The organism is Vogesella sp. XCS3, assembly GCF_020616155.1.
Taxonomy (GTDB): domain Bacteria; phylum Pseudomonadota; class Gammaproteobacteria; order Burkholderiales; family Chromobacteriaceae; genus Vogesella.
On the sequence record NZ_CP085530.1, the window covers coordinates 3,174,830 to 3,231,508 of the forward strand.

General features: G+C 64.0%; 50 protein-coding genes and 4 tRNA genes. 37 read left to right on the forward strand and 17 right to left on the reverse strand.

Features of this window, described 5'->3' with window-relative positions; genetic code table 11:
• The first annotated feature begins 7 nt into the window (after positions 1-7).
• The 7 genes from LCH97_RS15110 (at position 8) to LCH97_RS15140 (ending at position 6,440) form a co-directional block, all read left to right on the forward strand.
• Positions 8-1,009, forward strand: a complete 1,002-nt coding sequence (locus LCH97_RS15110) for a sulfate ABC transporter substrate-binding protein (protein ID WP_227302409.1) — start codon at positions 8-10, stop codon at positions 1,007-1,009.
• Positions 1,009-1,488 carry an alpha/beta hydrolase gene (locus tag LCH97_RS15115; protein WP_227302410.1) on the forward strand — a complete coding sequence of 160 codons (480 nt, stop codon included), beginning with the start codon at positions 1,009-1,011 and terminating at the stop codon, positions 1,486-1,488. The genes LCH97_RS15110 and LCH97_RS15115 overlap by 1 nt, the downstream gene beginning before the upstream one ends.
• Positions 1,489-1,785: 297 nt before the next feature.
• On the forward strand, positions 1,786-2,625 hold the full coding sequence (gene cysT / locus LCH97_RS15120) for a sulfate ABC transporter permease subunit CysT (protein WP_227302411.1): 840 nt from the start codon (positions 1,786-1,788) through the stop codon (positions 2,623-2,625).
• Positions 2,625-3,515: a sulfate ABC transporter permease subunit CysW gene (gene cysW, locus LCH97_RS15125; protein ID WP_227302412.1), complete on the forward strand. Its 891-nt coding sequence runs from the start codon at positions 2,625-2,627 to the stop codon at positions 3,513-3,515. Before cysT ends, cysW begins: the two co-directional genes overlap by 1 nt.
• A gap of 1 nt (position 3,516) precedes the next feature.
• Positions 3,517-4,593: a sulfate/molybdate ABC transporter ATP-binding protein gene (locus LCH97_RS15130; RefSeq protein ID WP_227302413.1), complete on the forward strand. Its 1,077-nt coding sequence runs from the start codon at positions 3,517-3,519 to the stop codon at positions 4,591-4,593.
• The gene (locus tag LCH97_RS15135; protein ID WP_227302414.1) at positions 4,590-5,519 is read left to right on the forward strand and encodes a CysB family HTH-type transcriptional regulator; all 930 of its coding nucleotides are present in this window, start codon (positions 4,590-4,592) and stop codon (positions 5,517-5,519) included. Before LCH97_RS15130 ends, LCH97_RS15135 begins: the two co-directional genes overlap by 4 nt.
• Positions 5,520-5,615: 96 nt before the next feature.
• On the forward strand, positions 5,616-6,440 hold the full coding sequence (locus LCH97_RS15140; protein ID WP_227302415.1) for an EAL domain-containing protein: 825 nt from the start codon (positions 5,616-5,618) through the stop codon (positions 6,438-6,440).
• Position 6,441: 1 nt separating this feature from the next.
• Here the strand turns inward: LCH97_RS15140 and LCH97_RS15145 are convergent, their stop codons facing one another.
• Positions 6,442-7,326 carry a DMT family transporter gene (locus LCH97_RS15145; RefSeq protein WP_227302416.1) on the reverse strand — a complete coding sequence of 295 codons (885 nt, stop codon included), beginning with the start codon at positions 7,324-7,326 and terminating at the stop codon, positions 6,442-6,444.
• A gap of 86 nt (positions 7,327-7,412) precedes the next feature.
• Between LCH97_RS15145 and LCH97_RS15150 the strand changes: the two genes are divergently transcribed.
• Complete coding sequence (locus tag LCH97_RS15150; RefSeq protein WP_227302417.1) at positions 7,413-8,354, forward strand: LysR family transcriptional regulator; 942 nt, start codon at positions 7,413-7,415, stop codon at positions 8,352-8,354.
• A 66-nt stretch (positions 8,355-8,420) separates the two neighbouring features.
• Here the strand turns inward: LCH97_RS15150 and LCH97_RS15155 are convergent, their stop codons facing one another.
• Complete coding sequence (locus LCH97_RS15155; RefSeq protein ID WP_017508714.1) at positions 8,421-9,200, reverse strand: ferredoxin--NADP reductase; 780 nt, start codon at positions 9,198-9,200, stop codon at positions 8,421-8,423.
• 243 nt (positions 9,201-9,443) lie between these two features.
• Here LCH97_RS15155 and LCH97_RS15160 point away from each other — a divergent pair, with 243 nt between their 5' ends.
• The 3 genes from LCH97_RS15160 (at position 9,444) to LCH97_RS15170 (ending at position 12,400) form a co-directional block, all read left to right on the forward strand.
• The gene (locus LCH97_RS15160) at positions 9,444-10,433 is read left to right on the forward strand and encodes an isocitrate/isopropylmalate dehydrogenase family protein (RefSeq protein WP_227302418.1); all 990 of its coding nucleotides are present in this window, start codon (positions 9,444-9,446) and stop codon (positions 10,431-10,433) included.
• 192 nt (positions 10,434-10,625) lie between these two features.
• Positions 10,626-11,876, forward strand: coding sequence for an ATP-binding protein (locus LCH97_RS15165; protein WP_227302419.1), 1,251 nt, complete (start codon positions 10,626-10,628; stop codon positions 11,874-11,876).
• Positions 11,873-12,400, forward strand: coding sequence for a response regulator transcription factor (locus LCH97_RS15170; protein WP_227302420.1), 528 nt, complete (start codon positions 11,873-11,875; stop codon positions 12,398-12,400). Before LCH97_RS15165 ends, LCH97_RS15170 begins: the two co-directional genes overlap by 4 nt.
• A 383-nt stretch (positions 12,401-12,783) precedes the next feature.
• On the opposite strand, the gene LCH97_RS15175 is transcribed toward LCH97_RS15170, so the two are convergent.
• From LCH97_RS15175 to LCH97_RS15210, 8 genes are all read right to left on the reverse strand, one after another.
• Positions 12,784-13,959, reverse strand: coding sequence for a PAS domain-containing protein (locus tag LCH97_RS15175; RefSeq protein ID WP_227302421.1), 1,176 nt, complete (start codon positions 13,957-13,959; stop codon positions 12,784-12,786).
• A 129-nt stretch (positions 13,960-14,088) separates the two neighbouring features.
• Entirely contained in the window at positions 14,089-15,471 is a 1,383-nt protein-coding gene (locus LCH97_RS15180; RefSeq protein ID WP_227302422.1) for an FAD-binding oxidoreductase, read from the reverse strand.
• Positions 15,464-15,805, reverse strand: a complete 342-nt coding sequence (locus tag LCH97_RS15185) for a hypothetical protein (protein WP_227302423.1) — start codon at positions 15,803-15,805, stop codon at positions 15,464-15,466. Before LCH97_RS15185 ends, LCH97_RS15180 begins: the two co-directional genes overlap by 8 nt.
• 8 nt (positions 15,806-15,813) lie before the next feature.
• Complete coding sequence (locus LCH97_RS15190) at positions 15,814-16,437, reverse strand: glutathione S-transferase family protein (RefSeq protein ID WP_227302424.1); 624 nt, start codon at positions 16,435-16,437, stop codon at positions 15,814-15,816.
• A gap of 74 nt (positions 16,438-16,511) precedes the next feature.
• On the reverse strand, positions 16,512-17,159 hold the full coding sequence (locus LCH97_RS15195; protein ID WP_227302425.1) for an exopolysaccharide biosynthesis protein: 648 nt from the start codon (positions 17,157-17,159) through the stop codon (positions 16,512-16,514).
• A 54-nt stretch (positions 17,160-17,213) separates the two neighbouring features.
• Entirely contained in the window at positions 17,214-18,569 is a 1,356-nt protein-coding gene (locus tag LCH97_RS15200; RefSeq protein WP_227302426.1) for an aldehyde dehydrogenase family protein, read from the reverse strand.
• Between the two features lie 116 nt (positions 18,570-18,685).
• Positions 18,686-19,861, reverse strand: coding sequence for a nitronate monooxygenase family protein (locus LCH97_RS15205; RefSeq protein ID WP_227302427.1), 1,176 nt, complete (start codon positions 19,859-19,861; stop codon positions 18,686-18,688).
• A gap of 145 nt (positions 19,862-20,006) precedes the next feature.
• Positions 20,007-20,582, reverse strand: coding sequence for a helix-turn-helix transcriptional regulator (locus LCH97_RS15210; RefSeq protein ID WP_227302428.1), 576 nt, complete (start codon positions 20,580-20,582; stop codon positions 20,007-20,009).
• 537 nt (positions 20,583-21,119) lie between these two features.
• Between LCH97_RS15210 and LCH97_RS15215 the strand changes: the two genes are divergently transcribed.
• The gene (locus tag LCH97_RS15215) at positions 21,120-22,058 is read left to right on the forward strand and encodes a LysR family transcriptional regulator (protein WP_255619238.1); all 939 of its coding nucleotides are present in this window, start codon (positions 21,120-21,122) and stop codon (positions 22,056-22,058) included.
• 153 nt (positions 22,059-22,211) lie between these two features.
• Positions 22,212-23,498 (forward strand): FAD-binding oxidoreductase, encoded by a 1,287-nt coding sequence (locus LCH97_RS15220; protein ID WP_227302429.1) that lies wholly within the window; start codon positions 22,212-22,214, stop codon positions 23,496-23,498.
• 76 nt (positions 23,499-23,574) lie between these two features.
• On the opposite strand, the gene LCH97_RS15225 is transcribed toward LCH97_RS15220, so the two are convergent.
• Positions 23,575-23,952: a SirB2 family protein gene (locus tag LCH97_RS15225; RefSeq protein ID WP_227302430.1), complete on the reverse strand. Its 378-nt coding sequence runs from the start codon at positions 23,950-23,952 to the stop codon at positions 23,575-23,577.
• 107 nt (positions 23,953-24,059) lie between these two features.
• Between LCH97_RS15225 and recC the strand changes: the two genes are divergently transcribed.
• The 8 genes from recC to LCH97_RS15265 all read left to right on the forward strand — a co-directional run bounded on the left by recC (position 24,060) and on the right by LCH97_RS15265 (position 36,739).
• A complete protein-coding gene (gene recC / locus LCH97_RS15230; RefSeq protein ID WP_227302431.1) occupies positions 24,060-27,236 on the forward strand; it encodes an exodeoxyribonuclease V subunit gamma in 3,177 nt (1,058 codons plus the stop codon).
• 165 nt (positions 27,237-27,401) lie between these two features.
• The gene (gene recB / locus LCH97_RS15235; protein ID WP_227302432.1) at positions 27,402-30,956 is read left to right on the forward strand and encodes an exodeoxyribonuclease V subunit beta; all 3,555 of its coding nucleotides are present in this window, start codon (positions 27,402-27,404) and stop codon (positions 30,954-30,956) included.
• 73 nt (positions 30,957-31,029) lie between these two features.
• Complete coding sequence (locus LCH97_RS15240; protein WP_227302433.1) at positions 31,030-31,905, forward strand: substrate-binding domain-containing protein; 876 nt, start codon at positions 31,030-31,032, stop codon at positions 31,903-31,905.
• Between the two features lie 82 nt (positions 31,906-31,987).
• Positions 31,988-33,475 carry a polyphosphate:AMP phosphotransferase gene (gene pap, locus LCH97_RS15245; RefSeq protein WP_227302434.1) on the forward strand — a complete coding sequence of 496 codons (1,488 nt, stop codon included), beginning with the start codon at positions 31,988-31,990 and terminating at the stop codon, positions 33,473-33,475.
• Positions 33,472-35,196 carry an exodeoxyribonuclease V subunit alpha gene (gene recD / locus LCH97_RS15250; protein WP_227302435.1) on the forward strand — a complete coding sequence of 575 codons (1,725 nt, stop codon included), beginning with the start codon at positions 33,472-33,474 and terminating at the stop codon, positions 35,194-35,196. The genes pap and recD overlap by 4 nt, the downstream gene beginning before the upstream one ends.
• 29 nt (positions 35,197-35,225) lie before the next feature.
• Positions 35,226-35,302, forward strand: a tRNA-Pro gene (locus tag LCH97_RS15255).
• A gap of 192 nt (positions 35,303-35,494) precedes the next feature.
• The gene (locus LCH97_RS15260) at positions 35,495-36,376 is read left to right on the forward strand and encodes an NUDIX hydrolase family protein (protein ID WP_227302436.1); all 882 of its coding nucleotides are present in this window, start codon (positions 35,495-35,497) and stop codon (positions 36,374-36,376) included.
• A gap of 165 nt (positions 36,377-36,541) precedes the next feature.
• A complete protein-coding gene (locus LCH97_RS15265; RefSeq protein ID WP_227302437.1) occupies positions 36,542-36,739 on the forward strand; it encodes a hypothetical protein in 198 nt (65 codons plus the stop codon).
• Positions 36,740-36,800: 61 nt separating this feature from the next.
• Here LCH97_RS15265 and LCH97_RS15270 read toward each other — a convergent pair.
• A tRNA-Arg gene (locus LCH97_RS15270) sits at positions 36,801-36,877 on the reverse strand.
• A 155-nt stretch (positions 36,878-37,032) separates the two neighbouring features.
• On the opposite strand from LCH97_RS15270, the gene LCH97_RS15275 reads away from it, so the two are divergent.
• Positions 37,033-37,773: a cytochrome c5 family protein gene (locus LCH97_RS15275; protein WP_227302438.1), complete on the forward strand. Its 741-nt coding sequence runs from the start codon at positions 37,033-37,035 to the stop codon at positions 37,771-37,773.
• Positions 37,774-37,975: 202 nt separating this feature from the next.
• On the opposite strand, the gene LCH97_RS15280 is transcribed toward LCH97_RS15275, so the two are convergent.
• Positions 37,976-38,758 (reverse strand): hypothetical protein, encoded by a 783-nt coding sequence (locus LCH97_RS15280; protein ID WP_227302439.1) that lies wholly within the window; start codon positions 38,756-38,758, stop codon positions 37,976-37,978.
• A 97-nt stretch (positions 38,759-38,855) separates the two neighbouring features.
• Complete coding sequence (locus LCH97_RS15285; RefSeq protein WP_227302440.1) at positions 38,856-40,880, reverse strand: UvrD-helicase domain-containing protein; 2,025 nt, start codon at positions 40,878-40,880, stop codon at positions 38,856-38,858.
• Positions 40,881-41,027: 147 nt separating this feature from the next.
• Here LCH97_RS15285 and LCH97_RS15290 point away from each other — a divergent pair, with 147 nt between their 5' ends.
• A complete protein-coding gene (locus tag LCH97_RS15290; RefSeq protein ID WP_227302441.1) occupies positions 41,028-41,849 on the forward strand; it encodes a symmetrical bis(5'-nucleosyl)-tetraphosphatase in 822 nt (273 codons plus the stop codon).
• A 101-nt stretch (positions 41,850-41,950) separates the two neighbouring features.
• Here the strand turns inward: LCH97_RS15290 and LCH97_RS15295 are convergent, their stop codons facing one another.
• The 3 genes from LCH97_RS15295 to mutM all read right to left on the reverse strand — a co-directional run bounded on the left by LCH97_RS15295 (position 41,951) and on the right by mutM (position 45,017).
• Complete coding sequence (locus tag LCH97_RS15295; protein WP_227305384.1) at positions 41,951-43,276, reverse strand: dicarboxylate/amino acid:cation symporter; 1,326 nt, start codon at positions 43,274-43,276, stop codon at positions 41,951-41,953.
• A gap of 138 nt (positions 43,277-43,414) precedes the next feature.
• Positions 43,415-44,188, reverse strand: coding sequence for a 1-acyl-sn-glycerol-3-phosphate acyltransferase (locus tag LCH97_RS15300; RefSeq protein WP_227302442.1), 774 nt, complete (start codon positions 44,186-44,188; stop codon positions 43,415-43,417).
• 13 nt (positions 44,189-44,201) lie between these two features.
• Positions 44,202-45,017, reverse strand: a complete 816-nt coding sequence (gene mutM / locus LCH97_RS15305; RefSeq protein ID WP_227302443.1) for a bifunctional DNA-formamidopyrimidine glycosylase/DNA-(apurinic or apyrimidinic site) lyase — start codon at positions 45,015-45,017, stop codon at positions 44,202-44,204.
• Between the two features lie 80 nt (positions 45,018-45,097).
• On the opposite strand from mutM, the gene LCH97_RS15310 reads away from it, so the two are divergent.
• The 14 genes from LCH97_RS15310 (at position 45,098) to LCH97_RS15375 (ending at position 56,475) form a co-directional block, all read left to right on the forward strand.
• The gene (locus tag LCH97_RS15310) at positions 45,098-46,858 is read left to right on the forward strand and encodes a tetratricopeptide repeat protein (RefSeq protein WP_227302444.1); all 1,761 of its coding nucleotides are present in this window, start codon (positions 45,098-45,100) and stop codon (positions 46,856-46,858) included.
• Positions 46,855-47,421, forward strand: a complete 567-nt coding sequence (gene lolB / locus LCH97_RS15315) for a lipoprotein insertase outer membrane protein LolB (protein ID WP_017508748.1) — start codon at positions 46,855-46,857, stop codon at positions 47,419-47,421. Before LCH97_RS15310 ends, lolB begins: the two co-directional genes overlap by 4 nt.
• Before the next feature lie 6 nt (positions 47,422-47,427).
• Positions 47,428-48,282, forward strand: a complete 855-nt coding sequence (gene ispE / locus LCH97_RS15320; RefSeq protein WP_227302445.1) for a 4-(cytidine 5'-diphospho)-2-C-methyl-D-erythritol kinase — start codon at positions 47,428-47,430, stop codon at positions 48,280-48,282.
• A gap of 9 nt (positions 48,283-48,291) precedes the next feature.
• Positions 48,292-48,368: transfer RNA gene (locus tag LCH97_RS15325), tRNA-Gln, on the forward strand.
• 23 nt (positions 48,369-48,391) lie between these two features.
• Positions 48,392-48,468: transfer RNA gene (locus LCH97_RS15330), tRNA-Gln, on the forward strand.
• A gap of 86 nt (positions 48,469-48,554) precedes the next feature.
• Entirely contained in the window at positions 48,555-49,538 is a 984-nt protein-coding gene (locus LCH97_RS15335; RefSeq protein ID WP_147682527.1) for a ribose-phosphate pyrophosphokinase, read from the forward strand.
• A gap of 70 nt (positions 49,539-49,608) precedes the next feature.
• The gene (gene rplY / locus LCH97_RS15340) at positions 49,609-49,896 is read left to right on the forward strand and encodes a 50S ribosomal protein L25 (protein ID WP_017508751.1); all 288 of its coding nucleotides are present in this window, start codon (positions 49,609-49,611) and stop codon (positions 49,894-49,896) included.
• Positions 49,897-49,982: 86 nt separating this feature from the next.
• Positions 49,983-50,564, forward strand: a complete 582-nt coding sequence (gene pth, locus LCH97_RS15345) for an aminoacyl-tRNA hydrolase (protein ID WP_227302446.1) — start codon at positions 49,983-49,985, stop codon at positions 50,562-50,564.
• A 114-nt stretch (positions 50,565-50,678) separates the two neighbouring features.
• Positions 50,679-51,770 (forward strand): redox-regulated ATPase YchF, encoded by a 1,092-nt coding sequence (gene ychF / locus LCH97_RS15350; RefSeq protein WP_227302447.1) that lies wholly within the window; start codon positions 50,679-50,681, stop codon positions 51,768-51,770.
• A 355-nt stretch (positions 51,771-52,125) separates the two neighbouring features.
• Complete coding sequence (locus tag LCH97_RS15355; protein WP_227305386.1) at positions 52,126-52,485, forward strand: transposase; 360 nt, start codon at positions 52,126-52,128, stop codon at positions 52,483-52,485.
• 536 nt (positions 52,486-53,021) lie between these two features.
• On the forward strand, positions 53,022-53,957 hold the full coding sequence (gene dusA, locus LCH97_RS15360) for a tRNA dihydrouridine(20/20a) synthase DusA (protein ID WP_255619240.1): 936 nt from the start codon (positions 53,022-53,024) through the stop codon (positions 53,955-53,957).
• A gap of 282 nt (positions 53,958-54,239) precedes the next feature.
• Positions 54,240-54,836, forward strand: a complete 597-nt coding sequence (gene rdgB, locus LCH97_RS15365; protein ID WP_227302449.1) for an RdgB/HAM1 family non-canonical purine NTP pyrophosphatase — start codon at positions 54,240-54,242, stop codon at positions 54,834-54,836.
• Entirely contained in the window at positions 54,833-56,089 is a 1,257-nt protein-coding gene (gene hemW, locus LCH97_RS15370; RefSeq protein WP_227302450.1) for a radical SAM family heme chaperone HemW, read from the forward strand. Before rdgB ends, hemW begins: the two co-directional genes overlap by 4 nt.
• Positions 56,089-56,475 (forward strand): RidA family protein, encoded by a 387-nt coding sequence (locus tag LCH97_RS15375; RefSeq protein ID WP_017509644.1) that lies wholly within the window; start codon positions 56,089-56,091, stop codon positions 56,473-56,475. The genes hemW and LCH97_RS15375 overlap by 1 nt, the downstream gene beginning before the upstream one ends.
• The last annotated feature ends 204 nt before the right edge of the window (positions 56,476-56,679 follow it).

Genomic DNA, 56,679 nt, shown 5'->3' on the forward strand with positions numbered 1-56,679 from the left:
ATACACCATGACGCGCCTTACCCGCCTTGCTACTGCTACCACCCTGCTGTTTGCCCTGGCCGGCCACGCCCTGGCCGACGTTACGCTGCTGAACGTGTCTTACGACCCGACCCGCGAGCTCTACCAGGACTTCAACGCCGCCTTTGCCAAACAGTGGAAAGCCAAGACCGGCGAGACCGTCACCATCAAACAGTCGCACGGCGGCTCCGGCAAGCAGGCACGCGCCGTGATCGACGGCCTGGAAGCCGACGTGGTGACGCTGGCGCTGGGTTACGACGTGGACGCGCTGAATACCGAAGCCAAGCTGATTCCGCCGACCTGGCAAAAGCGCCTGCCGAACAACTCGGCACCGTATACCTCCACCATCGTGTTCCTGGTGCGCAAGGGCAACCCCAAGGCCATCAAGGACTGGAACGATCTGATCCGCCCGGGTGTGGAAGTGGTGACGCCGAACCCAAAAACTTCCGGTGGCGCGCGCTGGAACTACCTGGCGGCCTGGGGCTACGCGCTGAAACAGCCGGGCGGCACCGACGCCAAGGCGCGTGAATTCGTCAAGCAGCTGTACCAGCACGTGAAGGTGCTGGATTCCGGCGCCCGTGGTGCCACTGTCACCTTCACCCAGCGTGGTATCGGTGACGTGCTGCTGGCGTGGGAAAACGAAGCCTACCTGGTAACCAAGGAGCTGGGCCCGGACAAGTTCGACATCGTTACCCCGTCGCTGTCGATTCTGGCCGAACCGCCGGTAAGCGTGGTGGACAAGGTGGTAGACAAGCGTGGTACCCGCAAGGTGGCCGAGGCCTACCTGCAGTACCTGTACAGCCCGGAGGGCCAGGCGCTGGCCGCGGCCAACTACTACCGCCCGCGTGACGCCAAGGTGGCCGCCAAGTACGCCGACAAGTTCAGCAAGGTGAAACTGTTCACCATCGACCAGTTGTTCGGCGGCTGGACCAAGGCACAGAAAACCCACTTCGACGACGGTGGCGTGTTCGACCAGATCCAGGTGCGCTAATGCCCTCATCCTTGCCCTTGCTGGTGCTGGCTGACAGCCACCAGTCCGATGGCAACACCCTGCTGGCGCTGGCGCGCCGGCAGGGTGTTTTGCTGGATGGTGCACTGGCCGTAGCAGGGCAGGGTGCGCCACCACCATCCCTGCCACCCGGCAGCACGCCCCCGTTTATCCTGCTGGCGCACGGCATTGATTGCCTGCCGGCCCTTCAGGCGGTGCGCGCTGACCCGCGTTGCCGTGCTGCCTTGCTGCTTTCCCCCGATGGCGACGCCCGCCACGAGCGGGCATTGGCCTTTCCTGCCCTGGTGGTGTGCCACCGCCCCGACCCGCGCCATCCGCGCCTGACACAGGCGGCCACGCTGGCCTCGGTGTGGCAGGCACGCCTGCACCTGTTGCAGAGCCACGATGCGCTGGCCGAGCTTGCCCCCTTGTTTGCTGCTTTGGCCAGGTTGGCCGCACAGCCGCTTGGCGGCGACTGCTAGCGCGCCCTGGCCGTCGCAGGCGTGCCTGCCGGCTATCCCCCCAATCTGCTTATGCGCCGCGCTCTGCTGCCTGATGCCAGCCACTGGCACCCGCTTGTGTCGCCCCCGACGCGCTTGCGTGGCCAGTGAGCGTGGCTGGACCGGTTTGGCCAGCGATAACAGCCAGCGTGCCTTTTCTGCTTATTGAATAAGTAACGAAGAAATCCTTATTTCTGGAATAAAGCAGCGGCCAATATGCTGTCTTCCGTTATATCAACCACCGGATACCACCATGTCGCCACTGCAAGGACGCCCCCTATGAGCCGCGCCGCTACGCTCCCCCGCGTGTTGCCCGGCTTCGGCCTGTCGCTGGGTTACACCCTGGCCTATCTGTCGCTGATCGTGCTGATTCCGCTATCCGCCGTGTTCATCCGCGCCAGCGAGTTGCCGCTGGAGGCGTTCTGGCACGCCGTTACCGCGCCGCGCGTGCTGGCCTCGTACCGTTTGAGCTTTGGCATGGCGCTGTTGGCCGCGGCCATCAATACCGTGTTTGGCCTGTTGCTGGCGTGGGCGCTGGTGCGCTACCGCTTTCCCGGCAAGAAGCTGGTGGACGCGCTGGTGGACCTGCCGTTTGCACTGCCTACCGCGGTGGCCGGTATTGCGCTGACCGCGCTGTACGCCGGTAACGGCTGGCTGGGCCAGTACCTGGAGCCGCTGGGCATCAAGGTGGCGTTTGGCCCGCTGGGCGTGCTGGTGGCACTGGTGTTCATCGGCCTGCCGTTTGTGGTGCGCACGGTGCAACCGGTGCTGGAAGACATGGAAACCGAGCTGGAAGAAGCCGCCACCAGCCTGGGCGCGCACCGCTGGCAGACCTTCCGCCACGTGATTATGCCGGTGTTGCAGCCCGCACTGATGACCGGCTTTGCGCTGGCCTTTGCCCGCGCCGTAGGCGAGTACGGCTCGGTGATCTTTATCGCCGGCAACATCCCGATGGTGTCGGAGATTACCCCGCTGATGATCATCAGCAAGCTGGAGCAGTACGACTACGCCGGCGCCACGGCCATCGCCAGCGTCATGCTGGTGGCGTCGTTCCTGTTGCTGCTCGCGATTAACGGTTTGCAGGCGTGGCAGGCACGCCGTAACGGAAGGAGTGCGTAATGGCCGGTGCTGTTTCTTCGCTGTCTGTACAGCACGATAAGGCAGGGCTGCTGGAAAGCCGCCAGGCCACGCGCGAGGCGCCGTGGGTGAAGTACACCATCCTCACCATTGCGCTGGGCTTCTTTGCCGTGTTCTTGCTGCTGCCGCTGATCGTGGTGTTTGTCGAAGCGCTGGCCAAGGGCTGGGATACCTACCTCACCGCGCTGGTAGAGCCGGACGCGCTGTCGGCGGTAAAGCTCACGCTGTTGGCCGCCGCCATCTCGGTGCCGCTGAACCTGGTATTCGGTGTGGCCGCTGCCTGGGCCATCACCCGCTTTGACTTCCGTGGCAAGCAGTTGCTGATCACGCTGATCGACCTGCCGTTTTCGGTGTCGCCGGTGGTGGCCGGCCTGATCTACGTGCTGGTGTTCAGCAGCCACGGCTGGTTTGGCCCGTGGCTGGCCGAGCACGATATCAAGGTGATCTTTGCCGTGCCCGGCATCGTGCTGGCCACCATTTTTGTCACCGTGCCGTTTGTGGCGCGCGAGCTGATCCCGCTGCTGCAGGCGCAGGGGCGCGAGGAAGAAGAAGCCGCCGTGGTGCTGGGGGCGCGTGGCTGGCAGGTGTTCTGGTACGTAACGCTGCCCAATGTGCGCTGGGCGTTGCTGTACGGCGTGATCCTCAGCAATGCACGCGCCATGGGCGAGTTTGGCGCGGTGTCGGTGGTATCCGGCCATATCCGCGGCGAAACCAACACCCTGCCGCTGCACGTGGAAATTCTTTACAACGAGTACAACTTCGCGGCTGCCTTTGCCGTGGCGTCGCTGCTGGCCCTGTTGGCGCTGGTGACGCTGGCGGTGAAGAGCTGGGTGGAATGGCGTGCCAGCAACAGCCTGGTGCAGGAGGATTGAGATGAGCATTCAGGTACAAAACATTCACAAGGCGTTCGGCAGCTTCGTGGCGCTGGACAATCTGACCCTGGACTTCCCCGCCGGCGAGCTGGTGGCACTGCTGGGCCCGTCCGGCTGCGGCAAGACCACGCTGCTGCGCGTCATCGCCGGCCTGGAGCAGGCCGATAGTGGCAAGGTGCTGCTGGACGGCGAAGACGCCTCCGACACCCACGTGCGCGAGCGCCAGGTGGGCTTTGTGTTCCAGCACTACGCTCTGTTCCGCCACATGACCGTGTTCGATAACGTGGCCTTCGGCCTGCGCATGAAGCCGCGCGGCCAACGCCCGTCCGAGGCCGAGATCAAGCGCAAGGTGCACGAGCTGTTGAACCTGGTGCAGCTGGACTGGCTGGCCGACCGCTTCCCGGCGCAGCTGTCCGGCGGCCAGCGCCAGCGTATTGCGCTGGCCCGCGCCCTGGCGGTAGAGCCGCGCGTGCTGCTGCTGGACGAGCCGTTCGGCGCGCTGGACGCCAAGGTGCGCAAAGAGCTGCGCCGCTGGCTGCGCCGCCTGCACGACGAGCTGCACATCACCTCCATTTTTGTGACCCACGACCAGGAAGAAGCGCTGGAAGTGGCCGACCGCGTGGTACTGATGAACCACGGCCGTGTCGAGCAGATCGGTAGCCCGGCCGAGGTGTACCGCCAGCCGGCCACGCCGTTCGTGTACGGCTTTCTGGGTGCGGCCAACCGTTTTGAAGGCAGCAGCAGCGCCGGCGGCATCGCCGTCGGTGCCAGCACGCTTACCGGCGAGGCGCAGCCGGAGCACGGTAAAGTCGTTGCCTTTGTGCGCCCGCACGAGCTGGACATCGTGCTGCAGGCGGACGCCAGCGGCATTCCGGCACGCATCAGCCGCGTGCTGACGCTGGGCGCGCTGACCCGTGTGGAGCTGGAAGGCCTGGCCGACGTAGCCGGCCAGCATTTTGACGTAGAACTGCACGCGGCCAACCCGCTTGTGGCACAGTTGGCCGCAGGCCAGACCGTGCGCCTGCAACCGCGCCAGGTGCGCGTGTTTGCCCAACCCGAAACCGCAGGTGCCGCATGAACTTCCAGCAACTTCGCATCATCCGTGAAACGGTGCGCCAGAACTTCAACCTGACCGAGGTGGCCAACGCGCTGTTTACCTCGCAGTCCGGCGTGTCCAAACACATCAAGGACCTGGAAGACGAGCTGGGCGTGGAGCTGTTCATCCGCAAAGGCAAACGCTTTCTGGGTCTGACCGACCCCGGTAAAGAGCTGCTGGTGATCGTGGAGCGCATGCTGCTGGACGCCGGCAATATCAAGCGCCTGGCCGAGCAGTTCAGCCTGCGCGACGAGGGCCAGCTCACCATCGCCACCACCCACACCCAGGCGCGCTATGCGCTGCCCAAGGTGGTGACGGCGTTCAAGAAAGCTTTCCCGCGCGTACACCTGGTGCTGCACCAGGCCAGCCCGGACGAGCTGGTACGCCTGCTGTTGGCTGGCGATGCCGATATCGGCATCGCTACCGAAGCGGTGGCCGAGGTGCCGGAGCTGGTGTCCTTCCCGTACTACAGCTGGCACCACGCGGTGATTGCGCCGCCTGCGCACCCGCTGCACGGGCAGGCGCTGTCGCTGGAAACGCTGGCCGAGTACCCGATCGTGACCTACCACCAGGGCTTTACCGGCCGCGCCCAGATCGACCGCGCCTTCGCCGACGCTGGCCTGGCACCGGATATCGTGATGGCGGCACTGGACGCCGACGTGATCAAAACCTACGTGGAGCTGGAGCTGGGTGTGGGCATCATCGCCTCGATGGCGGTGGATGCGCAGCGCGACAGCCAGGTACAGGTAGTAGAAGGCGCGCCGCTGTTCGGCCACCAGACCACCCGCGTGGCCATCCGCCGCGGCCATTACCTGCGCAGCTACGCCTACCGCTTTATCGAGCTGTGCTCGGCCGCACTGGACGAAGACACCGTGCGCCAGGCATTGCTGCCGGCGGTGCAGGACTGAGCACCCGTGCGCGTCATGGCCTCAGCCGGGTTACCGGCGGGGCCTTACCCTGCGGCCAACCTTGGCCGCAGCCATTTTCCCTAGCGAGGCATTGCGTTGAACCTGCAACGGTTGGTCAGCTATTTCGAGATCTGGGGCCGTTCGCAGCACGGTGCCGGGCCGCAGCTGGCTTTTGACGACGACGGCGCTTTTGGCCGGCTTGGCCACTTGCGGCTGGATAGTCACTACCAGCCCCTGTTCGACCGCCAGCGCCAGGTGGTGGCCTACGAGGCGCTGTTGCGTGTGAGCGACCCGCAGGGGCGGCGCATCGCGCCAGACCGCTTTTTTGCCGCGCTGGACGACAGCCACAACGTGATCGGCGTGGACCGGCTGTGCCGCGTCATTCATAGCGTCAATTTTCTGACCCAGCAGCCGCAACAGCAGGCGCTGTATCTGAACGTGAACGGTCGCCATCTGCTGGGCATTGCCAGCGGCCGCCACGGCGCTACTTTCGAGGCTTTGCTGGCCTACTGCGGGCTGACGCCGAAACAGGTCGTGCTGGAGATTATCGAGTCCAGCGTCGATGACCTTGGCTTGTTGCAGCAAGCGATTGCAGCCTATAAATCCAAGGGTTTTCGCATTGCCATCGATGATTTTGGTGCCCGCCATTCCAACTTCGACCGGCTGTGGGCGCTGGAGCCGGATATCGTCAAACTTGATCGCAGCCTGACAGCGCAGGCGGCGCAAAACCCGCGGGCGGCCAAGGTGCTGCCGGTGCTGGTGCGGCTGATCCAGGAGCTGGGCGCCCAAGTCGTGTGCGAGGGTATCGAGACACCCGTGCAGCAGGCGCTGGCGCTGGATGCCGGCGCCGACCTGCTGCAGGGCTATCTGTACGGCGAGCCGTCGCCGCGCTTGCTGGCGGCGCAGGCGCTACCGGCCTGACTCAGGCGACGGCAGTCTGCCGTGCCGGCCACGCCAGCCACAACGCGGCGCCGGCAATCATCAGCCCGCCCAGCCAGCCGCTGGCCGCCAGCGGCTCGCCCAGCCAGCTCACCGCAAACAAGGCCCCCCACAGCGGCTCGCTGCCTAGCAGCAGCGCCACCTTGCTGGGGCTGCTCGCTGCCAGTGCGCGGTTCATCGCCCAGAACGCAAACAGCGTGCAGCACAGCGTCAGGAACAGCATCGGCAGCCAGAAGTCGGCTTGTCGCGGTAGTGCGGGCAGCCCGCCCGGCTGCAGCAGGCCCAGCGCCAGCGCGGCAGCGCCCACCAGCAGGCCTTGTACCCCCGTCAGCCCCAGCATGTCTATGCCTTTGCCGGCGGTCAGCCGCGTGGCCAAACAGCTCTGGAAGGCGCGGATCAGCGCGGCCAGCAGCATCAGCGCATCGCCCTGGTTCAGCCCGCCGCTTGCCATGCCGGTAAGCAGCCAGGTACCCAGCAGCGACACGATGGCGGCCAGCCACAGCTTGCCGGCGGGGCGTTTGCCCAGCCACAGCCATTCCACCGGCGGCGTCAGCAGCAGGCACAGGCTGACCAGAAACGCCGCCTTGCCGGCGCTGGTGTGCGCCACGCCGGCGGTTTCGGCCAGAAAGATGGCCAGCAGGCCCACGCTGGTGGGCAGCGCCACCCGTACCGTGGCGGCGCGCTGGGTAGCCGGTAAGCGCAGCCAGTACGGCAGCAGCAGGGCAGCCGTCAGCAAAAAGCGGATGGCGATGACGCCGGCCACCGGGTAGTAGGCCAGCGCGGTCTTCACCATGCTGTAGCTGCTGCCCCAGATCACGGCAGTCAGCAGCAATAGCATCTCGGGCGGTAGCGAGCGGCGGGTCGGCATGATTTCTCCTTGTCTTGTGTGTGGCCCAGTATGAAACTGTCCATGCAGGCTGATAATCGGCCATTCAGGCAAAGGATTTGTGCGCGATGAGAACAAATGAACTGCTGTCACTGCTGCCGGACCTAGCGGTGCTGGTGGACGTGGTAGAGGCAGGCTCGTTCAGCGCGGCGGCGCGGCTACAGGGCAGTACGCCGTCGGCGGTAAGCCGGCAGATGGCGCGGCTGGAAGCGGCGCTGGGCCTGACCCTGCTGGAGCGTAGTACGCGGCGCTTGCGGCTGACCAGCGGCGGGCAGGAAGTGGTACGCCACGCGCGCAGCATGCTGGACGCGGCGCGGGCGGCCTGCGATGGCGCGGCGCGGCACGCGAGTACCGTGGCAGGGCGGGTGAGGTTGGCCGCACCCAAGGCGGCCTTGCGCCAGATCATTCATCCACAGCTACCGTTGCTTTTGCAGACTTATCCACAGCTGGCGCTGGAGTTACAGGTGAATGACCAGCCTGGCGACCTGATTGCCGACGGCGTAGACATTGCGCTGCGGTTGGGCGACCCGCCTGCCGGCTACGTGGCGCGGCCGTTCATGGTGGTACGTACCAAGCTGTACGCGGCGCCGGCCTATCTGGCCGAACACGGTACGCCACAGCACCCGTCTGAGCTGGTGCGCCACAGCTGCCTGCACCTGGCCGAGCAGGCCGGCGACGACGAATGGTGCGCGGTGCGCGATAACGAGCGCGTGGTGGTAAACGTACGTGGCCGCTACGCCAGCAACCACAGCGAGATGCGGCGCGAGGCCGCCGAGTGGGGCATGGGCATCGCCAGCCTGCCCGACTTTACCGCGCGCCAGGCGTTGGACGATGGCCGGCTGCTGGCCGTGCTGCCGCAGTGGCAGCTGCTGGGCCGCTACCAGGGCACCAGCTGGCTGGTCTACCACGCTGACCGCTATCGCTCGGCGCGCGTGCGCGCCGTGGTGGATTTCCTGCTGGGCGTGGCCACGCAGCAGGGCTACGGCGCGGCCAGTTTGCCGGCGGGCTGACCGCGGCACCACAAAGCAAAACACCCCGCCAAGGCGGGGTGTGCAGGGTTGGCCGCAGGCCGGCGCTTACTTCTCGACGAAAGCGCGCTCGATCGCGAAGTGGCCTGGCTCGCCCATGCGTGGCGACTCTTTGAAACCCAGGTCTTCCAGAATATGGCAGGTGTCTTCCAGCATGGCCGGGCTGCCGCACAGCAGGGCGCGGTCGGTTTCCGGGTTCAGCTGCGGGATGCCCAGCTGCTTGGCCAGCTCGCCGCTCTTGATCAGGTCGGTCAGGCGGCCCTGGTTACGGAACGGCTCGCGGGTCACGGTAGGGTAGTACACCAGCTTGTCGCTGATCATCTCGCCCAGGAACTCGTGCTCGGTCAGCTCTTTGGTGATGTAGTCGTGGTAGCCCAGCTCGTTCACCCAGCGTACGCCGTGGATCAGGAAGATCTTGTCGTACAGGTCGTACACTTCCGGGTCCTTGATGATGGACATGAACGGGGCCAGGCCGGTACCGGTTGCCAGCAGGAACAGGTGCTTGGCGTTAGGCAGCAGGTTGTCCTGTACCAGGGTGCCGGTCGGTTTGCCGGAGATCACTACCTTGTCGCCAGGCTGCAGGTGTTGCAGGCGCGAAGTCAGCGGGCCGTTTTGCACTTTGATGGAGTAGAACTCCAGGTGCTCTTCCCAGTTGGCGCTGGCCACGGAGTAGGCGCGGATCAGCGGTTTGCCGTTCACTTCCAGACCGATCATCACGAACTGGCCGTTGATGAAACGCAGACCCGGGTCGCGGGTGCAGGTGAAGCTGAACAGGGTGTCGTTCCAGTGATGGACGGACAGGACGGTTTCGGTCGAAAGAGTAGCCATGTGGATTGTCTTTGAATACAGGCAAAAATCATCAAGCGCGTATTCTACCGCAGCTTGCAAATAACTGCTTGGACGGAAAGGTTCTGTCTTTATTGCGTTTTTTGATGTTGATCAATTTATATAATGATATAAGTTCTCGATAAGCTTGCTGCAGCAAGCTGTCAGGGTGTCAGACAGCCTGTAGTTGCACACCTACACGCGGCGCGCTATGTTGCCCTGCAACAACAACAGGGAGAAAGTGCGATGAAACTGTGCGTGATTGCCGGTGACGGCATAGGGCAAGAGGTGGTGCCGCAGGCGGTACGCGTGCTGCAAAGCCTGCTGCCGGCACTGCAAACAGTCACCGCCGACGCCGGCTGGGCCACTTTCCAGCAACAGGGCACCGCGCTGCCGGATGCCACGCTGGCCGCCGCGCGCGATTGCGGCGCGGTGCTGTTTGGCGCGGTGAGCTCGCCGGCGCGGGCGGTGGCAGGCTACCGCTCGCCCATTGTGCAGCTGCGCCGCCAGCTGGGCTGCTACGCCAACCTGCGGCCAACCCTCAGCCTGCCCGGCTGCGGCTTGCCGGGGCTGGATGTGCTCATCGTGCGCGAGAATACCGAAGACCTGTACGTGGGCGAGGAGCACAGCGATGGCGACACCGCCACCGCCATCAAGCGCATCACCCGCACCGCGTCGCTGCGTGTGGCCGAGAGCGCGTTTGCGCTGGCGGCAGCCGGCGGGTGCCACCGCGTCACCATCGTGCACAAGGCCAATATCCTGCCGCTGACCGACGGCCTGTTTCGCGACTGCGCGCGCGAGGTGGCCACGCGCTACCCGCAGCTACAGGTGGACGAAATGCTGGTGGATACTGCCGCCTTGAAGCTGGCGCAGGCACCGCAGGCCTTCGACGTGTTGCTGGCACCCAATCTGTACGGCGATATTTTGTCCGACCTGGCGGCGGCTTTTGGCGGCGGCCTGGGCGTGGCGGCGTCGCTCAACCTGGGGCAGGGCGTGGCTATTGCCGAGCCGGTGCACGGCAGTGCGCCGGATATTGCCGGGCAGGGCGTGGCCAACCCGGTAGCCAGCCTGCTGTCGCTGGCCATGCTGCTGCGCCATCACTGGCATCTGCCCGCGCCAGCCATGCAGCTGGAGCAAGCGGTGCAGCGCGTACTGGCCAGCGGCACAAGCACGCCGGACCTGGGCGGCAGTGCCAGCACGGCAGCGTTCTGCGATGCGGTGATGGCTGCCTTGTAGCCGCCCCTGCGGCAAGGTGTCGCATTCCGCTGGCGCTGGCCATGCATTACATTGTGTCTGGCAGGGGGGCGCCCCTGCATGCGAATAGAACACTTGATGCCGCCCTACTCCAAGAGGGCGGCTTTCTTTTTTGTGCGCGACAAAATGCCGCAGCCCTGCGCCGGCGGCCATGCCGGATGGTAAAGTGCCGCCATGATGCCCACCGTGTTTCCGGCCCTGTTTGCGGCCAACCTCGAACTGGTTCACCAGCGCCTGCTGCAGCTGCGCTGGGCCATGCTGCTGGCCGCCTTGCTGCTGATCGTACTGGGCCAGCTCGCTGGCCTGGTATTGCCGCTGGTGCTGCTGGGCCAGGCCTGGCTCACGCTCGCCTTGCTGAATCTGGCTACGCCATGGCTGGCGGCGCAGGGCTGGCAGGTGCGCAGCCTGATCAGCCTGGGCCTGCTGGCCGATATGGTCGTGCTCACCGAAATGCTGGCCTTTACCGGCGGTGCGGCCAACCCGCTGGCCTCGCTTTACCTGCCGCCGGTCTTGTTTGGCGCCTTGCTGTTGCCTCCGGCGCGCGCCTGGGCGCTGGCCATCATCAGCCTGATGGCTTATGGCCTGCTGTTTGTCTGGCACTTGCCGTGGCCGCTGGCAGGCAGCGATGCCGCCTACGCTTTCCAGCTGCACCTGGTGGGGATGTGGATCACCTTTGCCGTGTCGGTCACGCTGCTGACCGGCTTTGTGTCCTACCTGGCCTGGCAGCTATCGCAGCGCGAGGCGGCGCTGGCCGCCGCGCGCGAGGCACAGCTGCGCGACGAACAGCTGGTGGCGCTAGGGGTGCAGGCCGCCGGGGCGGCGCACACGCTGTCTACACCGCTCAATACGCTGACCCTGCTGTGCGACGACATGCTGGCCAGCTACACCACGCCGCCCGCGCTGATCGAAGACCTGCAGCTGATGCACAGCCAGCTGGCGGTATGCCGCGACGCGCTGGCCAGGCTGAAAGCCGGTGCAGAAAGCCGGCCGGCGCCGCAGCCCTTGTGCGAGGCGCTGGACGAGCGCCTGCAGGGCTGGCATTCCAGCCGCCCGGACGTCAAGCTGTTGCGCCACGGCCTGCTGCAAGGCGGGCCGATGGTGGCGTTCGACCCGCGCTTCTGGCCGGCGTTTTTCAACCTGCTGAATAACGCTGCCGAGGCGGGCGGCGGCGAGGTGGAGCTGACGGTGGCCAGCGACGAGCGCTGGCTGACGCTGCAAATACACAACCGCCGCGGCAGCCTGAGCGACGCCCAGCTGGCGCGTGCCGGCCTGGCGCCGCTGGACAGCAACAAGCCCGCCGGCCTGGGCCTGGGGGTCATGCTGTCGCACGTCACGCTGTCGCACCTGGGCGGCGAACTGAACCTGGATAACGACCCGCAGGGCGGTGTACGCGCCACCTTGCGCCTGCCACTGGATACACCATGAACGACTTGCTGATTATTGATGACGACGTGGCGTTTGCCGGCGTACTGGCGCGCAGCCTGGCGCGGCGCGGCTATACGGTGCGCCATGCGGCCAACCCTGATGCGGCGCTGGCCGAAGTGGCGGCGGCAGCGCCGCCGCAGATCATTCTGGACCTGAACCTGGCCGGCGAAAGCGGCCTGCGCCTGCTGCCCCAGCTGCTGGAGAAAGCACCCGATGCGCGCGTACTGGTGCTGACCGGCTACGCCAGCATTGCCACCGCGGTAGAGGCGGTGAAGCTGGGGGCGGTGAATTATCTGTCCAAGCCGGCTGGCGTGGATGACATCCTGGGCGCACTGGGCCAGGTGGCGGCCAACCCCGAGCAGGACGTTACCGCGCAGCCCATGTCGCTCAAGCGCGTGAGCTGGGAGCATCTGCAGCGCGTGCTGGCCGAGCACGACGGCAATGTATCGGCCACCGCCCGCGCCCTCAATATGCACCGCCGCACGCTGCAGCGCATGCTGGCCAAGCGGCCGGTCAAAAACTGAGCTCGCAGGCGCCGTGAGCGCAGGCCACCGCCGGGCGGCTGCCGGGGCGGCTTGCCAAATGGCTGCCTGGCACCAGCAGTGTACGGCGTTCGCATAAAGGCTTTGGCGTGCTGGCCCTGCGGCACAAATACACCACTTCGCAGCGGAACTTATTGCCAAGTCCCTGATAAAACCATGGACAATCTAGAGCAATTGCGTTAAATTGTGCACCGCACTCAAGCCGAAAGGTTTTTGTGGTGTTAGCCCCTCGAAGCATCGTGTCGGCCCCTCGCCGGCGAGATGTTTCTTCCTCGTGTTGGCCCCTGTGGAGGACCCTCAGGGGATTTTTTTTGCCCGTCGTTTTTGCGTTTACTCCCGCTATTCCCCTGCCCGCCCTGTAGAACCTAGTTTTGCGACGGGCGCCCGCCCGCGGCTTCTGTATCCAGCTCGGTAATGGATGCCAGCACGTGCGGCTTCCCCCCCACAATCAGGGGCGAGAGACCTATCTTGCAAGGAAACAGGCTGCCATCACGCCGTCTGGCTTGCAGCACCTGGCTGTCTGCCATCTGGCGGCTCGCGGGGGCGTGCAGATAGTGCTTCATCTTGTCCTGGTGCTGTTCGCGCTGGGTTTCCGATAGCAGGTAGCCAAAATGCTGCCCCAGCAGGGTGGCGCGCGGGTAGCCGAACAGGCTTTCCATGCGGCTGTTGACCAGCCGGATCAGCCCGGCGTCGTCTACCATCATCAGCCCGTCAGGGATGGCTTCCACTACCTGGCGCAGCAGGGCTTCGTTTTGCCGCAAGGCGTCTTCGCTGCGCAGGCGCGCGCTGATATCGATCGCCGATGGAATCAGGTGGGTAATACGGCCGTATTCGTCGCGCAGTGGCGCCAGCATAAAGTCTATGGGTGTCAGCGCGTTGTTCGCCAGGCGTACCACCACGTCAAAGCGTGATACCTCGCCACAGGCTGCCCGCAGTACTGCGTGTTGTATCTGTGCCTGGATCTGGGGTGAATAATTCCACCAGGGGCAGTCCCAGAATTTCAGCCCGCGTACGTCTTCGATGCGTATGCCGGCGGCTTCTAGTGGCGCGCGGTTGGCACTTTGCAAGGTGCCGTCCGGTGCCAGTACACCGACAAAGGCAAACAGGTTGTCCAGCACGCGGCGCAGGTGGCCTTCGTTTTCGCGCTGGGCGCGTTCGGCTTCGTGGCGGGCGGTGACGTCTTCTACCATGGCCACAATGCCGCAGGGCTGGCCGTCTGGCATGGGTAGCGGGTGGTAGCTGGCTTCCCAGTGCCGCAGCTGGCCGGAGCCGGGGGGGATTTCTGCACTGGCGGCAAAGCGCGTGCGCGGCTCGCCACTGCGTTGTACCGCCAGCATGATGGCTTCCAGCGCCGGGCCGGCGTCGGGTATCACGTCGCGCGGGCGTTTGCCGATGTGGGCCTCAGGGGGCAGGCCGTTGGAGTCGGCCAGCCGCTGGTTGATATGCAGGTAGCGGAAATCGGCGTCCAGCACCGCAATGCCGATCGGCACGCTAGTCAGCAGGGTGTTTACCAGCCCTGATGGGTCGGGGAGGCAGGACATTGGGCAACCTTTTATCGAAATGACCAATATTCAGGATAGCCATTTGTCCTGACAAGACAATGCTTTTCAGATACCGGCATACAGGGCGCATGCCATGCCCGCTATAACGCAGGCCGGCGTGGGCAGTATTTACAGCCAGCGCCCAGGGTTCATGATGTTTTGCGGGTCCAGCTGTTGTTTGATGCCGCGCATGATGGCCAGCGCCGCCGGGTCTTTGTAACGCTGCAGCCAGTGCGCTTTTAGCTGGCCTATGCCGTGCTCTGCGGCCAAGGTGCCACGGTAGCGGTACACATGCTCGTAGACGATGGCGTTGACGGCGTTTTCGTCGGCAAACAGTTCGGCGTTGCCGAGGCGGGTATAGCTGATGTTGTAGTGCAGGTTGCCGTCGCCGGCGTGGCCGAAGGCGACGATACGCACGCCTGGGAAGGCTGCGTCCAGCGCCGCGCCGCAGCTGGCCAGAAAGGCCGGTATCGCCGAGCTGGGCACGCCGATATCGTGCTTGATGCTGGGGCCTTCGCGCTTTTGCATGTCGGAGATGTCTTCGCGCAGCTGCCACAGGCTGGCGCGTTCGGCCTCGCTTTGCGCCAGCACGCCGTCGTGGAAGGCCTGGCTGCCTAGCCACTGCTCGAAACTGGCTTGCAGTGCCGCCGGCTCGCCGCCGTCGGACAGCTCCACCAGCAGTGCCCACGGCGCAAAGAACGGCATGCAGCCGGGCTTGTGGCGCTCGGAGATACGCTGGCAAGGCTCGGAGATCATCTCGAAGGTGGTCAGCCGGTCGCCAAAGCGTGCTTGTAGCGCGTTCAGCGTGGCAATGGCGGCCTCGGCACTGTCTACCGCCAGCAGCGCGGTGCTGTAGGCGGTGGGTAGCGCAAACAGCTTGAGCGTGGCGCCGGTAATCAGCCCCAGCTGGCCTTCTGCACCGATGAATAGCTGTTTTACGTCCAGGCCGGTGGTGTCCTTGCGCAGGGCGGACAGCGCGTCCAGCAGCGTGCCGTCCGGCAGCACCACCTCCAGCCCCAGCGTCAGCTCGCGCATGGTGCCGTAGCGCAGCACGGCCAGGCCGCCGGCGTTGGTGGACAGGTTGCCGCCGATCTGGCAGCTGCCCTCGCTGGCCAGCGACAGCGGAAACAGCCGCCCCACGCTGGCGGCCGCCTGCTGTACCTGGGCCAGTGTGCAGCCGGCGTCCACGGTGATCGACAGGTTGGCCGCATCGATATGGCGCACGCGCTGCATGCGGCGCAGGCCGATGATGAGCTGGCGGCCGCTGCCGTCCGGCGTGGCGGCACCGCAGGTTGAGGTGTTGCCGCCTTGCGGCACGATGGCGATGCCCTCGGCAGCACACAAGGTGATGAGCGCGGCGACTTCTTCGCGGCTGGCCGGTAGCGCCATCGCCAGCGGCAGGCCGGTATAGCGGCCACGCATGTCGGTCACCGCCGGCGCTAGCGCGTGCGGGTCGGTCAGCAGGTTGGCCGCACCCACAATGGCGGCCAGGCGGGCGTGCAGATCAGTCATCTTGGGCTTCCGTTTCGGGGCGGGCTTCGACGTAGGCATCGCAGCCGTGGCCTATGGCCAGGTAGCGGCGCGCCAGGCGCTGGAATAGCGGCACCGCGGTGGCAGGCAGCCAGCGCAGGTAGTGGCGTGGCGCCAGCAGCAGGCCGCAGCCGTAGCGGGTATCGGCGGCCTGCCATTGCAGCGCCGGGCAGGCGCCGTGGCGGTGGCCCAGCAGCAGGCTCGATAGCGGGCAGGGCGCGGCGGCGCAGCACACGCCACAGCCATTGCACGGCGCGCCCGGCATGGGTTTGGCCGGTGCTGCGTGCTGTAGCCAGATGCGCTGCGGCTGCGCCATGGCGGGGTTTACTCGTCGATATCCGGTGCCATCAGCGTGGCCGGGTGTTCCCAACCCGGCTGCGCAGCGATGCGCGCCAGCCAGGCGGCCACATGCGGCCAGGCGTCCAGCGTCAGGCCGGCGTCGTCGATCAGCCACAGGTAGGCGCTGGCCGACAGGTCGGCAATGGTCAGGCCGCTGGTCAGCAGGTAGTCCTGCTTGGCCAGGTGGGCGTCCAGCACGTCCAGGTCGCGGCAGGTACGCGCTTCCAGCCAGGCGTCGGCGCCCGCATCCAGCGGGGCAAACTTGCGCGCGTAGCGCAGGTTGGGCAGCGAAAAGCCAATGCGGTTGGCCTCCCAGCTCAGCCATTCGCGTATGCCCTGGCGCTCGCCCGGCTGACCGGCCAGCACGCCTTCGCTTTCGGCCAGCCATTGCAGGATGGCGTTGGACTGCACCATCGGTTCGCCATCCACCACCAGTGCCGGCACTTCGTCCCAGCGGCTGGCGGCGCGGAAGTCGGTGTCGCGTTCTTCGCGCGGCAGGCTCAGCGCTACGTGGCGGTATTCGTGCGATACATCGCCCAGTACCAAGGCCAGGCGCACTTTGTAGCTGTGGCCGGAAAGACGGTTGCCGAACAGGGTGATCTTGCTCATGTGGGGTTCCTGTGCCTGCGTGGGCGTATGCATAAAAGCACGATGATACGCCCAAGGCGCGGGCGGTGGCAGCCCTATAGCCAGCCAGCCGGCAGGCGCTGGCCCAGCCATAGCAGGATTTCCGCCCCTGCCCACCACAGTAGCCCTACGTAGAGCCAGGCCAGCACGGTGGCCGCATAGCCGGCCAGCAGCATGCCGCCGTCGCGCACGCGCAGGCCCCAGGCCAGCAGGGCGATAGCGGCGGCGGGTACCACGTTGTCGAACGACACCAGCGGCATCGGCGTCATCATCGATGCACCGGCCAGCGCCAGCATGCTGCCGTTCAGCCAGCGCCAGCGCGGGCCACTCAGGGCCAGCAGGCGCGGCTGGCTGATGCGCCCCAGCACGCCGGCCAGACGGTGGAGTACGCGGTGCAGCGGGCCATGCAAGGCGTGGGGGACGTGGCGGCGGCCTAGCCAGGCGGGTAGTGGAAAGGGGCGAGCCAGCGCGACAGACAGGGCAACCAGCAGACAAAACGCCCCCACGGTGGTGGCCATGCCGGGAATGGCCACCGGCAACAGCAGCGGTGCGGCCAACAGCCCCAGCCAGGTGAGCTGCTGGCGCGGGTGGCGGCCGATGACCTCGCCTAGCGTGCCGTGCTGCAGTTGCTGCGCGGCCAGCGCGATGCGCAGCCAGCTGCTGCGTGGTGTGGTTTTAAGCGAACGGAGGCGGGTAGGCAGCATGGTGGCGGCAAGTGAAAGCAACAGTGCGATGCGACCGCTCCGTTACCCGCCAGTTCACTTTTGCCAGTAGGTTTTCACGTTTACAAACTCGTACAGGCCGAACTCGGACAGCTCGCGGCCGTAGCCAGAGGCCTTCACGCCGCCAAAAGGCAGGCGCAGGTCGGAGCTGGTGTAGCGGTTGATGAACACCGCGCCGGCTTCGATGTCGCGGCCCAGCTGCCAGGCACGCTCGACATCTGCGCTGAAAATGCTGGCGCCCAGGCCGAAGGGCGTGTCGTTGGCCAGCCTCAGCGCGTCGGCCTCGTCGCGGGCACGCAGGATGGTGGCTACCGGGCCGAATACTTCTTCCTGGTATACGCGGCAAGCCGGCGTGACGTGGTCCAGCACCGTGGCCGGGTAGAAGAAACCGGCGCCGTGCGGCATCACACCGCCTGCCAGCAGGCTGGCGCCGTGGCTGACCGCGTCCAGCACCTGGGCGTGCAGCGCCTCGCGCAGGTCGGCGCGTGCCAGCGGTGCCAGCGTGGTGTGCTCGTCGGCCGGGTGGCCGGGGCGCAGCGCGGCCACGTGTTGCAGAAAGCGCGCCACAAAGGCATCGGCAATCTCGGGTACCACGATCATGCGCTTGGCAGCGTTGCAGCTCTGGCCGGCGTCGCGGTAGCGCGAGTGGGCGGCTTCTTGCGCGGCGGCGTCGATATCGGCGTCGGCCAGCACAATAAAGGGGTTGCTACCGCCCAGCTCCAGCACGGTTTTCTTCAGGTGGCGGCCGGCCAGTGCGGCCACCTGGCGGCCAGCGGTGGTGGAGCCGGTAAACGCCACCGCGTCACAGCCCTTGATGGCGTCCTCGGCCATGTCGTGGTTGATCCAGGCCACGTCCAGCACGTCCAGCCCGGCCTCGTGCACGATATCCAGCAGCAGGGCCGTGCATTGCGGTACCGACGGCGCCGGTTTCACCAGGCAGCCGTTACCGGCCATCAGCGCCGGGATGGCAAAGCGCAGTACCTGCCACACCGGGTAGTTCCACGGCATGATGGCCAGCACCAGGCCCAGGGGCTCGAAAGCCACGCCGCTGCGGCTGGCCTGGGTGGGGATGTCCTTGGGTGCCAGCAGCGTGGGTGCCAGCTCGGCGTAGTAGCGGATCAGCTGGGCTGACTTGTCGATCTCGGCCAGGCATTCGCGTTCCAGCTTGCCCACTTCCAGCGATACCAGCGCCGCCAGCGCGTGACGGTGGGCGCTCAGCGCGTCGGCCAGGCGTAGCAGGCGGCTGGCGCGGGTGGCGGTATCCTGGTGAGCCCAGTGGTGCTGGGCGCGGCGCAGCGCAGCCAGCTGGCTGGCCAGTTGTTCGCTACTGGCAATCGGGCGTGTGAAGACGACTTCGCCGGAGGCGGGGTTACAGCTGGTGAAGGCGGTCATGGCAGGGCGTAGTAAAGGGGTTACATGACGGAAGCACCCCACTGTAACAAATGCGGCCAACCCTGACCACGCTGCCGCAGCACGGGTAAGGTTGGCCGCAGCAGCAAGGCGGGTGTTTATGCCGGCTGCAGATCCAGCGGTTTTTCGCCGGTGAGGAAGTAGTGCATGGTTTCGCTGGCGCTGCGGATGGCGTCGCCAAACGGCAGCGGGTCGGCGCCGCGGAAGAACAGCCCTTTGCTGACCTCGCCACGGAAGGCGGCCGCCAGTTTCAGGTCGATGCAGAACTGGCCTACCTTGGCCAGGCCGTCGCGCAGGCCGCACACGGTCAGGCAGTTCAGCGCCTGCGTGCAGCGCGCCGGGTCGGCTTTGGCGTTGGCTTGCAGCTTGTCTTCGCGCTTGAGGTAGCTTTTCAGGAACGGCGTCAGCACGCCGCGCGCCGGCAGGCCGGCTACCGACATGAATTCGGCAATGTCGTCGCGGCTGGCACCGGCCAGCGTGCGTTTGAAGTTGATGTGGGCGTCGCCGTCGCTGGTGACGGCAAACGCGGTGCCGATCTGCACGGCGCTGGCACCGTAGCTGTTCAGGTAGGTTTGTACTTTTTCGTGGCTGTTGACGCCACCGGCCACGATCAGCGGTACGCGTTCGCGCTCCAGGCCCAGGTCTTTGAACAGCGCGAAGGTTTCTTCCAGCACGCGGGCAAAGTCGAATTTGGCATCGCCCACGTCGGCAATGCGCGCCGCGCCCAGGTGGCCACCGGCGTGATTGGGGTGCTCGATCACGATGGCGTCCGGCAGACGCCCCTTTTTCATCCAGCGCTTGAGCACGATACCGATGCCGCGCGACTCGGACAGAATGGGAATCAGCGCCACGTCCGGGTGGCTGGCGGTCATTTCCGGCAGGTCCAGCGGCAGGCCGGCACCCATTACCACGGCGTGGGCGCCCGATTCGCACGCCTGGCGTACCAGCGCGGCGTGGTTGTCTACCGCCTTCATCACGTTTACCGCCACCATGCCATTACCTTCTGCACGTGCCAGCGCACCCTTGATTTCACGGTCCAGCGCGATCAGGTTCAGGCGGTTGATGCCTTCCTGGCCTTGCTGGTTGGCCGCATCGGCCATCAGGTCTGCGTGCAGGTGGCGCAGGTCCACGCTGGCCACGGTACCCAGGCCACCCGCCCTTGCTACGGCGCCGGCCAGCTGTTTGGCGGAGATACCCACGCCCATGCCTCCTTGCACGATAGGCAGGAGTTCACGGCCACGGATGACGAGGGGGGCAAAAAGGGAGCGGGACATGCGTGCTTTCGGGTGATTAGAGCAGGAGCACGATTCTGACCAGCGTAAAAAAGCCGTGCGTTGACGAGCGTCAAGCACGGCCGGATAGGGCAATGTCCTGCCCGGGGCCTGCGCCTTGGCAAGACCGAGTGTTAACAGGGCCTCATCAGCCCGCCAGACCTTTCTGGATGCCCAGCACAATGGCGTGGGTGCGGTTATTGGCTTCCAGCTTGCGGATGATGTTGGCCGCGTGGAACTTCACCGTCCGCTCGCTGATATCCAGGATGGTGGCGATTTCCCAGTTGGTTTTGCCGCGCATCATCCAGTGGAAGATGTCTTTCTCGCGGTGCGACAGCGGGTTGTTGCCGCTGGGGACTGGCGCCAGACGCTGCAGGGTGGGGTGCAGGTGCGGCAGCAGGCCACCCATCATGCGCAAGGTCGCGGCGTCATCGGCTACGCGCGGTTGCACGTATAGCAGGGTGGCCAGGCCGTCGCGGTGCATGGCAAAGCACGCCGTTGCCGGGCTGGTGTGGGCCAGCCAGGTAAATTGCACCTCGCTGCCAATATCGGCGGGTAGCCGCTGCCAGTCGTGGCTATGGCATGCGGCTGGCTGACCCAGCGTGCGCGGGTTGGCTGTCCAGCCTTGCGGTGTGGCCGAGCCATGAATAATCCACAAGGCAGCGACGGTACTGTCGCTAGCTAGCGTGTGCAGGAAAGTGTGAAGTTCTCTCTCGTCTGCCATCTGCGGCAGGCTGTGGATCCACTCTAGAAGCTGGCAAAGCTGAGTGTGTGACAGACCCGCGGAGATTGAGCCAGAGGCAAAAGGTATACCTTTTGACATACTGTTCCCCTTTTATGTTTTATGTATTGAACGCTTATCTTAACCAAGGGTCGTACCAGGCCCAACATTTCTTCTTCTATGCATGAGTAAATGTAATGGTTGCTATCTTGCTGTGTATTGCCCTTACATAAAACCGGCCTCTACGCCTGTTCTGCTTGTTGCAAAAGCGCATCACTTTGAAAACTGGCTATTTGGACGGGGGAGAACTGGCACAACGGCGGGTGACTAAGGGCATTTCTGCGTGATATGACGCCATTTGACAGGAAATGCGAAAATATCTTTAAGTGAATCTAGTTTTGTCCTATTATTTGTCAGTGAAACTGTCAATTTCACCGAGCTTTACCCCAAAGCCATTTTTAAATAGGGTGTTTTTCAACGCCTGTTATATGTCATCTGCGAGATAGCCCAATGGATACTTTAAAAGCGCTAATGGTCTTCATGACCACTGCTGAGAACGGCAGCTTTTCCGATGCTGCTCGCAAGCTGGGCGTCTCGCCAGCTGCAGTCAGCCAGAGCATTGCCCGTCTGGAGCAAGAACTGGAGGTACGTTTGTTCAACCGTACCACCCGCCAGCTGACCCTTACGGAAGATGGCCGCCGTTTCTATGCACAGTGTCGTGGCCCGGTAAACAACCTGGACTCGGCCATCAACCAGCTCAAAGCCAGCCGCGATGAACCCGCTGGCCACCTGCGCATCAGCCTGCCGAATGCTTTTGGCCGACGCTTCATCCTGCCGCTGATGGAAGAGTTCTGCCAGCGCTATCCGAAGATCCGTGTGTTCTTTGGTATGGACGATCATTTCAGCGACCTGATCGAAGACGGCTACGACGTGGGCGTGCGCGTGGGCATGATGCCGGATAGCCGCATGGTGGCGCGCCACCTGGCGCACATCCCGCAATACGTGGTGGCATCGCCGGACTACTGGGCCGAGCACGGCAAGCCGCGCAGCCCGGAAGAGCTGTCGGCACACGACTGTATCAACTTCCAGTTCCCGACCTCGGGCCGCCTGTACAAGTGGGAGTTCGAACGCAATGGCGAACGTATTCCGCTGGAGGTCACCGGCACTTACACGGTGAACGACGTGGACTCGGTGGTGGAAATGGCTCGCCTGGGCCTGGGTGTGGCGCAGCTGCCGGGGCACGAAGTGCTGGCCGACGTGCGTGCTGGCCGCCTGCAAGCGGTACTGACCGACTACGTGTCGATGGAGCGCTCCATCTATATCTGCTTCCCGCACCGCGACCACATTGCGCCGCGTACCCGCGTGTTTGTCGATTTTGCCGTGGAGAAGCTGCTGGACCACCCGGACATTATCGCCGACCTGCCGGGCGTAGATCTGTCTGCCAAGCGCGAGGCGTTGCGCATGCACCTGGGCCTGTAAGCCGGCCCTGTTTTGCCAAAAGCCCGGCTTGCCGGGCTTTTTTGCGACATGGCCGTTTAACATATTAGACAAAGTGTAGGCGCTTGCGCATAATCCAAGCCATAAACCCGTGCCTGTTGGCCGCAAGTGTTTAAAAAATGGATGGGATACCTCATGAGTCAGCGCATCGAACACACTAATTCCTACTACGCCTATTCTGCTAACCCCAGCCCGGAGCGCCCGGCGCTGGCGGGGAGCGTGCGGGCAGACGTCTGCGTGATTGGCGCCGGCTATACCGGTATCTCCACCGCACTGCACCTGGCGGAAGCCGGCCTGAACGTGGTGGTGCTGGAAAGCGCCCGCGTGGGCTGGGGTGCCTCCGGCCGCAACGGCGGCCAGATTGTGAACAGCTACAGCCGCGATATGGATGTGATCGAGGCGCGCCACGGCAAGGAAGCCGCCAAGCGCCTGGGTGCCATGGCGTTTGAAGGTGGCAAGATCATCCGCGAGCGCATCGCCAAGTACAACATCCAGTGCGACCTGAAAGACGGCAATGTGTTTGCCGCCTTTACCCACAAGCAGCTGGACGAGCTGGACGCCAAGCGCCGCCTGTGGGAAAGCTTCGGCCATACCGGCATCCAGATGATAGACAAGGCCGGCATGCAGCGCATCGTGAACTCCAACGAGTACGTGGGCGCACTGCTGGATAACTGGGGTGGCCACATCCACCCGCTAAACCTGGTACTGGGCGAGGCAGCCGCGTTCGAGTCGCTGGGTGGCCGCATCTATGAACAATCAGCCGTCACCAGCGTGGTACGCGGCCAAGCTGCCGTGGTGAAAACCGCTGGCGGCCAGGTGACTGCCGATTTTGTGGTGGTGGCCGGTAATGCCTATCTTGGCGACCTGATTCCGATGCTGGCCGAGAAAACCCTGCCGTGCGGCACCCAAGTGGTAACGACCGAGCGCCTGTCGCCCGAGCTGGCGCGCAGCCTGCTGCCAGGCGACAACTGCGTGGAAGACTGCAACTTCCTGCTGGACTACTACCGCCTGACCGGCGACAACCGTCTGCTGTACGGCGGCGGCACGGTATACGGTGCGCGCGACCCGGGTGCCATCGAAAGCCTGATCCGCCCGAAAATGCTGAAAACCTTCCCGCAGCTGAAAGACGTGAAAATCGAATTCGGCTGGACCGGCAACTTTTCGCTCACTCTCACGCGCCTGCCGCAAGCTGGCCGTATCGATAACAACATCTACTACTCGCAAGGCTGCAGCGGCCACGGTGTCACCTACACCCACCTGGCCGGCCGCATCATGGCCGAAGCCATTCGCGGCCAGAGCGAGCGCTTTGACGCCTTTGCCAGCTTGCCGCATTACCCGTTCCCGGGTGGCCGCCTGTTCCGTGTGCCCATGCTCACGCTGGGTGCCTGGTGGTACGGCATGCGCGACAAGCTGGGTCTGTAATGCCGGCAGGTGCCGGGCACCTGCCTTACTCTCTGTCCATCCTGGGCTGGCCTCGTGCCAGCCATTTTTTTGCCTGTCAGAACGGCCACACCAGCTTGGTTTTGGCCACCGCAATCATGTATACCGGCATGGCCACGGCGGCAGCCAGTACCACCGCGCGCCACGGCGAGCCGTGCAGTTTTTTCAGGCCGATGGTGCCCAGCGCGATATACGCCAGCAGCGCGGCGATCTTGGCGGCCAGCCACGGCTGGTTATGCGGCGACAGGCCGGCCATCACCGCCAGCGTGATGGCTGCGGCCAACAGGCCGGTGTCGATCACGTGCGGCGCGATTTTCAGCGCACGCGCCTGCAGCAGGGCAGGGCGGGTGTAAGACAGCACGGCGCGGGTAGCAAACAGGGTGACGGACAGATACGCCAGCCCGGCGTGCGCGTGTTTCAGAACCTGATAATCCATGGTGAAGCCTCAAAGTAGATAGACGTCGTGCGGCGCGATCATACCGCTTTGTACCGCATGCAGAATGCTAAACTGCCGGGGTCGATGACCACGCCATAGCCTGCGCCATGCCGCTGAACCTGTATCAATCCAACCGCCTGGAAGCCCTGGGCATTCTGTACAGCCACCTCACAGACAGCCCGCTGGCCGATGCGTTCGCACCGGAAGTCATCATGGTGCAAAGCCGTGGCATGGGGCGCTGGCTGACATTGAACCTGGCGCAGCAGCGCGGGCTGGCGGCCAACCTGGAATTCGTGCTGCCGGCCGGCTTTGGCTGGCGGCTGATGCAGGCAGTGCTGCCCGAGCTGCCACCCAAATCCGCCTTTGCCCCCGACGTGTTGTGCTGGCGGCTGATGGACGTGCTGCCCACGCTGGCCGGCGAGCCGTTCATCCCGCTGCAGCGCTATTTGCAGGGTGGCGAGCTGGCGTGCTTCGAGCTGGCCGGCAAGATTGCCGATATCTACGACCAATACCTGGTATTCCGCCCCGACTGGATACGCGCCTGGGAAGCCGGCCGCCTGCTGGGGCTGGGCGAAGACGAAGCCTGGCAGGCCGCGCTGTGGCAAAGGTTGGCCGCAGAGGTGCCCGGCCGTCACCGCGTGATGATGCTGGACGACTTCTTTGCCCGCCTGCGCAGCGAGCACCTGCCGCAGCGCGTGTCGGTATTCGGCATCGCCACCCTGGCGCCCATGTATCTGGCGCTGCTGCAGCGCATGGCCGAGCTTACCGAGGTGAATGTGTTCCTGCTCAACCCCAGCGAAGCCTACTGGGGCGACCTGCAGGCGCGCAGCCGCCAGGCCATGTTGTTTGACGACGACGCCAGCGCCGGCGGCCACCCGCTGCTGGCGTCGCTGGGCCAGCAGGGGCGCGACTTTTTCGACGAGCTGGCCGGCGGCGTGGCGCAGCCCATGTCGGCCTTCATGGCGCCGGACGGCCACAGCCTGCTGGCGCGCCTGCAGCACGATATCCTTACGCTGACCCCGCCTGCGGCCAACGTGGCACCCTATCGCGCGGGCGATGCGTCCATCCGCTGTCATATCGCCCACAGCCCCATGCGCGAGCTGGAGGTGCTCAAAGACCAGCTGCTGGCCATGCTGGCCGCCGACCCGTCGCTGACACCGGCCGATATCGCCGTGCTCACCCCCGATATCAACGCCTACGCGCCGTACATCGACGCCGTATTCGGCTACCGCAGCGACGCGCCGTCCATCCCCTACAGCATTGCCGACCGCCGCCTGGCGCGCGAGGTACCACTGCTGGCCACCTTTGGCGCCGTGCTGCAGCTGGCCGACTCGCGCTTTGCCGCCAGCGACGTACTGGCCCTGCTGGACTGCCCGGCGCTCTTGGCGCGCTTTGGCCTGGCCGACGACGACGTCAGCCTGCTGGCGCAATGGGTGCGCCAGGCCGGCATACGCTGGGGGCGCGACGCCGAACACAAAGCCCGGCTTGGCCTGCCCGCCGAGCCCACGCACACCTGGCGCTGGGGGCTGGACCGCCTGCTGCTGGGCACCATGCTGCCCGCCAGCCTGGCTGGCGACGGCGCGCCGCTGTTTGCCGGCCTGCTGCCCGATAGCGCCGCCCAGGGCCAGGCCGCCGACAAGCTCGCCAGCCTGGCCAGCCTGTACGACGTGCTGGCAGGGTTGGCCGCAGACTGGGCGCAGCCCGCCAGCATGGCCGGCTGGGCGCAGCGCCTGCGCGACGCCGCGGCGCAGCTGTTCCTGGTGGACGAAGCCGACGAAGCCGCGCTGCAGCTGCTGCACGGCATTGCCGATACGCTCACCGCCGACGCCTCGCTGGCGCAGTTTGACGGCGCGCTGCCGCTGGCGGTGATCCGTGACGCCGTGCTGCGCCAGCTGGACATGTCGTCCAGCGGCGGCTTCCTTACCGGCGGGCTTACCTTCTGCGCCATGGTGCCGATGCGCTCCATCCCGTTCCGCGTGCTGTGCCTGGTGGGCATGAACGACGGCGCCTACCCGCGTGACGAGCGCCCGGTCAGCTTCGACCTGGTAGCGCGTAACCCGCGCCGTGGCGACCGCTCGCGCCGTTTCGACGACCGCTACCTGTTTCTGGAAGCCATTCTGTCCGCCCGCGACGCGCTGTACCTGAGCTGGGTTGGCCGCAGCGTGCGCAGCGACGAGCCATTGCCGCCGTCGCCGCTGGTGGCCGAGCTGCTGGACACCCTGGCCAGCATGTGCGGCGGCGATGTGGCACCGGCCATCACCACCCGCCACCCGCTGCAGCCCTTCAGCCGCCGCAGCTACGACGGCAGCCTGCCCAGCTACGAGCCGCTATGGGCCGCCGCGCTGGCGCAGCCGGCCGCCGCCGCGCAGCCCTTTGCCAGCACGCTGCCCGCCGTGGCACCGCAGGTGGTGCTGCTGGCCGACTTTCTGCGCTTCTGGCGCAACCCGGTACGCGCCTGGCTGGCCGACCGCCTGGGCCTGAAACTGGCGCGCCACGCCGACGATCTACCGGTGCGCGAACCGTTTGCCATCGACCGCGACAGCCGTAGCGACATCCGCGACACCCTGGTCGGCAGCCTGCTGGCCGGCAAGCCGCTGCGCCACGCCGAAGCCCGCCTGGCCGGGCAGGGCCTGCTGCCCGATGCCGCGCTGGGCGACGCCTGCCTGGCGCAAGAACGCGCCGCCAGCGCCCGCTTTGCCGCGCGCCTGCCATCCAGCCTGCTGGCCGACACCCTGCCGCCGCAGCCGGTACGGCTACAGCTGGGCGGGGTGATGCTCAGCGGCGAGCTGGCCGGCCTGCGCCCCGAAGGCCTGCTGCGCGTGGTACCGCGCAAGGCCTACGCCACCGAGTTCATCACCCTGTGGCTGGAGCATCTGGTGAGGTTGGCCGCAGGCCTGCCCGGCATCGCCCCCGATAGTGTGCTGTACGCCGACGACGGCGTGTATCGCCTGGGTGCCAGCAGCCGCGATGGCCAGCCGCTGGACGCCCACGCGCTGCTGGCAGCGTGGATGGCGCGCTACCTGCAGGGCCAAAGCCAGCCGCTGCCGTTCTTTGCCCGCACCTCGCTGGCCTACGCCCGCGCCGAGCCAGGCAAGCAAATGGGCGCCGCGCAAAACGAATGGTCGCCCGACTTCACCGGCCTGGGCCGCACCCCGCAGCGCGACGACGCGGCCAACCTGCTGGCCTTCCGCCACCTGGAGCCGCTGTCCGACCCGCTGTTCGCGCAACTGGCCGATACGCTGTTGGCGCCGCTGGTGGGCGCACTGCAGCTGGAGAAGGACTGAAATCCTTTTAGCTACGAACCCCACGAAAAGACACGAAAGTAGTCAGTAAGAAGAGTGTTATCAGACAGTTTTTCGTGTTGGTTCGTGGTTTTCGTGGCAAAACAGCCTTTGATTTTCTGACGCTCGCAGCAAAATTCTATTGAAACCCCTTTACGGTCGTACCGCATGCAAGCCCTAGACGCCCTGAACTGCCCGCTGTCGGGCATCAACCTGATCGAAGCCTCGGCCGGTACCGGCAAGACCTGGACCATTGCCGCGCTGTACACACGCCTGCTGCTGGAGGACGCGCCGGACGGCACACCGCCGCCCACGCTGGACCGCCTGCTGGTGGTGACCTATACCAAGGCCGCCACCGCCGAGCTGCGCGAGCGCCTGCGCCGCCGCCTGGTGGAGCTGCAGCAGGTGCTGGACGGCGGCGCGACGGCCGACCCGTTTCTGCAGGCCATGGCGCACAGGTTGGCCGCAGGCGACATGCCGCTGGCGCAGCAGCGCCTGCGGGCGGCCATCAATGATTTTGATGCGGCGGCCATCTACACCATCCACGGCTTTTGCCAGCGCGTGCTCACTGACGCCGCTTTTGACAGCGGCCAGACCTTTGCCGCCGAGCTGGCCACCGACAACCACGCCGACCTGCAGCAGCTGGCCGACGATTTCTGGCGCACGCACATCGTGGCGCAGCCCGCGCTGGCGCAGGTGCTGGCCGAAAACGGCGACACGCCGGACGCCTGGCTGGCCGAGGTGCGGCCGTATTTGTCCAAACCCTATCTGCGCACCCCAAGCATCGACAGCGCCGCACTGTTGGCCGCACGTGAAGCCGTCGCGGCAGCCTGGGCGCCACTGCAGGCCGATAGCGCCACGCTGGCCGAAGGCTGCGCGCTATTGTTGGCCGCAGAAGGGCTGAAGCAGACCAGCTACAAGCCGGCGCAGTGCCAGCGCTACGTGCGCCTGCTGCAGATGCTGGCCGCCGACGCCAGCCTGCCGCAGCTATCGTCCACGCAGGCCAAAGACCTGGCGCGCCTGGGGCAAAGCCAACTGGACAAAGGCGTCAACAAGGGCCACAGCGCGCCGCAGCACCGGCTGTTTGCGCTGGTGGATGGCTGGCTGGCCGCGTGGGACAGCTACAGCCGCCAGCTGGCGCAGAATATTGCCGGGCTCAAGCTGGCCATGATCGCGTGGATAGACCGGCACGCCGTGGCGCTGCGCCGTGCCACGCGCAGCCGCGGCTTTGACGACCTGCTTACCGACCTGGCCAGCGCGCTGGACGACCCCGAGCACGGCGCCAGGTTGGCCGCACGCATTGCCGCCGACTTTGCCATAGCGCTGATCGATGAATTCCAGGATACCGACCCGCTGCAGTACCGCATCTTCCGCCGCGCCTTTGTGCAGCAGGCGCGTCCGGTGTTCATGGTGGGCGACCCCAAGCAGGCCATTTACAGCTTTCGCGGCGCCGACATTTTTGCCTACCTGAGCGCGCGCGACGATGCCCCGGCCGACAAGCAATACACGCTGCTGACCAACCGCCGCAGCCAGCCGCCGCTGGTGGCGGCGGTGAGCCAGCTGTTCGACCGGCCGCAGCCCTTTCTGCTGGACGGTATCGACTACCCGCAGGTCGACGCGGCGCCCAGTGGCGGCAGCACCCTGCACGTGGCCGACGACGACAGCGCGCTCACCGTGCTGGCCTTTCCCGCCAGCGATAGCGACAAAGGCGTAAACAAGGCCGAGGCCACGCAATACGCCGCCGAGGCCACCGCCCACGAGATCGCCCGCCTGCTGGCGCTGGCACGCCAGGACAAGGCGCAGCTGGAAAAGGGCGACAGCCGCCGCGCGCTGGCTGGTGGCGATATGGCTGTGCTGGTGGCCACCCACCGTCAGGGCGACGCCGTGCGTGATGCCCTGGCTGCCCGCGGCGTAAAAGCGGTAGCGCTGACGCAGGAAAGCGTGTTTGCCAGCCACGAGGCTGGCGAGCTGCTGGCGCTGCTGCGCGCCTGGGCGGAGCCCGCGTCCGAAACGCGGCTGAAAGTGCTGTGCGCTACCACACTGCTGGGGCTGGACGCGGCGCAGCTGCTGCAGCTGGCCGAGGACGAGGCGGCGTGGGAAGCGCGGCTGGTGGCCAACCACGACGACCACAAACAGTGGCAGCAGCGCGGCTTCATGGCCGCCTGGCGTGGCTTCATGGCACGCGAGGGAGTGGCTGCGCGCCTGTTGCCGCTGCCGGACGGCGAGCGCCGCCTGACCAACCTGGGCCACCTGGCCGAGCTGTTGCAGCAGGAAGCCGAGCGCATTGCCGGCCAGGCGCCGCTGCTGGCGTGGTTCGAGGCCGCCGTGGCCAGCCCGCCGGCGGGCGAGGAAGCCCTGCTGCGGCTGGAAAGCGACGCCGAGCTGGTGAAGATCGTCACCATCCACACCTCGAAAGGCCTGCAGTACCCGCTGGTGTTCTGCCCCTTCCTGTGGGACGGCGCGCTGGAGCGGCGCGACACCACCTTCTGGCGCTACCGCGACGGCGGCGAGTCGTGGCTGGCGCCGGGCGAGCTGGTAAGCGACGCCGCGCGCGACGCCGCCCGCAGCGAGATCCTGGCCGAAAAGCTGCGCCTGCTGTACGTGGCGCTGACCCGCGCCGAGCACCGCCAGTACATCGTGTGGGGGCACGTGCAAAAGATGCAGACCGCCGCGCTGTCGTGGCTGCTGCACGGCCGCCATGCGGCCAACCTGGCCAGCCTGGAAGACACGCCGCTATCCGACGCTGCCATCAGCGCCGACCTGGCCGCTTACGCGCGCAGCCAGCCCGGCGCGGTGCATTGCCGCAGCGTGAACGTGGCCATGAACACGCTGCCCGCGCTGCAAGCCGATAGCTTTACCCCGCAGCTGGCCACGGTCAGCCGCCGCCTGCGCACGCCGTGGTGGGTAAGCAGCTTCAGCAGCCTGACCCGCCACCTGCACGGCGGCGGCGCGGCACAGGTGGGCGAGGCGCCGGACCACGACCACGGCCCGCTGCAGGACGTGGCTGCCGCCGAGCAGCTGGCCGACCGTTTTGCCTTCCCGCGCGGGGCACGTGCCGGTACCTGCCTGCACGATATGTTCGAGCGCGCGGACTTTACCCGGCCGCAAGGTTGGCCGCAGGTGGTGGCCGAGGCGCTGCAGCGCCATGGCTTTGACGCGCAGTGGCAAGACGCCGCGCTGGCCATGCTGCACTCCGCCATCCAGGCCGAGCTGGCCCCGGGCGTGCATTTGGCAGATATCCCGCCTTCGCGCCGCCGCGTGGAGATGGAATTCACCCTGCCAGCCAACGGCCTGAACCTGGCCGCCCTGCAAGCCGCGCTGTGCCACCCGGCGCATGGCCTGGCCGCGCCGCTGCGCGAGGCGGCGGGCACATTGAGTTTCGAGCGCGTACAGGGCTATCTGAAAGGCTTTATCGACCTGGTGTTCATTGCCGATGACGCGCTGTGGCTGGTGGATTACAAGTCCAACCACCTGGGCGACAGCTACGCCGACTACGGCACGGCACAGTTGGCCGCGTCCATCGCGCGCGAACATTACTACCTGCAGTACCTGATTTATTGCGTGGCGCTGCGCCGCTATATTGCCCAGCGCGCGCCGCAGCTGCGCCTGGGCGGCGTGCGTTACCTGTACCTGCGCGGTATCGACGGCAAGGGGCAGGGCGTGTGGTGCGATGCGCCGGATGACGCACTGCTGGCGGCGCTGGACGCGCTGTTCGTGCCCTAGGCAATCAGGCAGACGCACCGTGCCCGTCGGCCTACACTGAGTAGACAACGCAAGACCAAGGCAAGGAGGAGATATGGGACGACGCATGCTATGCCTGCTAGCGATATGGCTATGCTGGACACCTCTTTTACAGGCAGCACAGCCGAATATTGTCTTTATCCCCAAGGGGGCCTCGCACGTGTTCTGGAAAGAAATGGCACGCGGGGCGCAAGACGCTGCGCTGGGCTTGAGCATCAATATGGTCTGGCGCGGCCCCGCGCTGGAAAACGATGCCACGGCGCAGGCCAAGCTGCTGGGCCATTATGCGGCCAAGGGTTTCGCCGGCATGATCGTGGCCCCCAACGCCTCGGCCGCCTTGCAGCTACCGTTGCAGCAGGTAAAGAACGCGGGTAGCAAGGTGGTGATTGTGGATTCGCCGCTGCAGCCCGCGCCGCGCAAAGTGCTGCTGCTGCGCTTTTCGGCCAAGCACGACTCCACGCGCGAGCGCGAGAATGCCTTTCGCGACCGTTTGCAGCAGCTGCTGCCGGCCAGCCGTATAGAAGAAGGTGAAGAAGTAGGCATCACGGTATTCGATACCCGCGACAAGGTGCAAAAAGTGCTGGCTGCCCACCCCGATGCCGACCTGGTATTTACCCCGAACGAATCCACCACCGAGGGCACCATCCAGGCACTGCAGGATGCCGGCCTGGCCGGCAAGCTGCGCCATATCGGCTTTGACTACTCCCCGCGTATCGACCGTGCGCTGTCTGGCGGCCAGCTGCTGGCGGTGGTGATGCAAGACCCCTACCAGATGGGGGTGCGAGCCATGACCATTCTTGCCGAGCTGCTGCAGAAAAAGCCGGTGCCTGCCGTTTCCTATACGCCTGCCACGCTGGTAACCGCCGGAGATCTGGCGCAGCCCGTGGTGCAGGCGCGGGTGCGGCCTTACCTGGATTACCTGCAACGCTAGGCAGGATATTGGCTGTACACCCCGCTATCGCCTTACAATCCTGTCATGCCGTGCTGCGGCCAACCTGACAGGAAGGAATACCATGTTCGAATCTGCCGAGATCGGCCACGCTATCGACAAGGCGGCCTATAAAGCCGAGGAAGCCACCCTGCGCGAGGCCCTGCTGGAGGTGCAGTACGAGCTGAAACAGCGTGGCGAGTTTCCGGTATTGATCCTGATCCACGGCATGGACGGGGCAGGCCGCGGCGAGACCCTGAACCAGATCAACGAATGGCTGGACCCGCGCCTGATCCACACCGCCGCCTTTGACGCGCCCAACGACGACGCCCGCGAGCGCCCGTGGATGTGGCGCTACTGGCGCGAGCTGCCGGCCAAAGGGCGCATCGGCATGTTCTTTGGCTCCTATTACTCAGACGCGCTGTTCGACCGTGTGGCCAGCACAACCAACCGCGACACCTTCGACAAGCAGCTGTTCGATATCCTGCGTTTTGAACGCATGCTGGCCAACGACGGTGTACTGGTGCTGAAGTTCTGGCTGCACCTCACCGAAGAAAAACAGAAAAAACGCCTGAAGACGCTGGAAAAAGACCCGGCCACCGCCTGGCGCGTCAGCCAGGCCGACTGGCAGCACCACCAGCAGTACGGCCGCATCAAGAACACCGCCGAGCACATGATGCGCCTCACCAATACCGCCTACGCCCCCTGGCTGGTGGTGGACGGCGAAGACGCCAACTACCGCAGCCTGGCGGTGGGGCGCGCCCTGCTGCAGGCCTTGCAGCAGCGCCTGGCCATGGCCGAATCCTGGCACCCGCGCTCGGACGCCGCGCCCATCACGCCGCCCGCCGACAACAAGCTGCTACTGGAATCGCTGGTGCTGGATCACGAGCTGTCCAAAGACGACTACAAGCAGCAGCTGGCCGTGCTGCAAGGCCGCCTGAACGGCCTGACGCGTGACCCGCGCTTTGCCGAGCACTCGCTGGTGCTGGCGTTTGAAGGCAACGATGCAGCCGGTAAAGGTGGCGCCATCCGCCGCATCACCCAGGCGCTGGACGCGCGGCACTATCGCATCGTGCCGGTAGCCGCCCCCACCGAAGAAGAGCGCGCCATGCCATGGCTGTGGCGTTTCTGGCGCCACGTGCCGGGCAAGGGCAAGGTCACCATCTTCGACCGCACCTGGTACGGCCGCGTGCTGGTAGAACGGGTGGAAGGCTTTGCCGACACCGCCGACTGGATGCGCGGCTATTACGAGATCAATGACTTCGAGCACCAGCTCACCGACAACAAGGCCATCGTGCTGAAGTTCTGGCTGGCTATCAGCGCCGACGAGCAACTGGCGCGCTTCAAATCGCGCGAGGAAACCGGCTTCAAGCGCTTCAAGATCACCGAAGAAGACTGGCGTAACCGCGATAAATGGGACGACTACAAGGTGGCGGTGTGCGACATGATAGACCGCACCAGTACCAGCGCCGTGCCGTGGACGCTGGTGCCGGCCAACAACAAGTACTACGCCCGCATCAAGGTGCTCACCACCGTGTGCGAGGCGCTGGAAGCCAGGCTGGGCAAGGCATGAGTGTGATGGAAGCCGCCGATAGCCTGCTGCCGGCGCAGCTGGCCGGCCTGATGGCGCGGCTGGACCCGCAGCACGGTGCCGCGCTGCAGCCTGTACTGCAACGCCTGTTGGCCGCCCTGGCCAGCGGGCATGTCTGCCTCACCGGCCTGACGCGGGACGAGTTCGCCTGGCTACGCCACAGCCCGCTGGCGGGCCGCCCCGGCGACTATGCCCCGCTGATTGTGGACGACGCTGGCCGCCTGTATCTGGCGCGGCAGTGGCAGGACGAAACCCGCCTGGTGGCCGCCCTGCAGGCGCTGGCCGCCGACCCCCAGCCGCTGGCCGGCGACGTGGACAGCGTGCTGGACAGCCTGTTTGCCGGTGCGCCGCGTGGTGACTGGCAAAGGTTGGCCGCATGGCTGGCCACGCAGCACCGCTTCATGGTGATTTCCGGTGGCCCCGGTACCGGTAAAACCACCACCGTGGTGCGCCTGCTGGCCGCGCTGGCGGCGCTATCCGGCCGCCCGCTGGTCATGGCCATGGCGGCCCCTACCGGCAAGGCCGCCGCGCGGCTGACCGAGTCGGTACGCGCTGCCCGCGACGCGCTGCCAGTGGATGCTGCTACCCGCGCCCAGCTGCCGGACAAGGCGCAAACGCTGCACCGCCTCATCGGCCTGCTGCCCGGTACCGCCCGCCCGCGCCACCATGCGGCCAACCCCTTGCCGCTGGACGTGCTGGTGGTAGACGAAGCCTCGATGGTAGACCTTACCCTGATGGCGCAAACCGTGGCCGCGCTGCCGCCGCACGCGCGGCTGATTCTGCTGGGCGACCGTTACCAGCTGGCCTCGGTAGACGCCGGTGCCGTACTGGGCGATCTGTGCAGCCAGCAGGCCTGGCGCACGGCCACGGCGGCGCAGCTGCAGGCGCTAGGCACCACGCCGCCAGGGCTGGTGGACGATAGCGCCATGCTGGCCGACAGCGTGGTGGTGCTGGAAAAAAGCCACCGCTTTGGCGAGCACTCCGGTATTGGCCGCCTGGCCCGTGCCGTGAACGCAGGCGATACGGCACAGGTCGGCGCGCTACTGGCCGATGCGGCCAACCAGGACATTGCCAGCCTGCCGCAGTTGCCCGACGCTGCCGGCCTGCACGCATTGCGCGGCGGCTACTGGCAAGCGCTGGATGCGTTGGGCGAGGGCGATAACTGGCCGGCGCTGTTTGCCGCCTTCAACCAGTGCATGCTGCTGGCGGCAGAGCGCCACGCGGTGACGCAGATCAACGAGCAGGTCAGCACCGAGTTGGTGCGCCTGGGGCGCAAGCCGGCCGATAGCGACTGGTACCCTGGCCGGCCGGTCATGATTACGCGCAACGACTACAGCGTGGGCTTGTTTAACGGCGATATCGGCCTGACCGTACCGCGGGGCGGCCGCCTGCGCGTGATCTTCCCCACCACCGACGGTGGCTGGCGCGAAGTATCACCCGCGCGCCTGCCGGAGCACGACACCGTGTACGCCATGACCGTGCATAAATCGCAGGGCTCCGAGTTTGGCCAGGTGTGGCTGGCCTTGCCGCAGCAGCCGACGGCCACGCTGACCCGCTCGCTGGTGTACACCGCCATTACCCGTGCCCGGCAGCGTTTTGTGCTGGCCGGTAGTCTGGCCGTATTGCAAGCCGCCGTGCAGTACGCGCCGGCGCGTCAATCCGGCCTGGCTGAAAAAATTTGGGGAAAGGGCTTGACGGCCTGAAAAGGCATCTGTATAGTTCGGGTCTTGTTCGGAGTGTAGCGCAGCCCGGTAGCGCATCTGCTTTGGGAGCAGAGGGTCCAAGGTTCAAATCCTTGTACTCCGACCAGAATTAAAAAAGCCGCAGTCATCTGACTGCGGCTTTTTGCATTGTCTTGGCAGCCCAACCTTGGCTGCATTTATCGAAGTGTTGCATTCGTGCACGTCGGCTAGCAGCGCACCGGTTTGCTACCGCCAAAGCAAGGCAATGCCTGATCAATATCCGTAAGATGGCGCCTTCACGAAGCAGCAGGGAGTTGTCATGCAGGTGCAAGGCGTTGCCGGATTGCTGGAAAAAATCATCCGCTACGATCAAACGGCGTTTATCCCCTTGGCGCTGGGTGGTGCGCCTATCGGCTTTATCAATCAGGTCTGGTGCGAGCGCCTGCTGGCACACCACGGCGAACTGTTCGCGCTGCAAGACGGCGTGATGCAGCTGCTGGCCACCGATATGACCTACAGTGCACGCAGTACTTTGCTGCAAGCTGCGGCCGAAGCCTGGCGTGATGCTGGCTGGTTTAGCGGCTGGCGCAACGAGAAATTCATTGCCTATCTGCCTGATGGTACCCCCTGTTTCGAGCTGGAACGCGCAGCCTTTCGCCCGCTGGGCCTTACCAGCCGTGCCGTACACCTCAACGGCTTGACCCGCCTGCCCGATGGCGAAGTGCGCATGTGGATTGGCCGGCGCAGCCCGTTCAAGGACGTGGCGCCGAACCGGCTGGATAACCTGATGGGCGGTGGCGTGGCGGCCGGCGAAAGCATCATGGACGCACTGCTGCGCGAAGGCTGGGAAGAAGCCGGCATGCCAGCAGAACAGCTCTCACCACTGCAGCAGCAGGCGCTACTGCTGGCGACCCGCCCGGTAGCCCGTGGCCTGCACCGCGAATGGCTGTTTGTTTACGATATCTGGCTGGCACAGGGCGATATCCCGCAAAACCAGGATGGCGAAGTGGCCGAGCACGTGCTGATGACGCTGGCCGAAGTGGAGCAGCACATCATCAACGGGCAATTCATGAGCGATGCCGCACTGGTGGCCATCGACTGCCTGGCGCGCCTGGGCTACTGGGGTAGCCAGGTCGCACCGTTGCAGGCGCTATTGTCCGAGGTGCGCGGCACGGTGGGGCAAAACGTGCAGGGAAAATAGCGGTCTGTCAGGTCGTGCAGCCAAAAAGCCAGCCATGGGTTGGCTTTTTTTGTTGATGCCGGGTTTTCTCCGGCAAGCGGGGGTAAGCGACATTTGGCTGCAATGGCGCGCCTGTATGGTTAGGCGGATAAGTTGGCCGCAATAAACTGACCGCAGGAGCTTGCCTTGTTTCGTGTGCGCTTGATTTCCGATTATTTCGGGGTGGATGAGGGTGGCCCCATTCATGCCACCCGGGAAGACGCCGTGCGTGCTGCCCGGCTGATGCTTGGCATTCACTCCTACCCGGTGCGGGCAGAGATCCGCCAGTTTGTTGATGGCCGCTTTCGCCAGACGCGGGTGGTCGGGGTGCTGGCGCGCGGCTAGCGGCAATCCATCGGGCATGAAAAAGCCCCACAGCCAGGTGGCGTGGGGCTTGATATTCTGTTGGCGTACCCGACTGGAGTCGAACCAGCGACCTTCAGCTTCGGAGGCTGACACTCTATCCAACTGAGCTACGGGTACACGCAAGCCGCGCAATATAGCCTATGCATGGCGTTTTCGTCTAGCGCCATTGCGTTTGCGCAAACATTATCGATGGGACATTTTGCCGCAGCAAGGCTTTGCCGTATAATTTCCCTATTCTTCGGATTGTCATTATTAATTCAGGTGAGGCAGGAATGAGCAACGAAACCAAAGCCCCAGGCAAGATCGTGCCGGTTTTGCTGGGTGTTGTCGTGCTGTTGGTAGTAGCAGTGTATCTGCTGGCCAAATTGGCCACCGGCGGCTTTGATGTCAACGCAGAAGTGATGACCAAGGAAGCTGTCGCTGCCCGCCTGAAGCCGGTTGGCGAAGCCAAAGCCAGCGATGCCCCTCCGGGGATGAAAACCGGCCAGCAAGTTTACGAAGGCATCTGTATTACCTGTCATGGCGCCGGCCTGGCCGGTTCGCCCAAGTTTGGCGATGCTGGTGCATGGGGTGCGCGTGTAGCCAAAGGCTGGGATACCCTGACATTGCATGCCCTGCAAGGCTTTAATGCCATGCCAGCCAAAGGTGGTGCTGCCGACCTGACCGACGACGAAGTGAAACGCGCCGTGGCGTACATGGGTAATGCCGGTGGTGGCAAGTTTACCGAGCCGCCAGTAGGTGGTGCAGCCGCTGCGGGTGCAGCGCTGGATCCGGCTGTAGCAGGCAAGAAAGTTTACGAAAGCGTGTGTGTAGCCTGCCACGCTACCGGTGCTGCCGGTGCGCCGAAGTTCGGCGACAAGGCTGCCTGGGGCCCGCGTCTGGGCAAAGGCCTGGATGGCTTGATCGCTTCGGCTACCAAAGGCCTGAACGCCATGCCGCCTAAAGGTGGTTTCACCGGCTCGGACGAAGAGTTCAAGGCTGCTGTAACTTACCTGACCAACGCTGCCAAATAAAACGGGCTGCTGTTACCAAAAACGCCGCGATGTATCGCGGCGTTTTTGTTTTTGTGTGTCGCGTTCAAGCTACTTGGTCGCATGAGTGCTTGCAGGCCTCTCTGGCAGCCTGGGTAGTACATCGCCAGTGCAGGGCAAGCTGCTACCCTGACATCCGCCGTGCCGGTCTGGCCGGACGGCTGGCCTTGTATGCGGCCAACCTTTACGGTTTCATGCCTGCCAGCAGGCTACCGAGTACCTGGTCGGCGTTATCTACGCGAATCAGGCCTTGGCGCGGGTATTCCAGATCCACGATCACAAATACCGCCAATGCCATGATGGCGGCAAATACCACGATGTGTAGCCAGCTGCGCTGTACGTTGGCCGCAGAGTCAAAGCCGATCAGCAGCGCGCCTACCAGTACCAGAATGCCCAGCAGCAGGTAAACCACCATTGGCGGGTGATTCTGGCTGGCCATGGCGCGGGTGGTGGTGATGTCGAACATCTCGTTCAAGGCGGGCAAGAGCAATACGCCAGCCTGTGGTGCTGCCTGCGGATGCTGGCTGGCGGCCAGGGCCTGTTGCCAGATCTGGTTTTGCAGGGCGGTGGTGGTGGCTTGTTCTTGCTGTTGCAGCGCACTTTGGCCGCCGTGGCGATAGGCGGTGCTGCGCAGCTCGGTGTAATGGCGGAATGCTTGGCGTAGCGGGCCCTGGTTCGCTGCCGGCAGCAATTCCAGCCGTAGCCAGGCGGTGCCGATGGCGTTGGCTTCCTGGGTAATCAGGTGGCGGCGGGCTTCGAAGCGTTCGGCTGCACCGGAGAAGGTGAAAGCAATCAGCAAGCCCATCAAGCCGAATACGGCTGCTTCGGCTGCGCCGGCGCCCTTGGCCGGGTCATCCTGGCTACGTGCGCTGCGCGCCAGGCCAATGCGGCGGCCCAGCTCGTAGCACATCATCATGCCGATAAACAGGCCGCAACCAACCAGTGCGGTGGTAATGGTGAGATCCATACTGCGCTCCTCAATGATGACGTAATAGGTTCATATTGAGCCGAGTGTGGTCTGTGGCTGGGGGCGCTGTAAAGCGCAGGCGCGGCTAGTGCGGCGGCTAGTTGTCTTTATCGTCGGTTTTCTGCACCTTGCTGCCCAGCATGGCACTCAGGCTGGCCAGTTTGCTCTTGCCTTCGGTTTTGCTGACGATAGGCTCGCCGCCTTTTTTGCCGAAGTGGCGCAGGTCGTCGCCGCTGATTTCGCCGATAAAGCGCGACGGCTCCACAAACAGCCATTCGCCGGCGCGGCGGCGCTTCACGCAGTAGGTGAGGGTGAGGCTGCGCTGGGCGCGGGTAATGCCCACGTACATCAGGCGGCGTTCTTCTTCTACCATACCGTTATCTACCGACTCGCTGTGCGGCAGGATGCCTTCCTCGCAGCCCACCAGGAACACGTGCGGGTACTCCAGGCCCTTGGAGGCGTGCAGCGTGGACATGTGTACCGCGTCGACATCGCCCTCGTCGCGGCCTTCCAGCATGGTGATCAGTGCAATGGTCTGGGTGAGCTCGATCAGGTTTTTACTGTCCGCTTCGCCCTTGCGCTGCAGCCAGGCCACCAGCTCGAACACGTTCTTCCATTTGCTTTCCGCCGCCTTGGGGCTGTCCTCGCTGTCGTACAGCCAGGCTTCGAAGCCGATGACTTTCAGCATGTCCATCACCAGCTCGCCGGCCGGTTCGCGTGTGGCACGGTATTGCAGGCTGGTGATAAAGCGGCAGAAGTCTTCCAGCGGTTTGAGCTGGGCGTCCTGCACCTGTACGCGAAAGCCCGGCTCGCTGGCGCTGGCAAACAGGCTCTTGTCGAATAGCGCAGCGCTGGCGCCCAGTTTTTCCAGCGTGGTGGCGCCCACGCCGCGTTTGGGCGTGGTCAGCGCGCGGATAAAGGCCGGGTCGTCGTCCGGGTTGGCGATCAGGCGCAGGTAGGCCAGCACGTCCTTGATTTCCGGCTTGTCGAAAAAGCTCTGCCCGCCGGCCATCTGGTAGGGGATGCGCTGGTTGCGCAGCACGGTTTCGAACACGCGTGACTGATAATTGCCGCGATACAGGATGGCGTAGTCCTTGAATTCGGTGCGGTACTCGAATTTATGCGCCAACAGGCGCTGCACCACGATTTCGGCCTCGTGGTCTTCGTCCTTGCACATCACGGCGTGGATGGGCTCACCCAGACCCAGCTCGCTCCATAGCTGCTTTTCGAACAGCTTGGGGTTGTTGGAAATCACCGAGTTGGCCGCACGCAGGATGCGTGCCGTAGAGCGGTAGTTCTGCTCCAGCTTCACGATTTTCAGCGCCGGAAAGTCGTGCTGCAGCAGGCGCAGGTTTTCCATATTGGCACCGCGCCAGGCGTAGATGCTCTGGTCGTCGTCGCCCACGGCGGTAAACAGGCCGCGCACGCCGGCCAGCAGCTTCACCAGCAGGTACTGGCAGGTGTTGGTGTCCTGGTATTCGTCGATCAGCAGGTAGCGCAGGCGGCCCTGCCACTTGATCAGCACCTCGGGGTGGGTCTGGAATAGCCCCACCGGCAGGCGGATCAGGTCGTCGAAGTCCATGGCCTGGTAAGCCATCAATGTGGCCTGGTAGGCACTGTAGGTGGTGGCGCAGATGCGGTCGAACTCGTTATCGGCGGCGGCCAGTGCGGCGTCGGCGTCCAGCAGCTCGTTCTTCCACAGCGAGATGCGGCTTTGCACCTTGCGCACTTCGTCCTTGTGCGTGCTTTTCAGGATGTCCGAGATGATCTTGGCAGCGTCGTAGCTGTCCAGGATGGAAAACTGCGTCTTGTAGCCCAGGTGCGGCGCTTCCTGGCGCAGGATGTGCATGCCCAGCGAGTGGAAGGTGGACACGGTAATGCCCTTCAGCTCGCGGCTTTCCATCAGCTTGCCCACGCGCTCCAGCATTTCGCGCGCCGCCTTGTTGGTAAAGGTGATGGCGGCAATGTGCCGCGCGTCGTAGCCGCACTCGCGGATCAGGTGGCAGATCTTCTGGGTGATGACGCGGGTCTTGCCGGAGCCGGCGCCCGCCAGCACCAGCAGGGGGCCGTCTACGTATTTGATGGCGTCGCGTTGGGGCGGGTTCAGTTGCAGCAGGGACATGGGCCGTCGTCAATCTTTCATGGACAGCGCGCATTGTAGCGCATGGCCGCCGCTGTGCAGCGGCGACGGCAAGCGGCGCATCCATTATCATCTGGCTGGCGGCATGCGCTATGGCCAACCCGGCCGCGATCTGTACAGGAAAAACACATGGCCACCTACGCGATTGGCGATTTGCAGGGCTGCTTTACGCCCTTTATGGCGCTGTTGCGCCAGATAGATTTCAACCCCGGCCGCGACACGCTGTGGCTCACCGGCGACCTGGTCAACCGTGGCCCCGAGTCGTTACAGGTGCTGCGTTGGGTCTTCGACAAGCAGGACTGCGTACAAACCGTGCTGGGCAACCACGACCTGCACCTGCTGGCCGTGGCCGAGGGCTACGGCAAGGTACACAGCGACGACACCATCCAGCCCATTCTGGACGCCGCCGAAAGCAAGGTGCTGCTGGACTGGCTGCGCTGCCAGCCGCTGATGATCTACGAGCAGGGCTACGCCATGGTGCACGCCGGCTTGCTGCCGGAATGGAGCATCAAGAAGGCACTGCGTCTGGCAGAGGAGGTGGAGGACGAGCTGTCCGGCAAGCACCACCGCCAGTTCCTGGGCAAGCTGTACGGCAACAAGCCGGTGCGCTGGCAGGATGACCTGAAAGGCATGGACCGCCTGCGGCTGATCGTCAACGCCATGACGCGCATGCGCTTTATCAACCAGGACGGCGAGCTGGACTTATCGTACAAGGGCGAGCTGGACCGCGCGCCGCCACACCTGCTGCCGTGGTTCGAGGCCGCGACCCGGCGCAGTGTGGATACGCCCATCATCTGCGGCCACTGGTCGGCCCTGGGTTTGCACCTTGAAGACGACGTGCTGGCCATCGACAGCGGTTGTCTGTGGGGCGGCAGCCTTACCGCCGTGCGGCTGGAAGACCGCGCGGTGTTTTCGCTGCCGTGCCAGGCCTACCGCGAGATTAGCCGCTAGGGTTGGCCGCAGGCTGCGGCCAACCTTTGGCGCAGCATTAGATGCAAAAAAGCCCCGGTGTCTGTGCCGGGGCTTTTTGCTGACAGTACGCTGCGCTGAGCTTAGCTCAGCTCTTTGGATACTTCGCGTGCCAGGTGCGGGGCTTCTACCGGCGCGCCGTGGTTGATCGGCGTCGGGTTGGCCAGCTCGCGCGCCATCTGGCCGGCGTCCAGCGAGTTTTCCCACTTGGCTACCACCACGGTGGCCACGGCGTTGCCGATCAGGTTGGTGATGGCACGGGCTTCGGACATGAAACGGTCGATACCCAGAATCAGCGCCAGGCCGGCTACCGGAATTTCCGGTACCACCGCCAGGGTGGCGGCCAGGGTGATGAAGCCGGAGCCGGTCACGCCCGCTGCGCCTTTGGAGGTGAGCAGCAGCACGCCCAGAATGGTCAGCTCTTGCGTCAGGGTCAGGTCGATATTGCAGGCCTGGGCAATGAAAATGGCCGCCATGGTCAGGTAGATCGAGGTGCCGTCCAGGTTAAACGAATAACCGGTCGGTACCACCAGGCCCACCACCGGCTTGGCGCAGCCCAGCTGCTCTAGCTTGGCCATCAGGCGCGGCAGGGCAGATTCGGACGACGAGGTGCCCAGTACGATCATCAGCTCTTCTTTGATGTACTTGATCAGCTGCCACACGCTGAAACCGTGGTAGCGCGCGATGCTGCCCAGTACCAGGCCCACGAACAGCACGCAGGTCAGGTAGAAGGTGCCCATCAGCGAGGCCAGCTGCACCAGGCTGCTGACACCGTATTTGCCGATGGTGAAGGCCATGGCGCCAAACGCGCCGATCGGGGCCAGCTTCATGATGAAGCCGATCATGGCAAACAGCACGTGCGACACTTTTTCAAAGAAGCCCAGTACCGGCTTGCCTTGTTCGCCCATCATCGACAGGCCGGCGCCGAACAGTACCGAGAACAGCAGTACTTGCAGGATTTCGCCTTCGGCAAACGCGCCTACGGCACTTTGCGGGATGATGTGCAGGATGAAGTCTACCGTGCTCTGGCCGGCCGCTTTTTCGGTGTATTTGGCAATGGCGCCGGTATCCAGCGTGGCCGGGTCTACGTTCATGCCGCTACCTGGCTGCACGAAGTTCACCACCAGCAGGCCAATGGCCAGCGCCAGCGTGGTTACTACTTCAAAGTACAGCAAGGCCTTGCCGCCCACGCGGCCAACCTTTTTCATGTCTTCCATGCCGGCAATGCCGACCACGATGGTGCAGAAGATGATCGGCGCGATCATCATTTTCACCAGCTTGATGAAACCATCGCCCAGCGGCTTGAGCTTGGCGCCCAGCTCCGGCATGAAATGGCCCAGCATCACGCCCAGGATGATGGCAACAATCACCTGGAAATACAGGGTTTTGTAAAACGGCTTACCCGACATATCGACCTCTCTAGTGTTATGGCGGCGCTGCAGGCAGCACCGGCTATCTCTTGGGTCGATCATGCACTGGCGGGGCAGTGGGCAGAATTGGGTGTTTCCGCATTGCGGAAAACCCCAATAGCGCCGCCTGGCGGGGCGTCAGGCCTGTTCTGTCATGCCCAGCGCGCCGGCTATGCGGGTGCGCGCGGTTTCCGATAGCGCAAAGCGGGTTTGCTCCGCCGTTGCACCTTGCGGTATGGCGTCGGTGTAGTGCAGCTCCACCACCATGGCGCGGGTACGCAGGATCTGGCGCAGGCTTTGCCAGAAAGTGGTGTCGCCGGCGTAGGCTGCGGCATCACAAAACTGCCCGCCGGGGGTGGTAAAGCGTATGGCGACCGGCTGCACGGTGGCGCCGGATAGGCGGGCAGCTTCGAACAGCGACGCCTTGAACGGCAGCATGGCGCGGCCGTCCGAGGTCGTGGCTTCTGGGAATACGGCCATACAGCCACCGTCCTCTAGCGCTTGCGCCAGCTGCTGGTTTACGCGGCTGGCATCACGGCGGTTGGCGCGGTCAATGAACAGTGTGCCGGCGTTCTTCACCAGAAAGCCCGCTACCGGCCAGTCGCGCAGCTCTTTTTTGGCCACAAAGCGCGATACCGTTACGCTGTTCAGCGCAAAGATGTCCAGCCACGACACGTGGTTGGCCACCACCAGGGTGTGCGCCGGGTAAACGCCGGGCGGGGTGCCGATGACTTTGACCTTGATGGCCAGAATATGCAGCAGCTGGCGTGACCAGCGCTGGGTAATTACCGCACGGGCAGGTTGCGATAGCCTGGGGTAGCGGGTGCCGACGGCAACGACGCCGCGGCACACATGCAGAGCCAGGCGCGCCAGGCGTAGCGCGCGAACGGGTAGGGCAGTAGGGGCGTGCACGTATGGGTCCGTGTCAGAGGGGTTGGCAATGCGGGCAGAAGCAGCTGCTGCGCTGCCCTTGGCGTAGCTCGGCAATCAGCGAGCCACAATCATGACACGTCAGGCCGGCTCTGCCATAGACCTTATAGCTTTGCTGAAAGTAACCTGGCTTGCCTTTGGCGTCCATGAAGTCGCGCAGGCTGCTGCCGCCAGCGTCTATGGCACGGGCCAGCACCAGCTTGATCTGCGCTGCCAGGCGCTGGCACTCGTCACGGCTTAGGCTGTTGGCCGCACGCGCCGGGTGGATACCGGCGTAAAACAGCGATTCGTTGGCGTAGATATTGCCCACGCCCACCACCACGTGGTTATCCATGATCACCAGCTTGATGGCGCTGCCCTTGCGGCGCGTAGCCTGGTACAGCACGCTACCGTCAAACGCATCGCTCAGCGGTTCCGGCCCCAGGCTGGCCAGCAAGGGGTGGGCGTCAACCGGCCCCTGCTGCCACAGCATGGCGCCAAAGCGGCGCGGGTCGCGGTAGCGCAGAACTGTTTGCCCCAGGTCGATGTCTACATGGTCGTGCTTTTCCGGCGTGGTGCCGGGCGGCACAAAGCGCAGGCTACCGGACATGCCCAGGTGCACGATCAGCGTGCCGTGCTCAAAGTCGATCAGCAGGTATTTGGCGCGCCGGCTCACGCTGCGCACGGTGCGCCCGGCCAGCAGGGCGGGTAGCTCGGGCGGGATCGGCCAGCGCAGCCGTGGCTCGCGTATGGTGACCGCGCGCAGCGTGGCACCGGCGAGCTGCGGGCTGATACCGCGACAGGTGGTTTCGACTTCTGGCAATTCGGGCATGAATGACTGTCCTTGCGCGCTGCATGAATTAACTGGATGGCGTGGTATTCTACCTGCCTGAATCGATGTCTGGGCCCAGCATGAACGCACTTCTGAGACTAGTAGCCGTACTCACGCCGCTGGCACTGGCTGCCTGCGCCTCGCATGCCCCCTTGCAAGCCGCCGCCAGCCAGCCTGTCGCCGCTGCGCCAATAGCGGAGCCGGAGGAAGAGCCCAAAGCCCTGGCCGACGCCGACAACCCGGCCATCCCCAAGCTGCAGCTGCAGCCCGAGTGGCTGTACGGCATCATGCTGGCCGAAATGTCGGCCCAGCGCGGCGGTGCCGCCCAGGCGGCCGAAACCTATCTGAGCCTGGCCCGCACCACCAAAGACCCGCGTCTGGCGCGCCGGGCATCCGAATTTGCCCTGTTTGCCGGGCAGATTACTACCGCTAGCGCTGCGCTGAGCCTGTGGCTGGCGCTGGACCCTGCTGACGAAGTAGCGCGCGAGCAGTTCTTCATCACCCTGTTGCGCAGTGGCAAGCTGGCCGAAAGCCGTGGCCTGCTGGAAAGCATGCTGGCGCAGCAGCCCAAGCGGGCCGGGGCCATTTTTGTACAGCTGGCCAGGTTGGCCGCACGCCAGTCTGACAAAGCCGGTGCAGAAAAACTGGTGACCGAGCTGGCTTCCCGTTACCCGGACCTGCCCGAGGCGCGCTTTGCCCGCCTGGCCGTAGCGGCCGAGGCCGGTGATGGCGCCGCCGTGGATGCCGAATTCGCCCGCCTGGCCGTGATCGCCCCGCAGTGGGACCTGCCGGTGATGTGGCAGCTGGAGCGCTTGCGCCGCCAGAGCCCCGCCGCCGCTATCGATTTCCTCAAGGCCGAGCTGGCGCGCCGCCCGCAAGCCAGCGTCGAGCTGTGTATGAACAATATTCGCCTGCTGGCTGGCGAGAAGCGTTATACCGAAGCCGAGGCCTACGCCCAGACCCTGATGCCGCGCTACGGCCAGCACCCTGGCGTGCTGCACCTGGCCGGCTTGCTGGCGTTCCAGAATGGCAAGCTGGAGCAGGCGCAGCAGTATCTGGAAGGTGCACTGAAAGCCGGGTTCAACGACCCGAACGAGCTGCGCTACGTGCTGGGCCAACTGGCCGAGGAGCGCAAACAGCCGGCACAGGCGCAAAGCTGGTATGCGCTGGTGGATGCAGGCGATAACCTGTTGCCCGCCCGCGTACGCTTGGCGCAATTGCAATCGGCGGCCGGGCAGTGGCAGCAAGCCATTGATAGCCTGGCGCCATTGGCGGCCGACCCGCAAAACACCGTGCGCATCAGCTTGGCGCAGGCACGCATGGCCAAGGAGGCCAAGCAGCCAGAGCAAGCGGTTGCCCTGCTGGACGCCGCGCTGAATATTCTGCCAGGGCAGGCCGACGTGCTGTACGAGCGCGCACTGCTGCTGGAGTCGCTCGGCCGCGTGGCTGATGCCGAACAAGACCTGCGCACTATCCTGAAAGGCCGCCCGGACGAGCCGCAGGCGCTGAACGCGCTTGGCTATATCCTGGCCAATCAGGGCCGCCAGCTCAAAGAAGCGCAGGCTTATATCGAGCAGGCGCTGAAGGCCGAGCCGGACAACGCCATGATGCTCGATAGTCTGGGTTGGGTGCTGTTCCGCCAAGGCCATGCCCAGCAGGCGCTCAAGCATCTGCAGGATTCTTACGCCAGCTTGCCGGATGCCGAGGTCGCCGCGCATCTGGGCGAGGTGCTGTGGAGCCTGGGGCGCAAGGACGAAGCCCGCGCCATCTGGGAAAAGGCCCGCCAGGGCAGTCCTGACCACCCCGTTCTTACCGAAACCCTGAACAGATTGAAACCATGAAGTATCAGTATGGCTGGCTATTGGCCGGCCTTCTTCTGCTGGCCGGCTGCGCCAGCACGCCCGAAGTCAACAGCACCATGCAAGCGCCTGCGGCCAACCTGCGCGACGAGCCTTTCGAAACCAGTGGCCGCTTGGCAGTGAACTACCAAGGCAAGGGCGAAGTTGCCAGTTTCGACTGGCAGCACGCCCCGGGCGGTGACCAGCTCAATGTCAAAACGCCCATCGGTACCACCGTGGCCAGCCTGAGCCGCAACGCACAAGGCGTAACGCTGAAAGCCAATGGCCGCGAGCAGTACGCCACCGACGTGGAAACTCTTACCGAAGCCACGCTGGGTTGGCCGCTACCACTGTCTAACCTGGCCTGGTGGGTGCGCGGCCACGCCGCCCCGGGCTGGCCAGCCCGTTATGCGGACGATGGCCGTCTGATGCAACAGGGTTGGTTGATCCGCAATACCCGCGACGCCGACACCCAGCTGCCACGCCGGCTAGAGCTGGAGCGTGAAGGCATGAGCATCCGCCTGGTTTTTTCCAGCTGGCAATGGCAGCCGGCACCGCAACCCTGAGTCATCATGCAAGCCCAGACCTTTCATACTTTTCCTGCTCCGGCCAAACTGAACCTGACGCTGCTGATTACCGGCAAGCGTAGCGACGGTTACCATTTGCTGGATACCGATTTCCGCTTTATCGACCTGTGCGACAGCATCGATATTGCCGTGCGTGACGATGGCGTCATCGAGCTGCTGAACCCGATGCCGGACGTGCCGGCCGACAGCGACCTCACCGTACGCGCCGCGCGCCTGTTGCAGCACGCCACGGGTAGCCCGCTAGGTGCCACGCTGCGGGTGCACAAGCGCATCCCGATGGGCGGTGGCCTGGGTGGGGGCTCATCCGATGCGGCCACGGTGCTGTTGGCATTGAACCGCTTGTGGGGTTGCGGCCTGAGCCGCGAGGCGCTGATGCAGCTGGGCGTACAGCTGGGGGCTGATGTGCCGGTATTCATCTTTGGCAAGAACGCCCGTGCTACCGGTATTGGCGAGCAACTGACCGAGCTGGCGCTGCCGGATGCCTGGTATGTGGTATGCAAACCACCTGTTCACGTGGCGACCGGCCCGGTATTCCAAGAATTTTCACAAAGGTTGTTGACAGGGCGGGCTTCGTTCTCCATAATGCGAAGCCTGTCTGGCGCGACGCAAAAACAAAACGATTTGCAGCCAGTCGTAGCAGAAATATATCCAGCGGTAAAACAGGTTTTGAATCGTTTAAGTGAATACGGTTCGCCGCTGATGACAGGTTCGGGAGCATGCGTGTTTCTGGAGCTGGCAAATGAAGATCAAGCAAATAAAGTATTCCACTCTTTGTCTGGTGAAATGACTGTGTATGTTGCCAAGGGGTTAAAGGCGCATCCGGTTTCAGACGGGGAATAGCAAGGATACTGGGGAGTCGCCAAGTTGGTTAAGGCACCGGATTTTGATTCCGGCATGCGAAGGTTCGAATCCTTCCTCCTCAGCCATTATCCTGCATAACAAAGAATACTGGGGAGTCGCCAAGTTGGTTAAGGCACCGGATTTTGATTCCGGCATGCGAAGGTTCGAATCCTTCCTCCTCAGCCAAGCTTCCAGAGTGAAGTGAGAAAAAGAGCGTGTAAGTATTTCTTACACGCTTTTTCTTTATCTACCGATCCTAAGGCATTCCAGTTATGGCGGCATACGACAGTTTGATGGTCTTCACCGGGACAGCGAACCCGGAACTTGCACAAAACGTGGTGAAACACCTCGATATTTCCCTCGGCCGTGCCGATGTGGGCAAGTTCAGTGATGGTGAAGTGGCAGTAGAGTTGCTGGAAAACGTGCGCGGTCGCGACGTATTCATCCTGCAGCCTACCTGTGCCCCAACCAACGATAACCTGATGGAAATCCTGACCATGGCCGACGCGCTCAAGCGCGCCTCTGCCGGCCGGATTACTGCGGCGATTCCGTACTTCGGTTACGCCCGTCAGGATCGTCGCCCCCGTTCCGCCCGTGTACCGATTACTGCCAAACTGGTCGCCAACATGCTGACCAGCGCCGGTGTAGACCGTGTACTGACCGTCGACCTGCACGCCGACCAGATCCAGGGCTTTTTCGACATGCCGGTGGACAACGTTTACGCCACCCCGGTACTGCTGAAAGACATCCGCAGCCAGCGTTTTGACGACCTGATCGTGGTGAGCCCGGACGTAGGCGGTGTAGTGCGCGCTCGTGCCGTAGCCAAGGCGCTGAATACCGACCTGGCCATCATCGACAAGCGTCGCCCGAAAGCGAACGTGGCCGAGGTGATGAACATCATCGGTGAAGTGCAAGGCCGTACCTGCCTGATCGTGGATGACATGATCGACACCGCCAATACCCTGTGCAAGGCTGCTTCCGCCCTGAAAGAGCGTGGCGCCCAGCGTGTACTGGCTTACGCTTCCCACGCCGTGTTCTCCGGGCAGGCTGTGGATCGTATCAATAATTCGGACATCGACGAAGTTGTCATTACCGATACCATTCCGCTGTCGGCCCAGGCCAAACAGTGCAGCCGCATCCGCGTGGTATCCATTGGTGGCCTGATCGCAGAAACCCTGCGTCGCATCAACAACGAAGAGTCGGTGTCCTACCTCTTCAATGAGGATCTGGTTTCGTCGGGCGCCTGCCTGCCGTAAACGTTCAGCCCGCTGGTCGCGGTGGGCTGGAGACTTAAATGAAGCTGAAAAGCTAACTGGAGTATTTCACATGGCAATCGAAGTTATCGCTACCAAGCGCGTACAAGAAGGTACTGGTGCGAGCCGCCGCCTGCGTATCGCTGGTCAGACCCCGGCTGTTGTATACGGCGCTGGTAAAGACGCTGTATCCATCACCCTGGATCACAACACTATGTACTACGCGCTGAAAAACGAAGCGTTCCACAACGAAGTACTGGAACTGGTTATCGACGGTCAGAAAGAGCAAGTAAAAATCGCTGCTTTCCAGATGCACCCGTTCAAGCAACTGGTTCTGCACATCGACTTCGCTCGCGTGTAATAGATTAAGCCGTGCCGCCTGGCGGTAACGGTACTGGGCTCGTTGCGGCTAAACCTGCAGCGGGCCTTTTTCATGGAATACAGGAAATGACAGCCATCCGTCTGGTGGTCGGCCTGGGCAACCCCGGCGCCGAATACGAAAAAACCCGTCATAACGCCGGCTTCTGGCTAGTGGACGAGCTAGCCTGGCAGCACAAGGCCAGCTTGCGTGCCGAAGGTAAATACTTTGGCGAGGTAGCCCGTGCGGTGCTGCCCGGCGGCGACCTGTGGCTGCTCAAACCCATGACCTATATGAACCTGTCCGGCCAGGCGGTGGGTGCACTGGCACGCTTTTACAAGATCGCGCCGGAAGAAATCCTGGTGGTGCACGACGAGCTGGACCTGCCACCCGGCGCGGCACGCTTCAAGCAGGGCGGGGGGCACGGTGGCCACAACGGCCTGAAAGACATTATCGCCAAGATCGGCTCGCCCAATTTCTGGCGCCTGCGCATTGGTATCGGCCACCCGGGCGACCGCAATGAAGTGGCCAACTTCGTGCTGAAAAAAGCCCGCGCCGAAGAGCAGCAAGCCATAGACGACGCCATCGCCAAGGCCATGCAGGTGATGCCACAAGCCATCGCTGGCGACATGCCAGCCGCCATGAAAACGCTGCACACGGCCGCCAAGTAAAACGCGGCCAAGGTTGGCCGCAAGCGGCCGGAAACAAACAACACGGCACCGGGTGATACAATCACGCGGTGTATGCCTGCCCCGGTGGCAGGCCGGATATTTCGAGGAATCACCATGAGTCTGAAATGCGGTATTGTCGGCCTGCCCAACGTAGGCAAATCCACCCTGTTTAACGCGCTGACCAAAGCCGGTATCGAAGCGGCCAACTACCCGTTCTGCACCATCGAGCCGAACGTGGGTATCGTGGAAGTGCCGGACCCGCGCCTGCAGCAGCTGGCCGCCATCATCAACCCGCAGAAAATCCAGCCCGCCATCGTCGAGTTTGTCGACATCGCAGGCCTGGTAGCGGGTGCCTCCAAAGGTGAAGGCTTGGGCAACAAATTCCTGGCCAACATCCGCGAAACCGACGCCATCGTGAACGTAGTGCGCTGCTTTGACGACGACAACATCGTGCACGTAGCCGGCAAGGTAGACCCGATCTCCGATATCGAAACCATCGGTACCGAACTGGCGCTGGCCGACCTGGCCTCGGTAGAGAAAGCCATCGCCCGTGACGGCAAGAAAGCCAAATCCGGCGATAAAGACGCGCAAAAGCTGGTAGCCGTGCTGGAAAAAGTGCTGCCGCACCTGAACGAAGGCAAGCCGCTGCGCAGCTTCAAGCTGGACGAAGAGGACAAGGCACTGCTCAAACCGCTGTGCCTGCTCACCATCAAGCCGGCCATGTACGTAGCTAACGTGGCAGAAGACGGTTTCCAGAACAACCCGCATCTGGACAAACTCACGGCACTGGCGGCGGCCGAAGGCGCGCCGGTGGTGGCATTGTGCGCCGCTATCGAAAGCGAAATCGCCGACCTGGACGATGCTGACAAGGTAGAATTCCTGGCCGAAATGGGCCTGGAAGAGCCGGGTCTGGACCGCCTGATCCGCACCGGCTACAAGCTGCTGGGCCTGCAAACCTACTTCACCGCTGGTGTGAAGGAAGTCCGCGCCTGGACCATCCGTGTCGGCGACACCGCCCCGCAAGCCGCCGGCGTGATCCACACCGATTTCGAACGTGGCTTCATCCGCGCGCAAACTATCGCCTTCAACGACTTCATCACCTTGGGCGGCGAAGCCAAGGCCAAGGAAGCCGGCAAGATGCGCGCCGAAGGCAAGGAATACGTGGTGCAAGACGGCGACGTGCTGAACTTCCTGTTCAACGTCTGATTCGAGCAAGCCATTTCTGGCAATTGCATTTGCTTGCAGGTGCATCACTGAAAGCAGCGTAGAGCCCCGTGGATACGGGGCTTTTTCATGATTCTTCACGGAATAGTGGGGACGTGAGGTAAGTGCCAGACGTGACAACGGCGGTGTCGGGTAAGTTGTTTTTGCGACCAAACCAGCCAACCCACACCACCGTTCTTATGCCCGATGATATGCGCCACCTTCCGATCCGGGAGGCTTCACCGTCAACCGTTTCCGGTGCATTACGCTCCACAAAAGCCATCGCTACGCCATCATCGTCCGGGATGCAGATACCAGGCAGGTGTTGTGAGGCGGCGAAGAGCACAACCGAGAGGCGATACGAGCGTTCTTTACTTGGCGGGTCGCCGGGTGCTGCGCCCGTACCGAGGCGGCCTCCATGGACAATAATACGGCCTTCGATCTGGTGGTGAAGGCTGTTTGCCCGCAGGCCCGGTGTTCTATGAGCATGCTTCACACAGTGGCTAAATGCGGGTGGGAGGTAGTCGACCAAGTGTGCGTGGATGAAGCCAACTGTTTGCGCCATGACCGTCCTGTGTGTGGGGTGATCAGGCAGTCGTCTTGGCGGCAGTTACGCAATCCGGAAAACCTGAAGAGAGACGGGCAGCGCATCCATCTGGGCAAGTTGCTGGCAGCCAACCATGGCTTGGCGACGGTGTGCTTTATGAACACCGTGTAATGGGTGCACCAAACTGATCGTGCAGCAATTCCGGTCTGAGCTGGGTGTAGCGCTTGGGGTTGTTTCAACGATGAGTGCCTGGCTCAATGGCCTCGATCTCAGCCTGGTATCTGTTAATCGGGTCGGCCATGGTGGTTCTGCCTAGCTGCGGTGCTTCGACTAAACCGAGCGTTGCCGACGCTAGTTCCATCCATTTGGCCCGGCTGCGTGAGGCCGCTTGGGTAGGGAGACTGGGTGCTTTCGAGAAAACTATTTTCCCGACTTGCTTGATGCGAACTTGGGCGCGGTAGGATAATTCGCCGTTTATCTTCTCATATGGTGTGATGGTGGCTACGGCCAACCCCCATAGTGTTACATCGCTGGAATGGTGGTGCTACAAACATGATTTGTTGCACTGAATGTAGCACCAGCACCGTAAAAACGCAGCAAAACAAGGCAAAATGATGCAAAACCAGCCAGCGCAAAGCGCGAGTGAAACCAAGCAAAAACAAGGGTTTAGCGGGAGGCTTCCCCCGCGCACCCTGTCAGTTGCCCCGATGCTGGACTGGACCGACCGCCACTACCGCTATTTCGCCCGTCTCATCACCCGCCATACCTGGCTGTATACCGAGATGGTTACCACTGGCGCGCTGTTGTACGGCGACGTTGGCCGCCATTTGCGCTACCACGAGGCCGAGCACCCCATCGCGTTGCAGCTGGGCGGCAGCGAGCCGGACGAGCTGGCACGTTGCGCGCGTCTGGCGCAGGAGTGGGGCTATGACGAGGTGAACCTGAACGTGGGTTGCCCATCGGAGCGGGTACAGAAGGGGGCGTTTGGCGCCTGCCTGATGGCCGAGCCGCAACTGGTGGCCGACTGCGTGAAGGCGATGCGCGACGCGGTAGACATCGACGTAACGGTCAAGCACCGCATCGGTATCGATGACATCGACAGCTACGACATGATGCGGGCGTTTGTCGATGCCGTGGCCGACGCCGGTTGCCGCACCTTCATCGTGCACGCGCGAAACGCCATCCTGAAAGGCCTCAGCCCCAAGGAAAACCGCGAGATTCCGCCGCTGAAATACGACTACGTGTACCGCCTGAAGCAGGAACGCCCCGATCTGGAGATCCTGATCAACGGCGGTATCAAGACCAACGCCGAGATCGCCGGCCACCTGCAACATGTAGACGGTGTGATGGTGGGCCGCGAGGCTTACCACAACCCCTACCTGATGGCGGCCTGGGACGCGCAGTTCTACGGCGATAGCCACGACGTGCCGTCGCGCGGCAAGGTGGTAGAAGCGCTGCTGCCTTATATTGCCGACCGCTTGCAAGATGGTAGTAGCGTGCGACATATCGCCCGCCACGTGCTGGGCCTGTTCCACGGCGAGCCAGGTGGCCGCCAGTGGCGCCGCATGTTGTCCGACGCAAAAGAGCTGAAAGACGCCGACGAAAGCCTGCTGATCCGCGCGCTACTGGCTACGCACGGTTGAACTGTCACGCAGTCCTTGTAAGATAGCCAAGTCATCCCACGCCCGGTTCTCCGGGCCCAGGCTGCTGCCAAGGTGCCAATCTAGGTCTTGCCGGACCCGGCACAGCCGGGCCGCACCATAAGTACCCGAGTCCGCAGCCTTCCTGTTTACAAGCCCCACACGGTTTGCCTAGCAAACAGGGTGGGGCATCAATCTGCGCCCGGCTTGCCGGGCTTTTGGGTTTTATGGCGAGTACCCCTGCCAACAGCAAGGTTGGCCGCGCTACCCGCTGTGGAGTAAAGCATGATCAATAAACTGGTACTGGCCAGCAATAATGCCGGCAAGCTCAAGGAATTCGCCGCCTTGCTGGCCCCGCTGGGCATCGAGGTGATTCCGCAGGGCCGTCTGAACGTGCCCGAATGCCCCGAGCCGCACTACACCTTTCTGGAAAACGCGCTGGAAAAAGCCCGTCACGCCAGCCACGTTACCGGCCTGCCGGCGCTGGCAGACGACAGCGGCATCTGCGTGGAAGCGCTGGGCGGCAAGCCCGGCGTGCTGTCGGCGCGTTACGCCGGCGAGCCCAAATCGGACGAGCGCAACAACGCCAAACTGGTAGAAAAACTGCAGGGTAAAGACAACCGTCGCGCCTATTACTACTGCGTGCTGGTGTTGGTACGCCATGCCGATGACCCGCAGCCGCTGGTGGTAGACGGCGCCTGGTACGGCGAGGTGGTGGACACCCCGTCCGGCAACGGCGGCTTTGGCTACGACCCGTATTTCTGGCTACCGTCGCACGGCTGCACCGTGGCCGACCTGCCGGCCGACGCCAAGAACGCCATCAGCCACCGTGGCCAGGCCATGCAGGCGCTGCTGGCCAAGCTGCAGGCGCAACTGGCATGAGCGTGATTGATTTGTCTGCACTGAAAGGCGGCCTGAAAGAATTACCGCCGTTGTCGCTCTACATTCACTTCCCCTGGTGCGTGAAAAAATGCCCGTATTGCGACTTCAACTCGCACGAGTTCAAGCCGCAGGCCGGCAGCATCGCCATCCATGATGCGGCCAACGTTGGCCGCAACGGCGTGGGGCAGGGCTTTGACGAGATGGCCTACGTGGACACGCTGCTGCGCGACTTCGAGCTGAGCCTGCCCGCCATCTGGGGCCGCCCCATCACCACCATCTTCATGGGTGGCGGTACCCCCAGCCTGTTCAGCCCGCAGGCCATGGACGCGCTGTTGTCCGGCCTGCGCGCCCGCGCGCGCATCCACCCGGACGCCGAAATCACCATGGAGGCCAACCCCGGCACCTTCGAGCTGGAACGCTTTGCCGGCTACCGTGCGGCGGGTATCAACCGCCTGTCCATCGGTATCCAGAGCTTTGACCCCGGCCACCTGCAGGCGCTGGGCCGCATCCACGATGGCGACGAAGCGCGCCGCGCGGTAGAGATTGCGCTGACGCATTTTGATAACGTGAACCTGGACCTGATGTACGCGCTGCCGCAGCAAACGCTGGAACAGGGGCTGGCCGACATCGACACCGCCATCGCCTACGGCGTTAGCCACATCTCGGCCTACCATCTCACCATCGAGCCCAACACGCTGTTTGCCGTGCAGCTGCCGGCCAACCTGCCGGACGACGACCTGTCGGCTGACATGCAAGAGGCTATCGAGGTGCGGCTGGAAGCCGCCGGCTACGTGCACTACGAAACCTCGGCCTTCGGCAAGCCCGGCCGTTTTGCGCGCCACAACGTCAACTACTGGCAGTTTGGCGACTACGTCGGCATCGGCGCCGGCGCCCACGGTAAGATCAGCGCCCACGACGGCATTGTGCGTGAAATGCGCTACAAGCAGCCGGCAGCCTATATGCAGGCGGTGGCCGATGGCCAGCCGGTGCAAACCCGCAACAAGGTTGGCCGCAAAGACCTGCCGTTCGAGTTCATGATGAATCTGCTGCGCCTCACCGGTGGCTTTGAAAGCAGACTGTTCACCGAGCGTACCGGTTTGCCGGTATCCTGTATCCAATCACAATTGCAGCAAGCACTGGCCGAGGGCCTGATCGAACAGGACCTCACCCACATCCGCCCCACGCTGAAGGGCCAGCGCTTTCTGAATGAACTGTTAACCCTGTTCCTGCACGAAGAAGAAGGAGAAGCCTGATGGCTAAAGAAATCATCCATACCGATAAAGCCCCGGCCGCAATCGGCGCCTACTCGCAAGCCGTCAAGGCTGGCAACACCGTGTACCTGTCCGGCCAGATCCCGCTGGACCCTGCCACCATGACCGTGGTGGAAGGCGGTTTTGCTGCTGAAACCCACCAGATGTTCAAAAACCTGCAAGCCGTGTGCGAAGCCGCCGGCGGCAGCCTGGACCAGATCGTGAAGCTGAATGCCTTCCTGACCGACCTGTCCAACTTTGGCACCTTCAACGAAATCATGGGCCAGTACTTCAGCCAGCCGTTCCCGGCACGCGCCGCCATCGGCGTGGCCAGCCTGCCTAAAGGCGTACAGGTAGAAGCCGACGCCGTGATGGTGCTGGGCGAGTAAGCTGCCACCTGGTAGCCATAAGCAAAGCGGCCTGCGGGCCGCTTTTTGTTTGGCTGCAACATCGCCCGGATAAGTCTGTGGTGCATCCGGAGTAGATAGGTCGTCAGCGTCGATACTGGTAATACTGCACAAGGTTGGCCGCAAACATTCGCATTACTGCGGCCAACCCTGGACCGTTTGTCCCGCTCGCCACAAAAAAGCCCG

Excerpts from the sequence above, each read along its gene's own strand:
- LCH97_RS15295 (WP_227305384.1), bottom strand. The coding sequence starts at position 43,276 with ATGTCGGGTAAGCCGTTTTACAAAACCCTGTATTTCCAGGTGATTGTT.
- LCH97_RS15310 (WP_227302444.1), top strand. The coding sequence starts at position 45,098 with ATGAACGCACTTCTGAGACTAGTAGCCGTACTCACGCCGCTGGCACTG.
- dusA (WP_255619240.1), top strand. The coding sequence starts at position 53,022 with ATGCTGGACTGGACCGACCGCCACTACCGCTATTTCGCCCGTCTCATC.
- LCH97_RS15160 (WP_227302418.1), top strand. The coding sequence starts at position 9,444 with ATGAAACTGTGCGTGATTGCCGGTGACGGCATAGGGCAAGAGGTGGTG.
- LCH97_RS15280 (WP_227302439.1), bottom strand. The coding sequence starts at position 38,758 with ATGGATCTCACCATTACCACCGCACTGGTTGGTTGCGGCCTGTTTATC.
- mutM (WP_227302443.1), bottom strand. The coding sequence starts at position 45,017 with ATGCCCGAATTGCCAGAAGTCGAAACCACCTGTCGCGGTATCAGCCCG.
- recC (WP_227302431.1), top strand. The coding sequence starts at position 24,060 with ATGCCGCTGAACCTGTATCAATCCAACCGCCTGGAAGCCCTGGGCATT.
- cysW (WP_227302412.1), top strand. The coding sequence starts at position 2,625 with ATGGCCGGTGCTGTTTCTTCGCTGTCTGTACAGCACGATAAGGCAGGG.
- LCH97_RS15335 (WP_147682527.1), top strand. The coding sequence starts at position 48,555 with ATGGCGGCATACGACAGTTTGATGGTCTTCACCGGGACAGCGAACCCG.
- LCH97_RS15210 (WP_227302428.1), bottom strand. The coding sequence starts at position 20,582 with ATGGCAGACGAGAGAGAACTTCACACTTTCCTGCACACGCTAGCTAGC.
- recD (WP_227302435.1), top strand. The coding sequence starts at position 33,472 with ATGAGTGTGATGGAAGCCGCCGATAGCCTGCTGCCGGCGCAGCTGGCC.
- LCH97_RS15155 (WP_017508714.1), bottom strand. The coding sequence starts at position 9,200 with ATGGCTACTCTTTCGACCGAAACCGTCCTGTCCGTCCATCACTGGAAC.
- rdgB (WP_227302449.1), top strand. The coding sequence starts at position 54,240 with ATGATCAATAAACTGGTACTGGCCAGCAATAATGCCGGCAAGCTCAAG.
- LCH97_RS15110 (WP_227302409.1), top strand. The coding sequence starts at position 8 with ATGACGCGCCTTACCCGCCTTGCTACTGCTACCACCCTGCTGTTTGCC.
- LCH97_RS15260 (WP_227302436.1), top strand. The coding sequence starts at position 35,495 with ATGCAGGTGCAAGGCGTTGCCGGATTGCTGGAAAAAATCATCCGCTAC.
- lolB (WP_017508748.1), top strand. The coding sequence starts at position 46,855 with ATGAAGTATCAGTATGGCTGGCTATTGGCCGGCCTTCTTCTGCTGGCC.
- cysT (WP_227302411.1), top strand. The coding sequence starts at position 1,786 with ATGAGCCGCGCCGCTACGCTCCCCCGCGTGTTGCCCGGCTTCGGCCTG.
- LCH97_RS15285 (WP_227302440.1), bottom strand. The coding sequence starts at position 40,880 with ATGTCCCTGCTGCAACTGAACCCGCCCCAACGCGACGCCATCAAATAC.
- LCH97_RS15115 (WP_227302410.1), top strand. The coding sequence starts at position 1,009 with ATGCCCTCATCCTTGCCCTTGCTGGTGCTGGCTGACAGCCACCAGTCC.
- recB (WP_227302432.1), top strand. The coding sequence starts at position 27,402 with ATGCAAGCCCTAGACGCCCTGAACTGCCCGCTGTCGGGCATCAACCTG.
- LCH97_RS15215 (WP_255619238.1), top strand. The coding sequence starts at position 21,120 with ATGACCACTGCTGAGAACGGCAGCTTTTCCGATGCTGCTCGCAAGCTG.
- LCH97_RS15130 (WP_227302413.1), top strand. The coding sequence starts at position 3,517 with ATGAGCATTCAGGTACAAAACATTCACAAGGCGTTCGGCAGCTTCGTG.
- ispE (WP_227302445.1), top strand. The coding sequence starts at position 47,428 with ATGCAAGCCCAGACCTTTCATACTTTTCCTGCTCCGGCCAAACTGAAC.
- LCH97_RS15170 (WP_227302420.1), top strand. The coding sequence starts at position 11,873 with ATGAACGACTTGCTGATTATTGATGACGACGTGGCGTTTGCCGGCGTA.
- LCH97_RS15165 (WP_227302419.1), top strand. The coding sequence starts at position 10,626 with ATGATGCCCACCGTGTTTCCGGCCCTGTTTGCGGCCAACCTCGAACTG.
- LCH97_RS15240 (WP_227302433.1), top strand. The coding sequence starts at position 31,030 with ATGGGACGACGCATGCTATGCCTGCTAGCGATATGGCTATGCTGGACA.
- LCH97_RS15150 (WP_227302417.1), top strand. The coding sequence starts at position 7,413 with ATGAGAACAAATGAACTGCTGTCACTGCTGCCGGACCTAGCGGTGCTG.
- LCH97_RS15190 (WP_227302424.1), bottom strand. The coding sequence starts at position 16,437 with ATGAGCAAGATCACCCTGTTCGGCAACCGTCTTTCCGGCCACAGCTAC.
- ychF (WP_227302447.1), top strand. The coding sequence starts at position 50,679 with ATGAGTCTGAAATGCGGTATTGTCGGCCTGCCCAACGTAGGCAAATCC.
- rplY (WP_017508751.1), top strand. The coding sequence starts at position 49,609 with ATGGCAATCGAAGTTATCGCTACCAAGCGCGTACAAGAAGGTACTGGT.
- LCH97_RS15200 (WP_227302426.1), bottom strand. The coding sequence starts at position 18,569 with ATGACCGCCTTCACCAGCTGTAACCCCGCCTCCGGCGAAGTCGTCTTC.
- LCH97_RS15145 (WP_227302416.1), bottom strand. The coding sequence starts at position 7,326 with ATGCCGACCCGCCGCTCGCTACCGCCCGAGATGCTATTGCTGCTGACT.
- LCH97_RS15175 (WP_227302421.1), bottom strand. The coding sequence starts at position 13,959 with ATGTCCTGCCTCCCCGACCCATCAGGGCTGGTAAACACCCTGCTGACT.
- pth (WP_227302446.1), top strand. The coding sequence starts at position 49,983 with ATGACAGCCATCCGTCTGGTGGTCGGCCTGGGCAACCCCGGCGCCGAA.
- LCH97_RS15135 (WP_227302414.1), top strand. The coding sequence starts at position 4,590 with ATGAACTTCCAGCAACTTCGCATCATCCGTGAAACGGTGCGCCAGAAC.
- hemW (WP_227302450.1), top strand. The coding sequence starts at position 54,833 with ATGAGCGTGATTGATTTGTCTGCACTGAAAGGCGGCCTGAAAGAATTA.
- LCH97_RS15225 (WP_227302430.1), bottom strand. The coding sequence starts at position 23,952 with ATGGATTATCAGGTTCTGAAACACGCGCACGCCGGGCTGGCGTATCTG.
- LCH97_RS15220 (WP_227302429.1), top strand. The coding sequence starts at position 22,212 with ATGAGTCAGCGCATCGAACACACTAATTCCTACTACGCCTATTCTGCT.
- LCH97_RS15195 (WP_227302425.1), bottom strand. The coding sequence starts at position 17,159 with ATGCTGCCTACCCGCCTCCGTTCGCTTAAAACCACACCACGCAGCAGC.
- LCH97_RS15290 (WP_227302441.1), top strand. The coding sequence starts at position 41,028 with ATGGCCACCTACGCGATTGGCGATTTGCAGGGCTGCTTTACGCCCTTT.
- LCH97_RS15275 (WP_227302438.1), top strand. The coding sequence starts at position 37,033 with ATGAGCAACGAAACCAAAGCCCCAGGCAAGATCGTGCCGGTTTTGCTG.
- LCH97_RS15180 (WP_227302422.1), bottom strand. The coding sequence starts at position 15,471 with ATGACTGATCTGCACGCCCGCCTGGCCGCCATTGTGGGTGCGGCCAAC.
- LCH97_RS15205 (WP_227302427.1), bottom strand. The coding sequence starts at position 19,861 with ATGTCCCGCTCCCTTTTTGCCCCCCTCGTCATCCGTGGCCGTGAACTC.
- pap (WP_227302434.1), top strand. The coding sequence starts at position 31,988 with ATGTTCGAATCTGCCGAGATCGGCCACGCTATCGACAAGGCGGCCTAT.
- LCH97_RS15375 (WP_017509644.1), top strand. The coding sequence starts at position 56,089 with ATGGCTAAAGAAATCATCCATACCGATAAAGCCCCGGCCGCAATCGGC.
- LCH97_RS15185 (WP_227302423.1), bottom strand. The coding sequence starts at position 15,805 with ATGGCGCAGCCGCAGCGCATCTGGCTACAGCACGCAGCACCGGCCAAA.